Origin of the sequence: Fluviispira sanaruensis (genome assembly GCF_004295685.1) — a bacterium.
GTDB lineage: Bacteria > Bdellovibrionota_B > Oligoflexia > Silvanigrellales > Silvanigrellaceae > Silvanigrella > Silvanigrella sanaruensis.
Genome location: NZ_AP019369.1, coordinates 1 through 57,671 on the forward strand (window position 1 = coordinate 1; position 57,671 = coordinate 57,671).

The window sequence follows — 57,671 nt, forward strand, 5'->3', positions numbered from 1 at the left end:
ATGTTGAATTCAGATTATGAATTGTCAATTATGGATGTAGCAAATCTATTGGGAGTAACTCGACAAGCAGTGTCCCAATTTTTTAAGCCTAAAGCAGGGGCTTTAGCTCGTGGCAATAAAAAAAATGCATCAGTCCCTCCCGATGTAATTAGGTCTTATTTAGAAATTACAAAAGGTTACACTTATAAGAAGCAGGCAATTGCATTTCAGATTGTAAAAGGTGGAGTTGGTAAATCTTCATTATCAAAAAACTTTGCAATTCGCGCTTCGATGTATGGCTACAAAGTTTTATTAATTGATTTTGATCATCAATTAAACCTAACTGTTTCAATGAATGCTTTTCATGAAGATAATTTAGTGTGGCTTGATTATTTAAGAAAAAAAACGACAAACATTTTTGATTTAGTTAAGCCTATTAATTCACATTTAAGCATTATTCCATCATCACCAAAAAATTGTTTAATGGACAAAGAAATAATTCTTGGAGCCGCAAATTTATCAAATTTAATTGCTGATCCAATTAATCAATTATTTAGTGAATTTGATTTAATAGTAGTTGACTGTCCACCTGCACTCACGCATTTAACTCATGCAATTTATCTATCTGTTGATAGAATTATTGCTCCAGTAAAGCCTGATGTATATTCTAAATTGGGACTTGAACAGGTTTTCAATCAATGGGAAGAAATATCTAGTTCGTATAAGAAGAATCCTGAAATAAATATACTCGTAAATATGTATGATCCTAGAATTAAAGCTAGTACTTCATATTTGCAACAGTTTTATGCGCAGTATGCAAACTACATGATCCCAAATCTTATTCGTCAATCGTCAGAGTTTGTTTCTTCTATGGAAGATCAAGAACATTTATGGACTAAAAGAGCAACCCAAGCGGGGGAAGATTTAGATGTGATTGTGAAACATATACTTAACTTATATGAAGTCTCATCTACAAATAGTAAGAAAAAGTCAGATTTAAAAGAAGAAGAGGCGGAATTATGAGTTCTAATATTAATGATATTTTAGAAAAAAAAGCTCTTAATAAAGAAGATATAAAACAAAGAAATTTTTTATCTCATTCAAATCAGTTAATATCTTTAAATTCTGAAAATATAGAAGAAACAGCTGTAACAAGTCTTCAACGATTAATGTCAAATTGGGACTCATCGATACAGCTACGTGAAAATGAATTAAAAAGCGAGAATGACTATAGTAATTTAATATCGCAATATTGGGAAACGTATCAAAAATTAAAGATAAATATCGATGCATCATTTGCATTTATTGCTGGAGATATTCTTTCAAAAGTAAGGAAAAAGTTTTTTGAATCAGAAGAAAAAAACTTTAAAATTTATTTAGAGTCAAAAATACCATTTTCGATAAGACTAGCTTATGATTTTATGGCTATATCAAGTAATTTGTCACAGTTTAAGAACAAAAAAATTTCTATGGAAAAGTTAAGAGCCTTGGTATCTGTGTCACGTAGTGGATATGACCTTTCTTTATTGCTTCCTCAAGTTGACAAATTAGATACAAAAGAAATTTTATCTTTCAAGAAGAATGAATCTGCTGGAAAGTCAAAAATCAATAACACATTGAAAGTTACTCAGATTGCTACAACAATTAATTCACTCGAAAAGCAAATATGCAACTTATTTAATGAAAAAAACGATAAAAAATTAAGTGAAAAGCAACTTTCCCTTATTCTGCTATCAAAAGATAGAATTGAATCAATTATGTTGTTGTTAGATAAGAATATCTCTTGTTACGTTAAATGAGTGCATGATATGCACTCGCATTCTTCCACGTTCTGTGAGATAGAGTTCGACTTGTTTTAATTAAAGGAGATATATGTCGATATCCATTTTACATCAACAAAAAGAATTACTTTTAAAAAATATTTACTCTTATCCTGAAGCTGATGGGTTGCCAGATCATTTTGTAGAAAATATTTTAAAGATTGGCTTTGAAAGTGGTAAATTAGCAGATATTAAGTGGCTAAAAAAAATGTTATCAAATGCTAAAAAAAGTCACCAAATTGCATTAGCTGCAAAAATAATTAAAGAAGAAAAGAAAAAAGAAAAGTTAAAGAATATAGAACAAGATAAGTCAGAAAAAAAACAAGAATTTTTATATTATATTAGTAAATTACCTAGATTTAATGGTTATTCAGAAACCTTTCCTAAAGTCAGCAAATCAGCCTCATTTTTTATAGTAAGAGAATATGGCTCTTGGACATTTCAAGCAATGTCTTCATTAAAAGATACTAAAAGAATTTATTCATTTTGGGCAGTTCAATTTGCAGCAACATTAAGTAAAATAGGCATTAAAAAAATAGTAGAAGTTATTAATAATGGAGAAGATTTATATGAATATGTAATTAAATCAGAATTTTATAATGAATCTTTAATAGATCGCAATAGATACTTTTTTGAAAAAGAAGAGAATAAAAAAAAGAAGGAAAAACAAGAACTAATTGAGACTACTTTATAAAAGAAAAGTAGTCTCAATTAATCTGCTCTTTTTACAAGCTGACTAACCAAAACTACCATCAAAACCAAAACAACCATCATTTTGATAGTAGCGAGGAGTCGGCAAAAATGCAAGGACTAATCGCTAATGGAATCATATAAAATTGACCTTCAAAGTTTATTTCAGTATCAGTCTTACAAAAAATACGATGGTGGCAGATTTATATATAAGAAATGGGGCATTGATTCTCAAGGAAATAAAATACCTCGTATAGTTAAACGATCAGAAGAGCCAGACTTACAATCAACGTATTTATGCAACAAAGATAGAAGTGAGATTTTAAGATACATTCGATTAGACATAGACTTTGATAAAAGTAGATTTGAATTAAGAAACTCAGAAAATACTTGCTTAAGTTGGGAAGCAATTCAGAATACATTATCCAAATTTCCGCAGATATTTGAGGCAATTGAGTATGTAACTAAAAGTACATCAGGGAAGGGTTTCCATATTCTTATTGGGCTATCTCCTTTGCCATTAGATGGAAGAACGTATGGGGCCCAAATTAATGCAAGGCAGTTGCAACAGCTTTTAATTGAAGTTTTTAATGAATTGGGGATAGGTGCAGATCCATCAGGAGCAGGTTTAAAACAGGATTTTTGCACTTATCGAAAAGTAAAAGGTATTGTTTACCACAATGAATTACTGACCAAAAGAATTGAGAAAGAATCCCAAAAACCTTCATATATAAATGAAAATGGTATTAAGATTGTAAATAATAAAGAACCTTTTTTAACTAATTTATTAACGTATGTTAAAAGCGTTTATGAAGAGTTAGAAATAAATTATAGGTTATATCCTGATATTCGAGTTGAAAGATGCCTTTCGAAATTATTTTTATATTTGATGGGAGCTTATCAGCCCAAAATATTCGAAAAAAGATCGTTGACATTAACAGGAAACTTCAAGAAAAGTGTGGTTAAATTTCCATATGTTTCTCCTCACGAGCATATTGAATTAGAAAAAGATGAAATTTTTAAAATAATGGGTACTAGCTCAAGGACTGCATTAAGATATTTTAAAATGCCAGAGTTTAATAAACTCTTTAATTTTGAACTAACAACGGATGATACAATTAAAATTTCCTGTAAATATAATAAAAATGTATTGAAGCAAATCGAAAGAGCTAATAAAGTTTTAGCATCAAATGAAATACAGACAAATGTAAAACTTAAATTAATTGAACCGTATCTTGTTCAAGACGGGGAAAGGAATTTGGCTATAGTTAATTGGGCTATAGCATATAAATGGAATGGTTATTCTGAATATGAAACGTTAGAAAAAATAAAGCTGCGTGTTAAACAAATACCAGCATCAGAGACTTCTAGGTCATGTAAAGATTTGCAACTGAAATGCACTGTACATTCTATATTTTCAAATAGGAAAGAACTTTTTGGAATCAAAAAAGTAAATTTACCAAAATGGTTAGAAGATGATAAATATTTTATTAAAAGTAAAAATTTCTCCTTTATTGAATACTGCTTAAATATGCGGCCATTATTCTTTAGTAGGAGCGTAGCTCCTTGTGGGAATCGCTGGCACCAGAACGTGAAGCGTTGTCCGAATAAAGTTTTTGTGATTAACAGAGGAAAAAATGGGGGCTTAAATGTAATTTGTTTTGAATCCTTTCGGAAGAAGAAAGAAGTAGGTATTGCTTTTCAAGCTCTAACTAGGCCCTTAAAAATTCATGCTGTTTCATTTAATCAAAGAATAGGTTTTTTTGTACAAGATAAATTGCAATTATGTTTAATAAAGAATCGACATTATAAATTAGGTCCTGTTTTACACGCTTTATCCAAGATTTTAAAAAGGCAAGTTTTATATTCTGACATTGTCCATATGCGGAAAAATACAAAATTATATAATTCATTAGCTCATATGCTTTATGACAACGACATATTTGCTTTACACGCTCAACAAATATGCGGAAACAGACCTTCAAAAGTAGAAAACATGGCAGTATATTTTGAGAAAAGAGCAAAAACGCTCGGCATGACGTATGAAGAATATATGAGCAAAATTAGGAAGCCTGATGATATTATTGATAAAAAAAATAGGGATACAGAAATATACTTTTGAAAAGTTGGTGAGACATATTTTTGTATCATACTATTTATGGATGTTTATAAACTTCCATTTTTTTAATTTTTATTTCACATTCATATCCAAGAGCTAAAAGAACTTCGCGAAACTTTGAAAATGTGGGATCCAATTTTCCAGCCTCATATTGTGAATATGAGGCTCTTTCAACTCTAAGTTTTTCAGATAATCTGTACTGTGATATTTTTTCTTTAGTTCGTAACATCTTGAAAATAAATGATGAAAAAATTTTCATATTAGAAAAATTTATTTCAAATGTTGAATTCTGAATGTTGTCTTGAACTTTACATAAATTATGGTCATGATTATTTTTGTTTATAGAGTTTATAATGCTAATAAAAAGAGCATCTTTGCTAGATGCAGCAACTTTGAAATCTAACTCTTGTATTGAAGCAACCCAGATATTTGCCGCTTCACCATACACGCCTGAAATTTTCATACTCACCTCCTTTTAAATATTGGATGTTTATACACATCTAGTCAATAAAAAAATGAAGTTTCTTTTATGAGTCTTTCTTCATATTTTTAATAAACTCGTCGTAAAACGCCTTAAAATGATTTTTTCAAGTTATTATTGATAATACTAAAGAACTTTAATTTTAGTGGCTTATTTTTTGTAAAATATCAAATTTTCTTGCGTTAAAAAACTTGTAATGGCTAGCATCTTTTGCAAAAATGTAGATCATTATTTAAGGAGTCTAATTATGAACGAAAGTGAAGAGCTTGAGTATGAATATGAATTTTTGAGCTTTTGTGAACGACAGCTTAAATACTTTGAACAGCGTGCAAAATTAATTGAAAAAAAACACTATTGGGAGTTAAATACTGAGTTAGAATGGGATATATTTTATGATAATGAACATGAAATAGATGATGTAAAAGAGCGCATAATGCTTAGCAATGAGCGTATTAATAAAATAAGATTTAACATACCTTCAATTTATTATCCTTAATTAAGTAATGGCAATTTTATGCTTATAGAATATTTTTAAATATAAAGGAGATAACATGAATTTTTTAGATGAAAAGCTTATTTCACAAATAACATGTATAAAAATATATCCAGAGTTCAACGAATTAAAAATATATTTTCATGATGACCATGAAAACTATTCTTTTAATAATTCAGACGAGTACGATCAATTTTTAAATTATTTAATAAAAGTTCTTAAATAATATGATCTTATTGGTTTGTTTTTTATAGATTGCACGTAGGGGTGAAACTCCCTTCTTTTGAGAAGCATAAAAGTAATGTCTTGACCAGAACTTAATAAATGAGTAAAAATTTAATAGTTTTTTATTAAAGTAGAAATTTATTTAGAGGTTTTACATGTCTGTATTTAACAATAATTTTTTGTCTGGAAAAATATCATTAGTTACTGGTTCATCAAGAGGAATAGGAAGAGAAATTGCATTAAATTTAGCAAAGCACGGTTCTTATGTTTTTATTAATTATTTCAAGGCTGATAAGTCAGCAATGGATTTAAAACATGAAATTAATCAATTTGGTGGTAATTGCCAATTATTAAAATTTGATGTTTCAGATAGTAATGATGTTAAAGCATCCGTCGAAAATATTTCAAAAGAGTTTAAAAAAATTGATATTTTAGTGAATAACGCAGGTATAGCAAGGGCAGCATTAGCTTTACGATTCAAAGAAGAAGATTTTGATGAAGTTATGAAAGTAAATGTGAAAGGGCATTTTAACTGTATTAAATATTGCTTACCATTGCTATTAAGATCTGACTCGCCATCCATTGTGAATTTATCTTCCGTACTTGGAATTACAGGTGATCTTGGAAACTCTGTTTATTCGACATCAAAATCTGCAATTTTGGGTTTAACGAAAAGTATTGCTTTAGAATATGCAAGTAAGGGACTGAGAGCAAATTGCATAGCTCCAGGTTTTATTAAAACAGATATGACAGCGTTAGTTTCTGAAGAAGTATCAAAAATAGTTCTTTCAAAAATACCATTAAAATTTCAAGGTGAACCAATTGAAATAGCAAACTGTGTTCTCTTTTTAGTTTCTGATGCAGCAAAATATATTACAGGACAAACTATTTCTGTAGATGGTGGAATGGTAATGAAATAAAGAGAGAAATTAAATGAGTAATGAAGATTTATCTAGAATATATTCAAAAATAAAGGTTGAAAGTAATATCGACTTACAAACTAAACTAGAAAAATACGTAGATTTTGGACCATTATGTAGTTCTGGAATACAGTATTTTTCAGTTGCATTTAAACTTCATAATAGCGAGATTACCAATACATTTGCTAGTGATACTGGTTGGTTCAAGTTTTTAAAAAACGATGATTTTCTATCACAATATTTTTTAAAAGAAGATAAAATATGGAGAGAAGTTTATAGATTTGCAAGAAGATGTAGAAAAGATAATATAGATATTCAAAAAATTTTACTGTATTCGTCATTTGACTATTCATCTAAATTTTATAATGAGATTCTTTTAAGAAGAAAGAAATTTGAACTTAAAAATGGAGTAATGCTGCTAAATAATCATAAATATTTTAGTACATGTTTAACATTTTCTTCAAATAATAAATATTTTTCTGAATTAGATTTTGTAGTAAAAAAAAATAATTTGATGTTAAAAACTCTAAATCAAATATTGTACTGTATTGATGTATTATCAACTATTTCGGAGAAAAATTCAAAAATATAATCTATTTTTTTAATATTTCTAATATAATATCTGGAATTTTTACTGGTTTCTTCCGATTTGTATCAAAGCAAACCATTGTTGTAGAACATAATCCAACTAATATGCCATCTGAATTTGTGATTTTATATAATAATTCAAATGAGCTATTTTTTATATCACCAGAAGCTATGTGTACAGATAAAAAGTCATTAAATTTTGCCTGACTTATATAATCTATATTTAAATTAACTATAATTATCCCAAGAGAAATATTAGGCATTAACTCGCTAATTTCATGACGATTAAAATAATTCATTCTTGAATCATGAATTATCGATATTAATTTATCATGCCCTAGATGATTACCATAGTTAATATCATCAATTCGTACTCGGGTTTTAAATTCAAATATAATATTTTTTGAATCAAATTCAATTTTACTTTTGCTCATATATTTTCCTTATCCATGTAATGGGCGCTATAAAATCAACTTCCACGTCATAATAAACAGGGTCAGAAAATTTAGTATCATAAGTGTTCAAAATATATAAGTTAAAACATTTTTTCTTATCAGAAAATCCTACGCGCCTGAATGTGAGGCTATTTGAGTCTTTCATTTTTACAATACAATCTCTCCCTATTGTATCTAAATTATTAGAGCTTTTTTTTCCAATAATCCATGAATTCTTTTGATAATACGGAAACATACTGTCATTATCTAGGAGCAAATTTACAAGTTTATATTTATTTGCTGACATTAATAACCTCATTTCCTCAAGTGCTATAATGTCATCTCTATTATCTTCTGATTCGTTTAGAATATATTTTAAATTTTCTTGATTAGCTGAAAATACGGGACTTTCGCCTCTTCCAGTTTTAATCCATTCCTTTTTAACTGTTACTCCTTCTGAATTAAATAAATAACAAATTAAGTCAATTTTTTCTTCAGGTATATTTAGGTTGTTTTCTTCCCATTTTCTTAATGTATTTTGTGAAATATTGTACTTTTCTCGAATGTATATTCGTGTTAATCTTCCTAATTTTCTCAGATATGTAATTCTACTACCAATATCATTAATTTCCATTATGTGTCCTTAATTTTAGGAATTATGAATTTTATTAAAATTGACTTAAAAAAATTCATTGGTCAAATAGGTCAATAATTTGATATAACATTTTAAGAAAAAAAAACTCTATAGTCTATTAAGAACTATAAAACTCTGGAATATAATTCAATATTATCAATACTTTATAAAATTAAACTATTATAAATTACAAAATACCACATACTTGATATAAATTGACATATATCAAGTATGTGGTATTTTGTAATTTATAAGTTACTGTTTCAGAAAGAATATGATCGCACTCGTTGGTGGAGCGAGAAAAGCGCATCTTTCAAGTTATGAAGTATGTGCACAGACACAGAAAAATAGCGATATTAAATTTATGTTGTCGTTTTATATATAAAATATATTCATCTTAATTTTTAATAGATTATTTGATAAGGAAATATTATGTAAAAATATTTCCTTATCAAATAATCGGTTGTGTCCAAATGTGCAAAGGAGGCAGAAGAATGAGATTAAGAAAACAGATTTGTAGAAATTATCTGTTATCAGTTCTATTGATTTCAAGCATTAGTTGTTCAAAAAAACAACAGAATAATGATGATCAATCAAATGCAGATTCAGAGCAAATTATTAGTCCAACAGTCGACATTAAGTTTCCAAGTGAGCTGTGGAGTAGTAGAAATAAACTATTCTTTAGTGAAGGTCTGGGCGGTATTGGTGAATCATTTGTTGATAGTGGGAATAAACTAAATCAATTTAGTGGGATTGTAGTAAATGTATCAAATGGATCGTTGCAAAATATTTCAATTGAATCAGATGAAAAATGCAAAAATTTGTTTAGTTATGATGCGAATACTTCATCTATTTTGATTGATAACTCGCATGTAATCGATGGTTTGAATTGTAAATTAAGTGCAAACGTAGATTTAAAAAGCAGCAAAAGTGATAAAATTGTTCCAAAAAATTTTACTGGATCTATTAATTTCTATTCAACTTTAGAAGAAAAATATAATAGAAATGATGAAAAAATTAGATCAATACTATCAAGTAATAATGAAAGCTTTGATAATTTTGTAAAAAACTTAAAAGTCGGTATAGTAAGAGTCCAAAATAATGCTATAGAAAATATAGATTTTTTACATAGATTTAAAGAGAAAGTTATAACATTAGATCTAACAAACAGCTCAGTCAGCGATTTAAACTCGCTAAAAGAGTTTAAGAATGTAAAAAAGCTAGTACTTGATAGCAATAGAATGAATTTAAAAAATGTTTTAAATGCTTTAAATCAGATTGATTCACTATCAATCAAAAACTCAGGGATTCAATCAATTAGAGAAATTTTTGATATTATTCCTGAGTTAAAGGAATTAGATATTTCAGGGAATACTAATATTTCTGATTTATATATTATAAATAATTTTAAATTGAATTCTTTGTCTATAAGAAACATTTATCTCGATTCGATTAGATTTTTAGAAAATAATCAAAACATTACTGAGCTTGATATATCAGACAATCCTTTGAAAAGAATACATAAATCAGAGTACCAAGTTTTTGCAAGTTTAAAAAATCTAGAAAGTTTAAATATCTCGATAAATCGTAAAAATCTTCTTTCAACACCAATCAATGATGAAATTTTGAAGGATTATTTTCACTCATTCTTTTACAGTAATAATTATAAATTAAAAAAATTTATTGCAAGAAATGATTATAAGAGAATGACAAATGATTACGTTTTAAGAAGATGCGATATGATTAATAATTTTGATAACGTGTATCTTGGTGATATAAAATCTCTAGAATATATCGATATTCATGGTCAAGGTTGCAGCATTGAAGATGAGTTTGGGAAGATTGGAGGTATTACTAATTTAAGCACAATGCCTTTTTGGAACGGGAATTTAAAATATATAAATATATCAAATACAAATGTTTCAACATTTGATTATCCTATACTAAATGTTAGAAAATTTGAATTTATTTTAAATGAAACCCCATGCGATAAAACCGAGGGGATCAATATGTCTAAGAGTTCTTGTCAGTTCATAATAAGTAAAAAGTCTCCCAATTATAATATGTGCGATGTGTTGAAGTGATTCTTAATTTCTTTTTAGGAGGATTTATGAGATTTCTAGTTCCTATTTCACTGTTTCTAACAGTATTTTCGATAAATGCATGTAAGATAAATTCAAAAAATGATGTTGATGAAAAACAGGTTGAGGTTTTTAAGAGTAAAGATTTAAAAATTTCTGCGCTTGCTCCAAAAAATATGATTTATTTAGGAGAAAAAGAAACTAAACCGAAAGTGGATTTAAATTTAAATAATGATTCGAACGATATTATTTACAACGATGATAATGGTTTATTTACTACGACAGGCAATGGAGGAATTGGTGTTGAATTTGATGAAAAAAATAAAAGAATTCCATTTTCAGGAATTAAATTAGATATTGTAAAGAAAGAACTTGAGATTGAACCTAAAATAGTTTTGGAGTCTGAAGGAGTAACTAAAACGGCAAATCCTGATTCATGCAAAGAAATATTTAATCTCGATTTAAAAAATTCTCTTATATTAATAAAAAAAGAGCTTATTAAAGGCGTTACAATTTGTAGAGTAAAAATCACAGCTTCTGTTATTGAAGATAATAAATTGCTAACAGATTCGGGAAGTTTTGAAGTATCCTTAAATAAAACCTATGCAGGTTATCTTAAAGAAGGTAATAAAACTGCTAACTACGTTAAGAGATATGCTTCAATAAATAGTAATAATATTCAAGAAGTTTTGAAAAAAATGTCAGCATATTTAAATCATGAGTCAACTAAATTTTTAAATTTAGATTACGATGTGAATAAGATTGCAAATGCTGATGATAATTTGCGTGATTTGGATGCTCTTACAGGAGTTCAGTCAATTGTTTCATTATCAGCTGCTAAAACAAATTTAAATAATTTAGATGCAGTTATGCTGTTATCTAATCTTGAACATTTAGATATTTCTGAAACAAAAATAGAGTCTGATACTCTTTCTTATTTAGAAAGGATGCCAAATTTAAAATCACTCTCTGTGAGAAATATTGACATTAAAAATCTTAATAATATAACAAAATACTTAGTAAATCTTGAGTCTCTTGACATATCAGACAATATAAAGCTTGATACAAGCAGTATCGATAGCCTTAAGAATTTACGGAATTTGAAAAAATTAAAGTTTAGAAATATTGGTTTAACTAATAATTTAAATATGCTGACTGGTCTTAATCAAATAATATCAATTGATTTATCTAACAACGATCTTTCAAAATTGACAGAAAATGATGCAGATATTCTATCTAATTTGTTTGATTTAAAAGAGATAAATTTATCAAACACATCTATTCCAAACAATGTTTTAAATCGTTTCTTTGAAAATATTTCAGTGAGGAATACACTTGAGGTATTTATTAATAGAAATGCATTCGATAGAAATAAAGATTCAAATTGTGACAATATTATGCAAGAAAGTGATGTCCGCAGCCTTATAAAACTTACAAATTTAAAGTATTTAGATCTTCATGGAAATAGTTGTAGAAAATCAGATAGAGGTGTTATTTCGTATGCTGGTTTACAAAGTACAAATCTCTTTTCGGGTATGAAAAGTTTAGAAGCACTAAATATTTCTAATACAATAGTGTCTGATTTATCAGGTATATCTAAGCTTGGAATTAAAAATATTATTTTAAATGAGTTGGAAAAAAATAAAGACGGAACGCTTGTAATTAATTATAGTAAAGGAATTAATCTCACAGCAAATGCATGTAAACAGTATTTAGGAGAAACAGAAAAAGCGTGTGAGCGTCTAGGCAAAGGCAGTGAAAAATATGTTGAATATTCAGCAGGCGAATATTCCTGGACAGTACCAGCAAATGTTTTCAAAGTTACGTTGACTGGAGCTTCAGGAGCAAATGGTGGATCGGGTGGCGGAGGATCTGGTTCTGCCGCTCCTTCATATATGGGTTCGTGGGGCGTGATGACATTTAGTGGAGCAGGGGGAGCTGGAGGAAGCGCAAATAACCAACCTGGAGCCAGTGGTGGAGCTGGGATGAAATGCGCACTCGATCTTCAAGATATCCGCGCCTATGCTCCGTCTGGATCGAATGGCAGTGCCGCAACTGTTGGTGGGCTAACTGCATTTGGCGATTATAAATTTCCTTTTGGTGTTGAATATGTAAGCACTCGCAACGGAAATTATAGAATAGGTGGAAAAGGGGGAGTAGGGGGAGTTTCAGTAACACCAGTCAGTGAAGCAGGTTGCATACGACCAGTTAATGAGAAAATGGTTCAAGGGGGCATATCAGGAGCAGGTGGTAATGGAATCAATGGATGGAGCGCTCCAGTAAAAACAGTTGATTTAAGTGTAAATCCTGGGGAACTCATTACAATACAAGTTGGTAAAGGTGGAATTGGTTCTCAAGGAGGAGCTGGTGGCGGATTAATTGGTGATTGGCGTGCATTTTATCAAAAAGCAGGTGAAAGCGGCACTTCGGGGCAAAATGGTGAGGACGGATTTTTAAGAATCACTTACGAAGAATTCAAGTAAAAACTAAATAAATAAAAAAAGCAGTAAAGAATTACTGCTTTTTTTTAAACATATTTGAACCCAAAAGGTGAAAAAATGGTGCAAAAAAAAAATATGGAGACAAAATCAAAACGACAAAGAGACAGAATAAATATCAGTTTATCAGAGAAAAAAATGGAAGAATATAAGATGATAATTTTATTTCGAAAAAAATATGATCTTAAAATCAATGGAAGGATGAGATTATCAGGTCCACTTCTCTTCAAACATTTAATGATTCTTGGTTTGCAAGAAATAGATAAAAAATACGGAGAAGTTGAAAGGATTTTAAAAAAGGAAGGGCTATTTGATGCAGAATAAGAATAATATATTAGAAAATAAAAGTATAATAAGAAAGTATATAAAGCAAAGAAATAAAATGCATGCACTTTCATTGCTACTTGTTTTACTTTCATCAGCTCATACAGCAAATCTATACGCAGATGAATTAAGTTACGGAACAAAATTCACGCTTACTACGATTGCAGGTTGTGCTGTTGGATTTGGATCAGGATACGGCTACGCACAAGCGAATAATTATGATTCTCAACCAAGTCAAATTCTCGGTTGGATGGGAGCTGCTACTGGATGTCTTACAGGAGCGCTTTTTTCATATTTATTTTATGATGACAACACTGCAAAAATGGCCTCAAGAATTTCTTCAGATGAAAAAACAATTACTGATTTACAAATTCAATTAGCGCGACTTAAAAATGAGAAAATGAATTTTGGCAATGAGAATCAAGCTGATATAACACCGAATTTTGCAATGCAAAATCCTTTTGAAAACTTAGGAGTCTCTGAAATCATCACGAAAAAAACACTAGATGAGAAAAATTTACCAAAAGGGTTTTCAAGTGAAACATGCTCAAAATGGCTAAACTTTTATTTAATAGGGGATGGAGGAATTGAGACAGAGAAAAAGGAAAAACTTGAATTCATTGCGATTGATAGGAATTTTGCACTGATTGGGTTTCAGTTTGCATATAGTTATGATGGATGTTTTAAGCCTTCAGATGCACAAAATGGATCATATTATTCACGTCACTGGCCTGAACTGAGAGATTTTTTAAACGGTCGAGTTCATGGTTTTAAAGCAAAATTGATGCAAGCAAAGGCGCTAAAAGAAGAGCATGAAAAAGAGCAATCTGCTTTGAATAATAATCAATAACTATAAATCGAAAGATAAATATATGGAGAAAAATATGAATGGTTTAATTAAAAATACATTTAAATTTTTTAAATTCGTCTTTATTTATAACATATTTACATCATTTCCAGCCCATGCAGGTGGAGATCCCTTTGGTGCATCCATTGGACAAGCAAGTCAGGCAGTTACGAATTGGTTTGTAGTATTAGGAAGTGCAGTGCTTACTATCAATTTATTACTATTTGCAATTTGCCAGTTTATGGACTGGGAATGGACTCGTAATATAAAGCCAAAAGTAACAAAGAGCCTATTTGTAACCATTTTTATTTATTTAATTGCCCAGTTTTTCCAAGGAAGTGTGTCCTCTCCACTTCAACAATTACAAAGCTGTCCTGCAAAAATAGTTGGTCTAAATTGTTAGTATAAATAAATTTCAAAAAATAAAACATCAAATATTAGAGGTTTGTATGATAAAAACGAGCCGAAATGAGAATATCCCTTTCAGAATTCTGGGCGGCTTTAGAATGCGCTCCGTGTATATTTCATTTATTGTATTTGCCATTACAGCGATTATAACAAATATTTTTCAAGTTTTTGAATTTATTTCAGGACCCGTGAGTGCTGTCATATTTTTAACCTCAGGGATAATCGCATTTATTATAGTTGAAAAACTTCATGGAGGTAAATATCCACTCGAAAATTGTGAAAAACTGCTTGCAAAAATGCAATTATCTCAAAAAATGTTCAATCTTGAAAGCGTTAAAGAAGCAAATGTTGAAGTTAAATACAATAAATTTGATGCACACAGTATATCTGAATATGATAAAGATTCTTGGTATTTACCCACAAGTGAAGAAATTATTGGCATAAAAATAGTAGAAATTGGATTTAATAATACTACAGGTGGAAAAATATTATTCTCTGAAAGCCGTTTTGAAGCATTTTGTTCTGCACTTCTGCAAATTGTTCCAACTCAATCATCTATAAAATTTGTAAGCCCAAACGTAATTGACCACGATTGCCCTGAGCATATGAAAAGTAAAAAAATAATGAGGGGCGATTATTTTATATTTATAAGACTGCCAGTTATTATAGGAATGAAAGAAAAAAAGCAGGAAATTATAAAACTCATAAATTCTAACTTTGTTAGAATGACACCGTCTGAAATGTCCGAAGTAACAGAGAAAATTTTCTTCCCTTATAATAGCCCATCAAAAAAAGAGAAACCTGTATTTAGAAGCGGTTTTTCATTTGAAAAAGGGTTTGTAAAAGGAGTTTGGTTTGGAATTGAAACAGCAGTAATAACCCTTGTTCAACTTCCCGCGTATGTTGATGAGCGTTTTCAAATAATTTACACAGCGTTATCAGATATTACATCTACAATTTCTGTTACGGTTCATCCCGTTAAATTTGAAACTCCTGTCTCAAGTTTCATTAAAGAGAAAATAAAAGTTAAGAAGGGGATTAAAAATGAAAACGAAGATGCACAAAAACTTCAACATGACGAAATAAATTGTTTTTTTCAGATATCTATTATGCTTCATGGAAGTCCAGAGCAAATAGCGCAAAAATTTTCAGAAATTGAATCTATTTGTATACGCTTTGGCGAAAGCAATCGGCCGATTTTTGGACAAGACACAGCATTTGTCTCTGATGCAATGAAAAGTTTTTTACCTGGCAGTGAGCCTCGGATTCCATTTCGTAGACAAAAAATTAAGAATATAACTGAAATTATTTATTATCTGCCAAGGCCAAAGTTTTCAAAAAAAGTAGAAAACCCTGACTTAAACTTAAGAACTATTGATAATAGATTGTTTCAAATAAAATTCACGGCACAATATCCAACAGCTTATATCAGTCCGCCAGGAAGTGGTAAATCCCTTTATCTTTCTCTTTCAATTTTGTCGCATATACGGAAAAAGAAGTTAAATAGTGTAGGTGGTTGCTACATCGAAATAGGAATGAGTTTTAAATTTCTTTGCCAAGAAGGTCTTGCCGATGCGTGGCTGACTCTTGTTAAAGAAGCTGATTTTCTACCACTTGAAGATCATCCATTAAGAGCATTTTTTTCGTTTGGAGCAATGGGGCGAGAAGCTGCTACAGAGTGGATTTGTGAATTGTGTTCTATCGATTACGACAAAGAATCAGCTGTTGCTGCTGACGTAAGAGAAATTATCAAAAGTTGTAATAATGAGAAAGTGTATTCCCTTGAAATATTTTATAATTTATTTGAAAAAACTTTTATTGAAAAAGCTTCAAGTGATGAAAAATGGCTCGATAGAATTCAAAATTTAAAAAATTTTGTTGATCCAAATGTTTTCGGCAAAATATTTGTCCCAAAGGAAACAAGAAATTTTGCTTGGGAAAATGCGCGTTTTATTTACTTTTCAACTTCATCTACAAAAGTAACGCAACCAAAGAAACTCTATGGAGCGTATTTTTCCATGGCGATTTCACTGAGTGAAATGCTTTGTGAAAAGCATACTTCAAAACAATTAGAGCCACTCGAAATGCAATTTGTTGTAGATGAGATTCATGCAGCGCGTGACAGTATTCCGCAGAAAAAACTTAGAATAATGAACTCACAGGGAAGAAAAGACGGGATGCGTTCTGAGTTTGCAACGCAGGAATTAACAGATTTAGTAATAGATTCAGAGGATGAAAAGAAAAAATTTGGAATCATTGCAACAACTAGAAGACTTTTCTTTAAAGAGAATCCAGGTGATCTTGTTTCTTATATGTTAAAATCAAGCTCAGATTTAAAAAATAAGCTTGAGAGAATTGAATATGTTTCTAAAAGCAATTTAGAGCTTATGTCTGAAGGAAGATATGCATGGGGATATATAGATGAAAACAGAGAAATTCACCAAGTCATTCTAGATGTGAATAAAGTCGACCTATGGGCATCAACAACGCACGCGGGAAGCATTGCGATTCGGCAGGCATGTTTAAGGACAGGGCTATATGATTACTGGACTACATGCGAATTATTAGCAAAGCGAGGTCCTGTTGAACTTCCGCAATTTATTCCTCCAGACGAAGAAATTCAAAAAATTGTTACAGAAGTGATTCGCAATCCAAATAAAAATTTAAGCGATTTATTAAATTAATTAATAAGAAGAAGGGAATTTTTATGGAAAGTATAGAGAAAAAAAATGAATACAAAGAAAAAATGTTTTATGTAAATGAAAATCAAAGTGCAGAAGTCAATGAAAAAAGTGAAAATTTAAATAATTCAAGGCGAGGCTTTTTAAGCCTCGCTTTTCTTGCGGGAGCAGGAATTGCGAGTGTATTAAAAGAAAAAGTCGCAAAAGCTGACCCCATCGGGGGCGACACAGCAGCTCTCACAGAATTAACAAGCTGGTTAAAATTCCAATGGGCAACTCATATTGTTCCCACAGCTAAAACCATTAAAGAATCATATGAAATGGCAAAGGGATGGGTTGAGGCATGGAATGGTTTTGTCACTGCGTATAATGAAGCCGCACGATTTATTCAGGATGGTGTCACTGCATTAACAAGTCCTGAAGAAAATATTTTTTATCTTCAATTAAAACAGATGATTGATTATGTGGATAGGATATTAGAGTATCGCGGTAATATTTTAAGTTTCCGTCTGCACTATTTAAATCCAGTTTTAATGCAGAAAATTGATAGTTATATTAGCATGGGGCAGAGTTTTTCGCGTAGAGCACGTAATCTCGCAATGCTACAGTACTATAAAAAAGATAATGAAGACGAAATCACCGACGCACAAAGAAGAGATTTCATGCGTCGCTATCCAAACTCTAATATCGAACGAGCATCAATTCGTGCATCAAATGACATCGCAAATTACGGCTATGAATCATTGAGAATAGAAGCTCTTAAAGACACAGTCGAGTTCATAAAAAAAGAAGTTACGAAATATCCAATAAAACCAGGTAAGCCTGGAAAAGGCGAAGCTCCACAGAAAAGTAGAGGTCAGGTTTTCCAAGAGCTATCAGCTGTTACAAGCGTAGATATTGCTCTCCAGCAAACTCATCTCTTAAATGAAATAAATATAAAACTTACAAATTTAATGATGATAATGACGCAAGCGGGGCAGGGGCCTGTAATAAGCGACAATGAACAAATTGTTACAAAAGAAATGTTTGCTGAAATTGCTCGTAAAATGCAGATGTCAATCAAAGAAATCAATAATCCATTTCTAAAAAAGAATGGCAAAGAAGAAAAAAACAAAAAGGACAATTCATAAAACTCATGAATAATTACTCTTTAAAAATGAAAGGAGTAAGTGTGGAAGATTTTTTAAACAGTATGCTTTTGGTAGTTTCTTCTGTTGCTTTTACCTCAATCGTAATTGCAATTTTATATAACTGGATAGCAGGGCATTTTGATAGTAGAAAAATGATTCAGTCTTTAACGATTCTTCTGACTATAGGCGCTGGGATTACAGTATCAGCTATGTTCACAGCAAATATAAACTCTGATTCGATTAATAAAAATCAAGATTTTTGTACAAATACATTTCCATTTCTATGCGGATCTTGGCCTGTTTTTTTTAATCTTTTTCCATTTGTGCTGCAGCCGATCATTAAAACGTTTGGTCTTACTGGAGCAATTCCTTCGATTTTAATCTCAAGCCTCGCTGCATTTATGATCTATACAAAATTAATTAAGGGAGTTTGGCTAGGAAATAAGGAAATTATGGGAGCATTTTTTTGTGGAATCATTCTCTATCTAACACTCGCTCATTTCTACTATTTAAAAGATGGGATTTGGAATTTAGTCGATCAACTTTTTAATACGGACGGCAAGGGAAGTCTCGCGGTATTTGCAGAGAAATACAATAATTGGAATGTGCTCGTATCGAGGGCTTCTTATGAGAATGATGACGCGAGCATATATTCAAAAATTTCGACTGGAGTAGGTGCTCATTTTCTTGAAGCATTTAAAAATGGTTTACTTGAACTTCCTCTTGGATTTCTTGGGGCATTAAATTGTTTTATTATAGTCCTCCAACAGCTTTTTATTTGCATGATTCCATTTACAGTTCTTAAATCTGTTTTTACGTTTGAAAATAACACATTTGTCGCGTTAAAAGCAATTTTTGGTTATTCTATATTTTGCGTTGGTTTGCACATAGAACTGATGCTTTTAAGCTTTATTCCATCTGCGCCAGAAAGCATAAGCTTCACTTCATTTTTTTCAGGCACGTTTTTTCTTCTCGTTATTTTTCTACTCATAATGTTTGTTTGCGTTGTCATGACAGTGTTTGTAGTATTAGTATTATTCTCAATTTTAAAACCATTTCTATCTGTAGCTGCTATATAATAATTTTAAAGGAAAATCGTATGAATGATGAAAATAAGAAGATAAAAGAAAAAAGGAATTGGAACTTAATAATATATAACTTATCAAAATTTTACTATTTTTGGCAGATATTTAATCCAATTATTTTTATAGTATTGATTTGTTATATTGTTTATTTAAAAGCACCAAATGTTCCTCGAATCGAAATTTCACCTGCTCTTGTTATAGAAAATGGTAGAGTATCACGGCTTGCATGTAATTCCGATGATGAGGCTTTTAAAGAAGTTGCCGTTCAGCTTTCAGAATCTCTTGCACAGATTTTATATGCGTATTCATCGAGTGATTCCTATTCTGCTAAAACAGCAGCATTTGGGATAAATTTTGAAGAGAATTCTCCATCTGCAAGTAAATTTCATGACTTTGTTGTAAGAAACATTGAACTCACAGCAAAAGGAAATTCAGGAGAATTTAAAATTGACAAAGAAAAAATTAAAGCTGGATCGTTACCAACTGATTTTTCAATCTACGTAGTTATTCTTTCAGGAACTCAGCTTCTACAATCAAAAACAGGCACAGTCTCACAAATGAAAAAACTTAGTGTAACTTTTAAATTTAATATGGATAGGGGGAGTGATGGAAAAGTTTTTAAAATCATCGGTTTTAATCCTGATTTTAGCAGTATTTAATGCATTGAATATTTATGCCCTAACAGGGGCTCCTGCAACAGATAATACTCTTGTTTCATCTCAGTTTGCTGTGCGAAATGTTTTAAGCAATGATAATAATATCCCTGTAATAAATGTAACTCCTTCACGTCCAACACTTGTGCAGTTTCCTGAAGAGCTTTCAAATTGCAGTGGCGCTTCAAAAATTATTAAACTCGATTACGGTGATGCAAGCGTAACATCAAATAGTTTATCCTTACAAAGCAATCAAAATATGCAAGCACAAACAGAAAACAAATCAGCTGCTACTTATTCGGCAGTTATATTAACTGTCGCTCTTGGTAATTCTGAGGGAAATCAGTCAGGTCAGAATAATTTTACATTTGATGATTTAAAAGAAATGCCAGTAACATGGTATATCTGTCGAATGAAAAGGCAAAAAACAGATACATTTTGTCAAGCCTATCTTAATAACAATGAACCTTATTGTTGGGTTGCCATTGCTGTGAGAATTGTTGATCCAATATACACTAATGGGATTGTAATCCTTGAAAAACCAAACGGAGTCAATTCGCTTGTAAAACCAGAGCAACTGGAAGGGGTGCCGTTTGTTAATACCTTTTTAGATAAAAAAACGAATAAAATTCATGAAGGAAAGAGCATAATTGATAAGATAAAAAGTAAAAAAGAGAGTGAATTTAAAAAACCAGTTATTACAAAAAAAGTGGATGCAATTCTTGTAAGCGAAGCACAGAGCTTTAAAAAGGAAAACACTGACAATAATAAAATTAAGGATACAGTTAAAAAAATTGAAAAAGATAATGACATAGATATCCCATTATTACCTGAAAATAGAAATAAAATAAAAGAGGAAGATAAAACAAAAAAAATAGTCGATCTCAAGAAAACGAATGAAAAAAAAGATTTAGAAGCTTTAGTTGATCCATCTGTTTTTCAAAACGTTATTAACTAATTTGGAGATAATATATGGCTATCGATAAAATTATTATGAAAAAAATTGCGGTTTCAACAGTAATTTTTTCATCGATCGGTGGAGGAATATATGGATCTGTGCGCTATGTTATGTCGACAAATAAAAAAGTCCAAACCGTGCCAGACTCAGTTAAAAAAAGCGCAAAAGACATTCCAGCTGACGAAGCATTTGCAGCTCAATTTGAAACAAATAAGGTTGCAAATGATCCAGTTGCAGATGCAGAGGCAAAAAAAATAATCGCTGAGCGTGAAAAAAATAATTCATCACAGAAGGGCGCTACTGAGAAAGTTGAGCTTGTGAATTCTCAGAGTGAAACCAATAAAGATAAAGAAAAGGGAAATATTAATGAAGTAGAGAAAAAAGATGTTTTAGAAAGTGTAACAACTACTGTAAGAGACATTGACAGCGAGTTTGCTCCTTCAAGTACAAAGCTTACGAGAACAGATTTTAGATCAGTTTTAGTAGCTGAGAATAAAACAGGCAGTAATAAAAATTTTGTAAATGGGGATGCTGCGCAAACGCAGAGTGCTGAAGCTTTGGTGCCTGCATTTGCTACAAATGCACATCGCAATAGCAATAAGCAATTTACTAATGAAACTGCTCAAGAAAAGACTTCTGAGTTGCCTATAAAGAAAAGCAAAGGAAGTCTTTTGCTAGCTTCCAATGGCACTCTTACGAGCCTTCAAGGTCGCGACACTTCAATAGGCGCAGCTGGTTATCAAATTAAAGCAGGAACGCGTGTCCTAGCTCTGCTTCCTGATGGGCTAACAATTACATCAGGAGGGCCGCAACCTACAAGCTTGAGTGTAATAGGGCCACTCGACGATTTTCTTTTTCCGAGCGGTTATATCATCACAGCAAACGCACTCCTAAATCCGAGCGAAGACAAAATCTACATAGAAACAAATTTTTGTGCTTCAAAAAACAACAGAATTAAAAGCGTTTCATGTAAAGGTGTAATTAAGGACATCAGAGGATATACAGGGCTTTCGGGGGATATTTATAATAATTCGGTTTGGAGCGCTGTGGTTGCTTTCTCGGGGGCTACCCTAGCTTCTATACCTCTTTCTCGGATTGAGCGTTCAGCGACTATTAACGGAACAATTGAAAACGTTTCGGTGGCTAATACGATAAATGCTTCACTTGCTCAAGGAATACAGTCTGTCACTCAGAATATTCAAAAGGGGTTTGACAAGAGCGGCACACAAATCACGATTCCGCAAAACTCAATCGTACATATTTTATTCACACAAGACACAGTTCTTTAAATTTATATAATAATAAAATGAGGGAATTTTAGATGAAGTTGCTCAAAATTTTTATCATTTATATTCTATTTGCCAATATGATTTGTAGTGCAGAGATATTTCATGACGGCTCACAACTGAAACTCGTATACCCGAATCCACTTAAAAAAAACATTCTAAATAAACAATCAGAATTAAAAAACAAGCACTTTAAAAAGAAGAGTATCTCATTAAAAAAGAGCGCGTTAAAAAACGTTAATAGCAATGCAAATAAGAAAAAGCTTAAAAGTGTTTTTTCAAATTCTTACTCCTACAAACACAGTTATTTATTTAATGCAGATGTTATGCACCCAATCTCAGGCGATGTAGTGAGTAAATTTGGCTGGAACGCATTTGGTGAAGGGGGATTTAATACGGGGATATTAATAAAACCTCTTAAAAAAGAGGTTTTTTCTCCTGCTGCTGGAAAAATTATCTTTATAGGAGAGGTTGATGGATACACAGGTAAAACAATTGCAATAAAAAGCGATAATTTTTTTGCTGTTATATCTGGGAAAATTAGTGGTAATTTTACAGAAGGGATGCAGCTAAATAAAGGGCAAAAAATAGGCGAATTATCATCAGACAATTTAAATTTTGAAGTGCGCGATTTTCGTGGAAATCCTTACGATCCTATCGCTGTCGTAAGCAAGAAAAAACGAATTGTAAGAAACGTAAATATTTTTCAGGCATTTGAAAAATTACTTTTAAAACACGGATTTCATCCTAAATTCATCCCAATCATGTTTTGTATAGCAAATTGGGAATCAAGTTTGAATCCCTCAGCTACAAATTACAATCGAAATAAAACTCTAGATATAGGTCTTTTTCAAATAAATTCTATCTGGCAGAAAAAATGCAGAGCAAGCATAAATCAGTTGTATGACATAGACGCTAACACACGATGTGCTTTGACTGTGCTTAAAGTTCAAGGACTCAGTGCATGGGTGACATATAATAAATATGCTTCTATGTGTAATGGGTAAATTCAATAATTTTTAAAATTAAATAATATTTGAGAGGTTTACTATGCTTTCAATTGCTGTTGTAGGTGCGAGTCAGGCTGTAAATTATTATAAAAAAGACAATTATTATTCAGAAAAAGAATCAGTAGAAACCTCACAATGGTTCGGAAAAGGAGCCGATTTGCTTGGTTTAAATGGAAAAATTGATTTTAAAACGTTTGAGCATTTAATAAATGGACGTGACAAAAATGGAAAAACACTTTCTGACTATTCTGTAACAGAGGAAGAGAGTAAGAAAAAATCAGATGCAAATAAATTAACCGAAAAGCAAATGACAGAGCTAAAAGCAAATTTTTCTGAAATTATTTCACAGGTTCAATTAAAAGATTTTGAGCTCCATGCAATAAATTCAGCTCTTATAAATGCGTTTAAATATAAAGAAAAACTATCAAAAACACAGTCAAACGTTTTAAAGTCAAAATTAGCAAAAATTTTATCAGTGAATGCAAAAAATAAAAAAGAAAGAGAAGCTTTTAAATTAAGGCTATTTGAAGAGATAAAAAAGGTTTCTGTAGTTAAGGAAAGACGTGCAGCATTTGATCTTACTTTTTCAGCGCCTAAAAGTGTATCGATACAGGCACTTGTTTTTAAAGATAAAGAAATATTAGAAATGCATGATAAAGCTGTGAAAAGAGCAATTGAACGATGTGAGCGTGAATTTTCAACAATTAGAGTGATGACAGATGGAGTAAGTGAAAGGAAAAATGTAGGAAATTTCACAGTCGCAATGTTTCAGCACGACACATCACGGCTTTTAGATCCGCAGTTACATACGCATTGTGTTGTGATGAATTTAACAAATGATGGCAAGGAATGGCGCGCTCTTTCTAATGAAGAAATTATGCACCATTCAAAACTTCTTGGAATGATCTATCAGAATGAATTTGGAAGATTGTTGCAAGAAAAAGGTTATATAATCATTTCAAAGGGAAATGGAACCTTCGAACTTGCTTCATTTTCGAGAGAACAAATAGAGATTTTTTCAAAGAGAAGCCGACAAATTAAAGATTTAGGAGCACTTAATCAAAAAGAGGCAACGAAACTTGTTCTTGTCGATAGGAAAGCAAAGGACGTAAATGTTCCAAATTTTATAAAGGATAAGGTTTGGGAAGAGTCTGCAAAAAATGCGAATATGACTAAGGATATTCCAAATAAAGCATATGCATTTCTATCGGAAAAGGTGATTAGTAAGATAAATTTGGATGAAGAAGTGCTTAAATCAATTAAGCAATTAAGTGAAAGAGATGTAAAATTTAGTAAATTTCAAATTTTGCAAACAACGTTAGAGAATACTCTTAATAAATTTTCTGATGAAAAAATAGATATTGCTATTGAAAAATCGCTTCCAAATCTTATTTCAGTGATGGATGGAAAAAAATTTACAACGCATGAAGCTTTGGCAATTGAGTCTAAGTCACGAGAGTTTGTTATAAATAGCATTAAGAAATATCATAAATTTTTGGAGCAAGATTTAGTTGATAAAATCATTTTAAATAAGGATATGATTAGTAATAGTATTAAAGAGAATACATTCAATCAAATTATAGATATTTTAGATTCAAAAAAAATTGATGAACTAAATAAAAATAGCATTATGGATTCAATTAGAAATAAAAGTCACGATACAAAAAAAATATCTGGTACTGAATTAAAATCATTAAAAAAAGAGATTTGGTTTCAAATTAAGCAAACTGCGTTGACACGTGAAGAGAAAAAAATTGCAATGATTGAGGTCAGAAAACAGCTAGATAAAATATCAGGTTTGACGAAAGGGCAAGCTGAAGCCGTTCGAGCGACACTTCAAAGCAGTGACGGGGTTATTATTTGGCAAGGTAATGCAGGAAGCGGGAAAACAACTTCGATTAGAATGATAGCTGAAGCAGTGCATGAAAATTATAATATTTTAGGCTTTTCTCCTTCATCAAAAGCAGCGCAAGAGTTGAGTAATAGTATTGGAATTAAGGCGAATACAGTAGCAGAGCTTTTAAAAGGTGATTTCAATTTTGAAAATAGTGATAAAAAAGCGAGTCTTTGGATAGTTGATGAATCAAGCATGCTTGGAGCCAAACAGGCCAGAGATTTATTTGAAAAAGCGCATAATAATAACGCACGAGTTATTTTAATAGGAGATTCAAAACAACTTGCAAGTGTAGAATGGGGCAATCCTTTTAAAGACATTCAAAGAGTTGCGGGGACAGTATGTTACTTGCATGAATCTGTGAGACAAAAAGATCCTATACTTGATGAAGCTGTGCAGCTTTTAAATGCTGATGATATGCAAGAAGCAATAAGGCATATTAAAGACGATCATATTTATGTCTTTAATGACAAAGAAAAAATAGCTCAAACAATGGCAAAAGAGTTCTTATCGTTAAGTGATGCTGAGCGACAAGAAACAATAGTCACTGGACTTACAAACGAATCACTTTTAAGGCTTAACAACGAAATTAGAGCAGGTTTAAAGGCTGAGGGAAAACTCACTGATTCATATGAAGCAAAAACGTTAAAGGCTAAAAATTTATTTGAAAACACACAACAATACGCGAGTTCATTTGAAGAAGGGGATATTGTTTCATTTCAAAAAAATATAAAAGAACATGGGATTGTTAGAAATGATTTATATCGCGTAATACATATAGATACTTTGCAAAATACAATACAAATTCAAAATATAAAATCAAACGAATCAGCAAGTGTAGATCTATCAAAAAAATATGCAATGAGCATTTTTGCAGAGTCTAAAATTGATATCTGTGTTGGAGATAGGTTGATGTGGAGCCAAAACGAAAAGCAAAAAGAAAGGGTAAACAAACATCTTTTTCAAGTGATCAATATTGATAAAGAAAAAAATAAGATGACTATTAAATATCCTCACTCTGAAAAAATAGAAGAAATAGATTTACGCGAATACTTGAAGGCTAATCATGCTTGGAGTGTAACATATTATGCAGCTCAGGGTGCAACTGTAAAAAATTGTCTTGTAGCAGATGATAAATCAGCAACATATAACAACATGTATGTTTATATGACGCGTGCAACAAATGATATGAAAATATACACAGAGTCATATGAGAACATGCTTGAAAGAGCTGGGAGAAAGGTCAGTAAAAATACGGCGACAGAACTTGTTGATAAGCAAAAACCACGGCAAATTTTAAAAGAAACAAAGGATAAAAAGTTTAAAAATATACACTTTATAAGCGATAAAGAAAAGGCCAAAGAAAGAATCTTAAATTCACTTACAAATCAGTCTACATCTCTCATCTTTAGATCTCAAAATGGACACGTACAAATTGAAAAAGATAGAGAAACGCTTCTAAAAAAAGATTTTTTTCCTGATGCTAAAAAAAATATCTCAGAATTGTTTCTTGTTGCTCCTCAAGACGTATCAAGTTTATTTGCTTTATCTTCCAGTAAAGAGGAGCAGGATATGCTTTTAAAAGCTCACACGGATGCAATTGAGAAATCAATGCAGTACATAGAAAAATTTGTGTTTAAAAACAATTTTGATTCGTTTCAAATTAATAGAACCTATGCGCTTGATAAAGCTGGATTAGATGTTGTGCCGATGCTTTCAAGCTCAATCTACATTGAAAATAAAAAAGAAACATCTTCATATCTACTAAATCAACAAATTGGAATTGTAAAAAATCTTTACGAGAATGAGCTTGCACATGCACTCAAAGCAAAAGGAGTTGAGCTTAGAATTTATGATGGCGAAATTAGAGTAAATAAGGTAGATAGACAGGTTTCTCAAGAATTTTTAAAGCTCTATAATAAGCAATTAAAAGGGCTCGGTTTGCAATATTATGCAACACTTGGGGATGCAGAGGAAAAAATAGCGAATCTAGAATCAATGAAAAAAATAGAAATTGATAAAAATATTCTTACAAATATTGAAAAAATAGGAGAATTAAAAGAAAAAATTTCATTTCAAGAGCCAAAAAACATAACTCAGATTAAAAAAGAGGTTATTTCAACTTTACTTGGGAGAAATGAAATATTTAATGAAAATGATATCATGGCTTGTGTTATGAAGAAATCCAAGGGAAACCTTGCTTATAGAGAATCGATTGAGTGCTATCTATCAGTATTCCACGGCGAAGAATTTAAAAAAATCGGTTTTACGAGAGATGGACGAGCTTGCTTTACCAGTGCAGAAAAATTTTACAATGATAATTTAGTCTTTGAATTGATAAAAAGACGTACGACTGAAAACACTCATTTTGTGAGTAAATTCAAAGTAAACGAATTTATAATTAAACATGAATTGAATCCTATTGTTGCAAATAATATTGATAATATTTTTGTAAAGCAGGGTGGCATTAAAATTTGCAGCGACTTAAATGATGAAGATAAATCGAAGTTCATTGATTCAATTAAAAAAATAAACGAGATTGAGGGATTTCAAACAATTCATCTTCATTTAAACGAGAAATTGAAGCAAGGCGATGAAACTAAAGCTCTGTTAAAAAATGTTTTATCTGAACTCGAGGCAGGAAAATACACGTTTACTAAGAACCAAATCGTTTTAATTGAGCAAGCTGAATCACTTGGAGTGCAAGAGCTGAATCGACTTATGCTTGAAGCAGAAAGCGTAGGAGCAAAGATAATTTTAGTTGGGAGCACAAAAGAGTCAGGATTTACTAAAGGAAGCTCTTACGCGCTTATAAACGGGATGATTGGTATAAATCCTCATTTTTTTAAAGCTCCACAGATTGGAAATGAAAAAAATTCTCAAAATCAGAATTCTCCTGAGTATAAAAATCCATGGAAAAAGGAGTTAAAAAATGATGCTGAATCAAAAAGATTAACTGATATAATGAATAAGGTCGCTCAATATTATAATGATAATTTATATAAGAACAGTTTTATTTCAAAGAGTGCACTCACATATTTAGATAAAAGCAGAGGGATGGATATGCAAACAATTGATAGATTCTCTATAGGTTTATCTAATCAAATTGGTCTTATAGATTATGCCAAAAAAAATAATATTAGCGTATCAGACTTGATGAAATGTGGTCTTGTTGCCCAAAAAGAAAATGGGCAACATTACGAGTTTTTCAGGAATCGTATTATGTTTCCTATTAGAAATGAAGAGGGAAATGTTGTTGCGTTTGGGGGTAGAGTCTTTCAGCAAAAAGACATTGAGAAAAAAATTGCAAAATATGTGAACTCTAAAGAAACAGTTATCTATTCAAAATCTCAGATTTTATACGGGCTTGAAAGTGCAAAAGAAGCAATAAAAGCAGAAAATAAAGTATATATTTGTGAAGGGTATTTAGATGCAATTGCTTTAAAAAAAGCAGGTATTGACAATGCTGTCGCTGTGCTTGGTACTGCATTGACAAAAGAACATGTTGAACTACTAAAAGTGCACACAAATAATATTGTTCTTCTTTTTGATAGTGATAAAGCTGGAAAAGATGCGTCAATTCGTAGCTACTTTCAAACATATTCAAGTGATATTAATTTATCAATAACAAATATTGGGAGTGAATCTAAAGACGCGGATGAGTTTTTAAAAAATAACTCGGCTTCTGAGCTTCGAGATGCTTTAAACAGAAATGAAAAAGCGGGGGAAATAGCAGTTGCTCATTTACTTCGTGAAAAGCATGGGGAAAATGCATGGCGAGCAATTTCAGAATATCAAGAAAAGTATCAAAAGCTGATGAATTTTTCAAAGAACAAAGCGAAGAAAGAGCTCGATCAAATGATTATTTCTCTATCCCTTGGATGTGGAGAGATGATAAAGAACTCAAACGATAGTGATAAATACCTGTCTAAAATGATGAAGCAAAACTATTCTGTGCCGTTTGATCTCGAGAATCTTAATAGAGAGATAAAAGACAACAGCTCTAAAAAAATCATGGAAATTGTTGCAAATATTAATAAAACAGAAGGGAGTGAAGCTAAAAAAATATATGATAATCAGTCTTATGCTAGGAATATTTCGAATGAACACAATAGTAATATATTTATTGAGCTTTTGACTGAAAAGCTAAAAAGCGAGACTGCTATTGAAAATATTGCAATAGATATAGACTTCAAAAATTTTGCAGAACGAATCAGTGATGATATAAGGACGTTTTTAGAAAAAAAGAATAATACAATATCTATATCAAATGAGGAAATAATCAAATTTTATACGCAAAACCTAATCGATTTAAAGTCATCAGATATCTCTAAATATCTCAATGAAAGCTTGCTTGAGATTGAAAAGAACAGTCTTGGTTCAAAATTATCTGATTATGCAAAAGAGTTTAGTTCGAAATATTCTCATGTGTTGCGAGACAATGAATTTATAAATTCTCATTATAAGAATGAGGGATTGAGTGAATTTATAGGTGAAAGCTTTCAAAAATATAAAGATAAAATGTCGGATGATTTATCAAGAAGTCGAGGTTATACATGTTCAGAAAACGAGATTTTAAAAGAGCTGGCTCTTCGCAATAAAAAAGGGGAGGTATTCACAGATATACTGAGAGATATAAATATTGAAGCAAATAGAATAAAGGATGAATATAAACTAAATAGCATACATGATGTGACTAATTTTTTTGATAAAAGAGTATCTATGTTTAAAGAAGTAGGTCCTAAAGCAGAGGAGATTTTATCTTTATGGAATGACTCTAAATATTATAAGAAAGAAAGTATTCTCTATAAAAATATTGAAGAAAATCTTTTGAAACAAAAAGATTTTAAATGCTTTAGTGATATAGATTCGTACAATAATGATTTAAAATCTGAACTATTTTTAAAGAGTAGAGATTTTTACTTTGATATTCTTGAAAAAACTTTAAAAGATCTTAATAATATAAAAGTAGATTTTGAAAAATCCTTAGATAAAAAGGAGCAATACAGGCAGATTATAATAGAAGAGTTTTCTCATCTAAAGAAAAATTACATAAATATGAATGAAAAAATTGAAGAAAAATGTAAGGTATATACTGGGAAAAATGAGACGTTTAAAAATGATTTTAAAAGACTAATCGAGGAAGATTCAAAGTCAATATATAAACGTAAATATTCTGAGGATGCAGATTTAGTTACAGCAATTCTGAATTTCAGTATTGCAAACAACAGTGAAATTGATGCAATATTGAACAAAAATTATAATTTATTATTGGCTCAGGAATCTGAAAAATCTCAAGACAACTCTGAAATTTCTTTAAAAGTTCTTGATTTTGGACTTGATAAAGAATTTCAGTCTATTTCAAATCAATTGGGATTGACTCAGGAAGATAAAAGTTCATTAGGATTAAAGATGAGTTAATATCTAAATTTATAGGTCAATAAATGTTTATGAAGGAAAAATATGATGTTGGCAAAAAAACATAAATCAATAACTCAACATGAGCTTTGTTCACATTTGCGAGTTTCGCTTTTCTTTGAATCAATCTTAGCTCTATCTGAAGAGCATAAGACTATAGAAAAAGGAGAAAAACATGTATATACAATAGATAGTGTTGTATTTGTTTTTGAGCGAAATATTTTTGATCCAAGTTCTGATAGAATGAAGTCTTCTGTTTATTTGCTATCTATAGAATCAATTTTTCTATTGAAAGGTAATGCGAAGTCAGCATTAAAAAAGATTTTAGAAGTTGCTGATTTGCTTAATGTAGGAATCACTACGCATTTAAATGCTCGAAAGCATATAAATACTCAGGCTTTACAAGCATGGTTTGCAAAAGAGGGTTTCATTGAGAATAGATATGGCAAACATAATAGTTCTTGGTTTTATTATCCAAAATTTAAGTCCCAAAAATTGCCTTATAAACTAGAACTTCCTTGTAGTCATAATAAGATAGAATATCTTAAAATTGATGACGTCATTGATGTATTGTGGGGTGCAAATAAGACAAGTTTTTTAAAGAAAATTAATTATAAAAATGACAAAATTTTTAGCGATGACTCCCCATTTTTAATTACGATTAACATTCTGAAGAGTACATTTAAATTTGAACAATTAGAAAAATTGATATATTCAATAAGAAATGGTTATGATTATATTCCAATTATTGCCCATTCTATCCCAGAAATAAATGATAAATATATTTATAATAAAGATTTATATCATATAAATATGGACTTTTTAAATGAAAAATACCCATATTTTATTGGATATTTGAATTTTTCTTCTCTATTTGAGATAGATTATTCTTATGTATTTAATCTTAATAAGAGTGAGGAAATAAATGAAGTAGAATCTTTTGACTTTATATCAAAGGAGCTTCTTAGACTAAATAAAAAAATTAACATTAAAGAGTATTATTTTTTTATTTTTGAAATATTTAAATATATGCTATTCCCTGGTCTTTTACTGGGATTTATTATATATTTAATAATGACATATAATGCAATGAATACTTCAATATTTTTAATTACCGCAATGCTTTTTATATTATCGATTTTGTTTGCTAATTCAATGAAAAATAAGATCTATTCAATAATAGGGATGCAGTCCAATCAGAACTACATTTTAAAAAGCTATGATATTGTTAAGAGAGAGAGGGATCTTTTTATATTTAGAAGGATCTTTTTATCAAATAATAATATGGCTCTTATTTTAAGTCTAATTTTTTGTTTTTATATAGCGTATATTCTACCAAAAATTTTGTTTTTTGCTAGTTTTATAGATTCTAACTTTCAAGTAGGAGATAATCAGTTTGCTATAGCTTGTATTGTTTTTTTTGTTTTAGGGATATCTTTTGTATTTATGTATTACATCATTTGTTTTATTATAGTTAAAATATTTGAATATTTATCAATCTATATCGGATATTTATTTTCCTCAAAGAATTCAATCATTACTTTAAAAAAAGCTATAATGAGCGATATGGAATCATATTTACGTAAAAATAGAGAGTTTAATGTCAGTGCGAGTCATTTTTCTCTAAATTTTCCTAATGAGATAATTAAGAGAATGTCAATAATATATATTAGAAAAAGATTGAATTTTTAAAAAGAAGATCCAGCTTCTTTATCCGAAGAGTGGATTCTTCTTTTTAGTCGTATTAGCTTCTTTTAAATTACCATTATTAGATGTAAGGGCTCGCTTTAATCCGAGGGTCGGGATCGCGATCAAAGACAATTTGGGCTCAAATTAAATGCGAATACAAATCTCTTCAAACTCACTTTAAATGCGAATGAGCTCATTCGCAATGCGCTCGGGATCGCAATCATAAACATGGACTCACATTAAATGCGAATGAAAAATAATCTTCTAGAGAATTTATAATAAACTAAATATTTGTTATAAATTATACGTCAGAATTCATTGTAAGAGAATTTCCAAACATTGGGTCTTTTACGTAAATAATAGGCAAATTATTTACTTCAGAAGCCCTTTTTGCGAGTTTATACATTTCCTGTTTCTTTCCATCTACATAATTTCCATCCATTAAATAAATTCCCTTAGCTTTTATTTCTCCAGTTGGGGGAAGATTTGGATATATTGAAATGCCAGCTTTACCAACAATGATAACTTCACTGAAGCTCATTGTTTTTTCAATTAATACTTTAGGCGGAACAATCTTTCTATTTTGAGTTTTATTAATATAGTCAACCAATGCAAAACTATCAATTACTTTTCTTTGAAAGTTTCCATTGCTTGGTGTTGTTCCAATATGATTTTTAAAACTAATATCTGCTTCATTTGTAGAAATAATGTTTTGAGGAGGAACATCAAGAATATAGCCAATGCTGCCGTAAGCTTCGAGCAAAACATTTGAAATGAGTGAAGTACTTATCGCATCCCATTTAGAAACAATGTTTTCAAAATTTGAAGTTAATAACTTATTTCGTTCAGGTTCCATTGGTCTATTGATCATATAAACAAGATGCATCCATTTTCTGCCCGTTCTTGGATTTACTCCATTATTTGGCCTATGGAATTCAATTTGAGTTTTTGGATTATAATTTTGTAAATACTTCCATTCATGTAATGCTGAATGATTACTTTGGTTCATAAAAGGCAAATTAAAAACTTTTTTCATAAATTATCCAATATGGCATTAAAAAATAATCAGTGATTGTGCAACTTACTGCTTTAAAACAGCTCAGCAACTGAAAAGACATTAATGAAATATTTTTAATCCCACAATAATTGGTAATCTATATTTCAAAAAGAAATTTTGGAAATTCTAAGGTCAAAGAAGTATCTTTGACTACAATCAAGAGTACTTGTTTTCATACCCTGAATTTACTAGACTTTTTATGTCCGAAAAACCCTGTCCAAAAAATGAGGGCAAAAATGAGGATTTATGGTTACGCCCGTATTTCAACTTCTGATCAAAACCTGTCCCTCCAAATCCATGCTCTGGAAGCAGCAGGTGTTCACGAAGTTATTTCGGAAGTTGCTACAGGTAAGAGCATGGAAAGGCCGCAGCTCAAATTACTTTTAGCTAAGTTGCAAAAAGGCGATACTCTGCTTGTTTATCGACTCGATAGATTAGGAAGAACACTTTCTGGATGTCATTTTCCAGAGAGAAGGTCATTTCGTAAGGAGTGAAATTAGATAGTTACCCAAAGAGGATGTCAAAAGTTTTTTCCATAGATCCTGTCCTAATATGCTAAAATTTCCATACTCCTTGTCAAAGGATTACAACTATGGAAAATCAGGACATTACCGAAGAAAATGAAAGCTCTGGGACATCTTCTTTGGAAATTGGGCCAGTAAGATTGTCAGAACCAGCTTGGGAAGAAGCCCGCCGCAGAGCAAAAGTCATTCAATCCCTTTTAAAGATATCAAAAATTTCTGAAAAAAAAAGACAAACAGCAGCAAATGAACTTGGCATTTCGAAACGCACATTATCAAGATTAATTGAACGCTATAAAGTATCAGGAAAGCTTTTAAGCTCTCTTGCGCCTCGCTCTCCGAATGGGGGAATAGGTAAGCCTAGGATAGGTGAAAATGTTGAATCAATTATCCATAAAGTGGTTAGAGAGCTCTATTTGGATAAACAAAAAAGAAAAATATCTAAGGTTGTGCAAGAAGTTCGAAGGCGATGCATAGAAGCAAATATTCCGCCTCCAGGGCAAAATACTGTTCGTAGGAGAATCTCGCAAATCTCACTGGAAAAAGTGTTTGAAAAAAGATCTGGAAAATTTGCGGCTCATCCTTTTACAGCAAACCATGGCCCAGCTATTACTGCCCAAGATCCTCTTGAAATATTCATGATAGACCACACAAAAGTAGATGTTATAGTCGTGGATGAGCAACAACGCCTCCCAATTGGAAGACCTTGGCTTACATTAGCAATAGATGTCTTTAGTAGATGTATTGCTGGTTTTTACTTAAGTTTTGAAAGTCCATCAGCTGTCTCTGTTGGCATGTGTTTAACTCATGCCATATTTGATAAAACGGATCTCCTTAATAAATTTAATATCCAACATAGCTGGCCACTAAAAGGAAAACCAGAAAAAATCGTAGTGGATCAAGGTAGCGAATTTAAAAGCGAAGCATTGCGTAAAGGATGTGAACAACACGGCATTTCAATTCATTGGAGGAAAGTTGGCTATCCCCATCTCAATGGGGTTATTGAACGTGTTATTGGTACTTTCATGAAAGAAATACATGAAATTCCTGGCACCACATTTTCAAATACATCCGAGCGAGGAAATTACGACTCAAATAAAATGGCTATTCTCACAATGCCTGAACTAGAAAAATGGCTTACCCATGCAATTGTAGGAAAGTATCATCTTGAAATTCATTCTTCACTTATGGAAACTCCACTTTCTTTATTCCGTCGTGGAATAGAAAATAGGAATAAAGATATAAATTTAGTGCAAAACCAAAAGGCTTTTTTAATCGACTTTTTGCCTATTGAAAGAAGAACTCTCCAACGGCATGGATTTGTTATTGAACATATCTTTTATTTTTCAAATGCTTTAATACCTTGGATTTCATCTGGTAATATGAATGAAAAGTTTATTATCCGTAGAGATCCACGTAATTTAAGTAGAATATTTGTGCTTCATCCAAAAGAGTCCCAATATTTAGAAATCCCATATAGGAATATTGCCCGACCTGTCATTACCCTTTGGGAACATCGAGAATCATTGCGAAGACTTAAAGAAAGAGGATTACGTCATTTTGATGAGACTTTAATTTTCAGGACTCTTTTGGAAATGAAAGAAATTATTAAAAATGCTAAGAAAGAAACGCAATCTGCAAGAAAAAAACGTGTAAAAAATGAAAATGCAAAAAAAAGTACATTTGATATAAAAAGCAATAAAAACAATAATAATTTAAATATAAATGAATTGCAAGACTTCGAAATAGATTCCATCAAACCATTTGAAGACATTGAGGATTGGTCATGATTGAAGTGAATTTTAATAATGCTTTTTCCCTCGAACATCTAATACCGCAAATGAGGCAAATAGTTTTATTACCTAATGAAGAACGCATAGCGCATATTCGTGCAGATAGATGGATTGGTTATTCAAAAGCGCAAGAAGCTATTTCCAAACTTCAAAAACTTATTGATCATCCTAAACGCCAAAGGATGCCAAACCTCCTCATTGTTAGTCCTACAAATAATGGAAAATCAATGATTATCGAAAAGTTTAAACGCATGCATAAAATAATTTCTTGCGAAAATATCCCTAAAGAAATTATCCCAATCGTAGCACTACAAATGCCAAGTGATCCAACAATAGCAAGATTTTATTCCATGCTTCTCTATAATCTAGGTGCTCCCGTCACTATGAAATGTAAAGTAGCAGATTTAGAACATGTCGCTTTAAAATTATTGAAGCAATTGTCCACTCGAATGATCATCATTGACGAACTTCATAATATCCTTGCTGGTAGGATAAATGTGCAAAGGGAATTCCTTAACCTAATCCGTTTTATTGGAAATGAACTTCAAATCCCTATTGTCTGCCTTGGGATTAGAGAGGCCTATCTTGCTATACGTACAGATGATCAACTCGAAAACCGCTTTGAACCACACATTTTACCATTGTGGGAAGATGATAGGGAGTTTTCAAGTTTACTTATGAGTGTTACATCTACTTTACCATTAAAACTTCCTTCGTTTTTATTAGAAAAAGAAATACGTCAATATATTTTAAGGAAAACGGAAGCCACCATAGGAGAAATTATTTCTCTAATTTCTAGAACCGCTATTCTGGCAATTGAAAGTGGCCAAGAAAATATCGATTTAAAATTATTAATGCAAGCGGATTATGACTCCCCAACGGAAAGACGGAATAAATTTGAACGTGAGTTGCAATAATGGCAAAAAGATTCCCAATATGGCCTCATCCCTATAAATTAGAAGCATTAAGCTCATGGATTATGAGGATAGCTGGTTATTATAGGATTGATGTTGATACTTTATTTGAAATTGGATTCTTGATCAAAAAACCAATTTCTTGGTGGGATATTGATGTCTCTCCTAGTCCTGAATTATTAAATAAAATTTCAATAAATACAGGTTTGTCTTTGAAATATTTAATTGAAATGACTATTGAAGGAAATTCTCCTTGGGTGATTGATTCAATTAAACCTATTTATGATTTTGAATTTACACAACTCACGGCTCCATTTTGTATTTTAAATCGCAATTTGCCTTATATCAATATGAATTCAAATTCTAAAAAATCATTGCTTCCCTGGATACCAAATGTTCCATGGAAATCAACCCGTATAAACCGCTTTTGTCCAATATGCATAGAAAATAAAGATTTGGATCTACCAAGATTGCTCGTATGGAGGACAGCATTAGTGTCATCTTGCTTACGGCATGACTGCTTACTCGTTGAGACGAGTGATAAACCTTGGGATCAATTAGCTTGGAAAGAAAATATTATAAATACAAAATATTTACACACTTGGCTTGATGGTGTCACTCTCAAAGCTATTGAAACAGGTTATGCAAGACTTGGGAAAGAAGAAATTCATGTGAACATTTGGGTTCGGTTCTTAAGAAGCCTTTTCCATGAACTTACAATTAAAAGCAGGGATTATAAAGATCAAGAATGCATAAAAAGAATTTGGCAATATGCTGGTATCCAGAAACCAAAGAGCAAAGTATTTGAACTTTTAGAGATAAAAGATAGGGCTAATGTAATAAAATGCGCTGCATATTTATTACAAGATTTTCCAAACCAAATACTTTCCTTTATGCCAAAGAGTAGGAATTTAAATCAAATTTTTATTCCCAATTTCATTTCTAAATATATCGGCTCAAATGAAATCTATTATGATCTCTTCGTAAAAAATAAAGAACATTCAAATAATATAACAAGCAATATTAAAAACGGGGAAAACTTTCTACCAGCCGCAATGTTATTTAATTCTTTAATTCAAAAAATCATTGATAAAAACAAAAATAAAATTCATAAAAGAACAATAAAAGGCGCAGAATCATCATTAAATTCTAATAAAACTAAACAGGTAATTAACAATAAATCATCAGAGGAATCGTTAAGCGACAATATGTAATTTTTTATTTACAATTTCATCTCAGGGAGAATTATGTTAAATAATTTTAGTATTAAGAGAAAAATGATTTATTGGAATATTTTTATATTAATTCTATTTTCAATATCATTAATATTTATAGGAAATGATTCCATAAATAGACTCATGAATGAAAAGAGAACTCAAATTAAAAATCTTAGTGATTCTTTTGCTTCTTTAATTTTTGAGTTCGTAAAATTAGAAAAAGAAGGTAAAATATCGCATGAAGAAGCTGTATCAAGAGTTAAAATGATATTAAATGCTGTAAGATATGATGGAGATAATTATTATTTTATAGGTGACTATGACAGGAGACAGATTGTAAACCCTAAGCGGCCTAAAGATGATGGCGTTATTCAAAATTCACAACAATATCATAAATTTGTTGAAATATCATTAAAAAATAATGGCCCAGAATTTTTATCTTATTATACATCAAAGCCAGGTTTCACTGGAGAGTTTCCAAAACTTACTTATTTAGTCCCAATCCCTGAATGGAAATGGTACATTGGAACTGGTATTTATATAGATGATGTGGATAGACAAAAGTCTAAGAACATCATGGTAATTGGTATAATTACTTCAATTATTACCATTTTTTTAATGTTCGGAGGAGTTAAAATAGCTAATTTTATTTCAGTACCACTATCTTTGCTCACAAATCTACTGAAAAAATCATCATTAAAAATGAATGAAGAATCTACTCAATTAACAATAATGAGTGAGGAAGTTGGAAAATCCTCAAGAGAACAGGCAAGCTCAATTCAAGAAACGGCAGCAGCAATATCTGAAGTAACAAGTATGATTTCAAGGACTTCTAGTCTCACATTGAATTCAGAAAATTTATCTAAAACAATAAATAAGCAAACTGAATTAGGCAATCATGCAGTAAAAGACATGGTTGCGTCAATGGCATCAATTCAAGAAGCGAGTAAAAAACTCACAGAAATTGAAGCAATAATTACGCAAATTGAAAATAAAGCTGTTGTTATAAATGATATTGTTACGAAAACAGAATTACTTTCATTGAATGCATCTATTGAATCTGCAAGAGCTGGAGAATATGGTAAAGGATTTGCTGTTGTAGCTGAAGAGGTAGGTAATTTAGCTAAGACGAGTGGAAAGTCGTCAAAAGAAATCAGCGAACTTCTTGAAAAAAGTAGAGAGAATGTTAAAAATATTCTAGAATTAACCTTGTCTAGAGTATCTGAAGGGCAGCTTAAAACTGAAGAAGTATCAAACATATTTAATAAAATTATAAAAGATGTAAATGATATTCAAATTCAAATGAGCCAGATCACAGAAGCGACTAGAGAACAGGAAATTGGTCTAAAACAAATATCAGAAGCAATGACAAAAATTGATATTTCAGCTATAAATAATTTGAAAAACGCTGAAAAATCTGTACTTTCTTCATCTAAAATATTAGAGATAAGCCGTGATTTGAAATCCATCACTTCTAAAACGGAAGATATTGTTTTTGGAGAAAAGAAAGCATAACTTCTTGCTCCAAGAATAACTATATAATATTATATTAATTTATAATTCAAGATACATTTTCAGAGTTTTTGTGATACAGTCATCACCTTTGATATTTTTTCTCAATTAAAAAACATTTTATATTTTCATAAATATCGCAAATAAATTCCCAGTGCGTCAATTTTGCAATTTTAATAAATTTAATAACAATGTAAAATTTTTTGTAATACTAATGCTTAATATATCAATTTGAACCTACTTTTTCTTATCAAATTAGGATGTGCTATGTCTAAGAAAAGTTTGTCATATAAATTAAATATATCAATAGTAATTTTATTAACACTCATCTTAGCAGCTGCACTATATACTATATTTATGATCAATAAAACTCAATCTTACGCTCTCGAAACAGGAGAAAGCTGGTTGCCTAGTGTTTTATCTACAAGTGAAATGAGTGAAGGGGTTAGTAAATATGCAAGAAGAATCCTTGGATTATTAAGCACTTCTTTGATAAATACTGGTGATGATGATAAAAAAACTAAAGCTGAAGATATAAAAGCTTTAGATAAATATGGACAAAATATTGAGGCTAATCTTGAAAAACATAAGAAACTAGTAAGCAGTCCTGAAGAACAAGCTCTTTTAGATGATGTTTTTACAAAATGGAAAATTTACGATAACGCTGCTAGGGAAGGGCTTGATATTAATCAACAAGGAAAAAAAGCTGAAGCTTTAAAATTTGTCCTTTCAAAAGCAAGAATAGCAGCGGCAGATTTAGAATCTGCAGTAAAAAAGCTTGCAATATATAATTACAATGGTGGTGTTAAATCAACAGAAAAAGGGAAGCATTTAACGACAATCACAAATATTACAATGTCCTGTATTATAGGATCTTCAATCTTTATTGCTATATTAATTTTCAATATCATTAGAAATACAACTGGTTCATTAAGTATAGCGTTTGAAAATTTAAAAAATCAGAGCATTTCTACTGCAGAAATTGCTTCCTCTCTAAAAAAAGGCTCTAATATATTATCTGAATCTGTGAGTGAACAAGCTGCTTCAATTCATGAGACGAGTGCTGCTATAAATGAAATAACAAGTATGGTTAATAGAACAGCTGAAAATGCAAAAGAATCGACTAATGTAGCAACAAGTGCATCTGCTAAAACAGAGTCAGGGCAAAAAACTATGCAGATGCTTGTAACCGCAATGGAGACGATACAAGAATCAAATAATGAATTACAGAATATTGCAGAAATTATTAATCAAATCAATACGAAAACAGCAGTAATAAATGACATAGTTTCTAAAACAGAACTGCTTTCTTTAAATGCTTCTATTGAATCTGCTAGAGCCGGTGAATATGGGAAAGGATTTGCAGTTGTGGCAGAGGAGGTAGGTAATTTAGCAAAAGTAAGTGGAAAATCTGCTCAAGATATTCAAGCTCTTATTACAACAAGCCAAGAACAAGTGAATAAAATTCTTGGACTTACAAAAGAAAGAGTAAACAGTGGAAAAAAAGTTACTGCTGAAGCCCAAGAGTCTTTTCATGAAATATCTGCTGATATCTCAAATATGGCAAGTGTAATCCAACAAATATCTGATGCAACACGAGAACAAGAAATTGGAATTAGGCAAATATCATTAGCAATGTCTAATATAGATAAAGCAACTCAGAAAAGTCAAACTGCAGTGAATTCTACCTCAGAATCTTCTTCCGATCTTATCAGCCAAAGTGAGAAATTAGATTCGACAGCAAATTATATTGGATTTCTTATAAAAGGAGAATCTTAAATTGATAAAATATTTAAAAAATAGAAAAGTTATCGATACTCATATTTATAATTAAAAAATTAATAAGGGTTTTTAATATGACAAAGAAAAGTTTATATAAAAGTCACTATATATATTATGGTTTTTTTCTTATTTTATCAATTTTTTCGATAATATTATTTATTTATTTAAATAATAAAATCCAATATTATTCAAATGAAACTGAAAAAAATTGGCTCCCAAGTGTAAAAACTCAAAGTAGATTGCTTTATGATTTTTTTCAGATTTCTGATAAAAATCGATCAATTTTCTCAACATTCATTGATGGAAATGAAATATTAGAAGAGGATAAAAAGGCATTAGTTAACATGCATAACAAATTTCATGATAACCTTGAAAATTATAAAAAAAATTTGATGATAATTGGTAGAGAAGAAACGTTTACTAAAGAAGTTTATAATTTATGGACATCTTACAAAGATAATATAGAGAAAGATTTAAAGGTAATAGAAAAAAAGCCACATGAAGCATTTAGTCATTTCAACTTAGAAACAAAGGCAATATCTTCCCTACTTGCAGAATCAATTGCGAAAGAAATTGACTTCAATTACGTTCAAGGAGTGAAAGCTTTAAAACAAGCAAGATATTATTCCATTATTAATAATTTTTATATTGCAACATTAATCATGGTATTATTAATAAATGTTTTATTATTTCTAAAAATAAGAAGAACCACAAATTCTTCATCTGGTACAAATAATTCTCAAGATTCATTTTATACTAACACAAAAAATATTGAAAAATTATCTGAAAAAATTCGAGAAATATCAGATGCTATCCGTAAGCAAGAATATAATCTTAAAAATATTTCACAATCAATATTACAAATGGAGAGAGTATCTAAAAATAATCAAGAATCTATAATCATGAGATCAATTTCGGAAAAAAAATTGATTGAAGAATTTGAAAGACTTCAAAACTCTGTAAATAATATTGATACATTAGTAAATGGAAAAAAATAAAATAATCGTATCTCCTCATTCAAAGTTGTCGCTCTATGGGTCAAAAGATTGTTTTTTAATAAACCAATTTGATTTTCAAAGCTCTTCTTAAGGTATTATAATAGAACATTCTTTTATAAATGAGTTAAATTGGTTCACTACTTTTTTATTATTCAAAATAAATTTTTTAGAAAAATAGAATACCAGTGGATTTTCAGAATGAAAAATTATTTTGAATTTGCTCTTATTCCAATTTCGTTTCTTCATCTCATCAGTTGCGGGTTCTTTTGGAGAAAGGAATGCATCAAATCGCTTTGCCTCTAACATATCAAAGAGATTGCTAATATCTTTTGGTGATGAAACAAGATTATATTTTTGTTCGATTAAAAATGTTTCTGGTCCTGTTCCTAATTTTGCAGCAACTTCAGCTTTTTCTTTAAACTCTTTTAAATTAGGATTAAAAGAAGAATTACTTTTTAAATACCAATACCATTTATAACTTTCTATTTTTTTAGTTGGAACTGCGTAGCTATTTCGTTCATCAGTTATTCCTGCTGAAAAAAAAGCTTGAGCTTGACCTAATTTAACTTCTTCTTGTGCTCTTTTCCATGGTAAAACTTTAATTTGATAATTCAAGTTCATTTTTTTTAAAACACATTCTACAACCTTCGTTGCGGAGCCTTCTAATTTATTTCCTTGAAAATATTGATATGGAGGCCATTCTTGAGTATTAACAATTAAGCTTTTTGGAGAAACTGAAGTTGAATATATTGTACAAATGATAATTATAGATCTTTTGTATGACATTTAAAATCCTATATACTGCTTAATATCCTTCTAAATAGTAGCATAGAAATATTTTTGATGTAATAAAATTTTTTTTAGTTTCTTTTTAAAAGACCTCTATATTCTTATAAACGACCGTTTTTGAGAATGTTTCTATATAAAAATTTAGATCGCAATTTCATTTGAAAACTTCTTTCTCAATAACCATTCTTGATTCTAAATTCTTGTTCTGATAGCTTCAGATGAGTTTTGAGAAGGAGAAGCTATAAAATGCTTATTGGATATGCAAGGGTTTCAACGCTAGACCAAAATTTAGATTTGCAAGAAAAAGCATTACAAAAATCGGGTTGCAACAAAATTTTTGTGGATAAGGCAAGCGGAAGTCGTTCTGCACGACCTGGATTGGAAAAATCTCTTGAGCAGTTAAGAGAAGGCGATACTTTTATCGTTTGGAAATTAGATCGACTTGGAAGAAACATCAAAGACCTAATTGATTTTGTAAAAGATCTTGAAGCTAAAAAAATCGAATTTAAAAGCCTCACTGATAATATCGACACATCAACCCCATCTGGACGATTCTTCTTTCATACAATGGCAGCTCTCGCTCAGATGGAACGGGAACTTATTATTGAGCGAACAAAAGCTGGGTTAAAAGCCGCAAAGGAACGGGGTAGAATTGGTGGCAGGAAAAGAAGAATGACTCCAAATAAGCTAGAATCTGCAAAAAAATTATTAAGCAGTGGAACCCCTCCAAAAGATGTGGCAATGAGTTTGGGAGTTTCTATTCCTACTCTGTATCGCTGGCTGCCAGCTCATACTCACTCTGAAGCTTCATAAAATCATTTAAACCAAAGGGCGTTGATCTTGTTCAGATATTTCAAAAATGACATCCTCTTTGGAAATTTGGACATCCACTATGGAAAATGACATCTTAGGATATGACCATGAAAATAAGGAATTCGGAATAGCAATTTGTTCAGCTATCCCTTGCGTTGGTGAATATTTTGCTTTCGGTGATGGATCCGCAGGTGTAATCGCGGCACAAGGATCCTGCAATCCTTACAATGGTTTAAAATCGATAAATTTTTTAAAAGAAGGATCTTCTCCAAGTGAAATTATCGCTAAATTAAAGGATTCGGATGAACTAATTCAAAAAAGACAAATTGCAATTATTTCAAATTGCGGGCTAATGACCTGTTTTACTGGAGAAAATCTAGGTAATGGTGTTAAAGGACACATTATTGGAAAAAACTTTATAGCGTGCGGAAATACTTTAGAAGATCTAAATACTTTAAACATAATGAAAGATACATTTGAAAAATCAAATGAAAAATCTCTTTATTTAAAACTACTTCATGCTCTTAAAATGGGTGATTCAACAGAAGCAGATATCAGAGGCAGACAATCGGCCGGACTGCATGTGTATTCTATTAAAAATGATTATCCTATCATTAAAGTAAATATTGATGATGATATAAATCCAGTTAAAAGTTTAGAAGAAAAAGTTGCTAATTTTATTAGAAGTTTTTATCAAATTATTCCATTTTTTCCTCAAAGAGACGGAAAACAAATTTCACCTAAAACAAACAGTAAAGAAGAAAAAATATTTGCTGAATTCAAAAAAAATGTTCTGATAAGAAATTTTCAGTTTGAAAAAAACATCTGACTTAAACTTACCTTCTAGTTTTGATCTTTTACAAAATATAATCTACTAAAACTAAAGTTATTCAATATTATCAATGATAATTTTAAAAAATCGTTTTAAGGCGTTTTAAGCTCCCTTTTATCACAAAATGAAGAAAGACCTTTAAGAATTTAAAATTATTTTGTTTGACTAGACGTTTATAAACGTCTATATTTATAAAATTGGAGGTGCTTATGATAATTTCAGGAACTTATGGCGAAGAATCAAATATCTGGATCGCTTATATTAAAGAATTAAATTTTAATGTAGCGGCTTCTAATAAAGCAGAACTTTTTCAAAACATAAGAGAATCAATTAAGCAATTAGATAAAAAGCAAAACTTTTTTGAAGTGAATGACAATGCAGATGCTTCAACATTTCAGATTAAATTTATAAATATGTCCTTATTTTCAGCATTTGTTTTTAAATCGTTAAGAAATAAGGAAAAAGTATCTCAATATAAGATTGCAGATAAACTCAATGTTTCAAGGACTTCATATTCCCAATACGAAGTCCCAACTATTGAGCCAACATTGACAAAATTTTTTGATATATTAAAAGCACTTGGATATGAAGTTGAGCTTAACATCAAAAAAATTAGACGTTTATAAACATCTAAAAATTTAATTAAAGCGGTATCTTTGTGTCTAATCTTTACCTGTAGCGGCTCGCGAACAGGCGAGGGTCGGGATCACAATCAAAGACAAATTGGGCTCATATTAAATGCGAATATAAAATCCCTCAGGCTCACTTTAAATGCGACTGGGCTCATTCGCAATGCATGCGGGATCGCAATCATAAACATAGGCTCACATTAAATGCGATTAAAAAAATGTTTTGAAAACATGCTTTTATCTGGTTGCTCCGATTGCAATTCCAAGTTGGGTAAGCTCATCATCTATTTCATGAGCCCTTCCCGCTGGCAATCTTCCCTTCTGATAATCTTTAATTTCAGAAACGGATACTCCAATGCTCTCTGATAAGCGTCCAATTGGATAACCTTGGCGAGTTAAACGGGATTCTAGAGAATCAAAATTCTTTCCAATAACATCACAAACCGTACTTTCTGAAATAGGTTTTTCAGCAGTTAAATATCCCTCTGACAAAACCCTCCAAGTGTAGCATTCCATTTCTAATGGGGTTTTAAGCTTTGAGATAATGGTCTTTCTCGCTCCTGGAGTAAAAATGTCAGAGACTTTAACATTTGACTCAAGGCAAGAAGAAAGCATCCAATCAAAAAACTTTTCCTCGCAACCATCAATCCCTTTCATGATGACATGCTGGGTCCGCATCCCTATTTCTTGCATAGATGCCCTGTGGAGTTCAAATTTCAATCGTGGATGTCCTACAAGGACAATGGCAAGCCTTCCTCCAGCTTTTGAAATAAGTTCCATTAAGCGTTTGAGTTCAATAAGGGTTTGCATTGGTAAATCATGGGCTTCATCGATGAATATAGCCACTGGTACATTACGTCTTGTTATCAACTTTTGTATTTGCCTCATTCGCAGCTCAGTACGTTTATGGAGGGTGATAGTTTCTTCATCTGCAAGATCTGCTACCATAGCATCAATTAAAGTATTTAAATTAACCTTATTTTTATCAATCGAGAGGCTAGATACAACAAGAATATTCCCCTCTTTTTCTAAATCGATCATTATTTTATGCAGTGAGCTTGTTTTTCCCACCCCAATTGGACCGGTTAAGGCAATAAGATCGCCCGAAGGCATATATTTTTTAAGATCTTCAAACATTGGCCCATAGCTTTCATCCACAAAATATCCTGCATTTTTCAGTTCTTTTGTTAGGCCGTAATACTGCATCATTTCAATTATCATTTTTATATCCTCATGAACTTGCTTGCCTTAGATTTAGCTCCTGTTGAATCCATTCCAAGATTTTGTCTTTTTCCAAGGTCTTTGACAAGAAGCTATGAAGATCATTTAATTTTTCCTGTGGTAATTTCCCCAAAGGAATACCTATGGTATGCGCAATGAACTTTCTTGCGGCATATTCTGAAGGGAAACGTATTTCATAAAATGGGTCAGGATCGGCAAAGGGGCGCATACGGATAGTGTCTGAAGGGAAACTTTTCGTTTCATTATTTGGGCGAAGATGGATTGTATCCATAGTTTCCCTTGGTATAGATAGCTCATTTGCTATCTTTTCTATTTTATCAATTCTTTTTTCGGCTTCCGTTTTCTTATATGATCTATATTTATTTAATTGTAAAGGAGCCCCTGTTTGTTGGAAGGGACCATATTTTGCTCCTTCAAACTCTATGAAAATATCACTTTCAAACATTCCATTCCAAACAATTACAGTTTTACCCATAAACTCATGGTCAACAGAATAAACAACACCATCAAGGGAAATAGTACAATCAGAATTTACAGTCCTCTCAACAGGCTCTCTAACGAGAGAAGAAAAGCGTTCCCATGTACACATTTGGCGAATACCTTCTTCTGGAATATTTTTAATCCAGTCCTCAATGCGTGTACATTCCTGACTTCTATGAGGCATCTGTGAATAGCGAATTAAAAATGGAAAAAGCCATTTGTTTGCTTCTTTTTCATCTTTTGGTTTGTGGAAATGGTATAAAGTTTCATGAAGTTCTTTGACTGTTCGGAATGGCCTTTCAACTTTTCCTTTAGATCTGGCGGTAACCCTTCTGCCATCCGTGTTTCGAGGCATATGACATCTCATTTCAACACCTAGGTTTTGCATCGCACGTTGAAAAACCGCACTTTTTGCAATTGGTCCATTGTCCATATAGATAATTTTTGGAATACCTTGAAAAGGAAAATTATCATTTTCTTTTTTTGACATAGCGTTAAAAAGAAACATTAATGCGGCAATAACATCTTCTCCATATACGACATGATATTCTTGATAGGAAACACCACTTCTGTCATCAACTACGCTATAAAGCATTAATATTGCCTTGCCATGCTTTGGATCTACCCAATCTGGCATTATGTCTAAGTATTTAAGGTCGGATTGGCTTAAATCGAATTGCCAGCATTCATTTGAGTGTTTGGCTTGGAATCTCGTTACAGGCTTCTGAAGATCAAGTCCTGTTTTATCTAACCCCAATTGGGCAAGAAACCTGTTCACAGTCGCTTTTTTTAATAAGCCTTTTGAAATTTTTATCGTTTCATTACCGTGCTGGATCCCTGATTCTAAAAGTAAGATTGCAGATGCTGTCGATACATTTCTTTCCTTTTTATTAGTATTCCTGATTTTTACGGCAGCAATGATTTCACAATATTTAAGCATTTCCTCTTTATCAATGTTGCGAGGAGTTCCCCTATCTTTTCGGTTTACTGAATTTGGGCGTGAAGATCGGGAAAGCTGGCGATATATTGTACTCGGAGTTACTCCATATAATTTAGCCATTTCTTCTATAAATGCGCTTCTCCCTGGGGACTTTAAAGGAAGGCTGTCAAGGTGTTTCCGTAGGTTGATTATGGCTTCTTGAGGGATTGGTTTCCGGTTCATGAAAGCCCCGCTAAATTTTTATTTGAAGCTTTAAAAAAATGATTATTTTTTATTATATCATAATAAGTGCTTCTCGATATGCGGAATTTTTTACATAGATCGCTTACTGTCCTCTCTCCTTTACGAGACTCAATCATTAGTGAGTTAACATCAAGCTCTCCTAAGGCTTTGGGTCGACCTCTGCCTTTCATTTTTCCTTGAGCTTTTGCAATCGCAACGCCTTCTCTCACCCTTTCGCAAATGATATCCCTTTCTAATTGGGCAAATACCGCCATAATTCCAACCATAGCTTGGCTAAAATGATCGTCTTTTGTAGAATCAATAGCTGGTTCAGAAAGGGATCTGTATGCAATTTTCCTTTGGGTAAGTTCTTCAAGAGTCTTCATGATTCCAGAAAGTGTTCTTCCTAATCTATCGAGTCGATAAACAAGCAGAGTATCGCCTTTTTGCAACTTAGCTAAAAGTAATTTGAGCTGCGGCCTTTCCATGCTCTTACCTGTAGCAACTTCCGAAATAACTTCGTGAACACCTGCTGCTTCCAGAGCATGGATTTGGAGGGACAGGTTTTGATCAGAAGTTGAAATACGGGCGTAACCATAAATCCTCATTTTTGCCCTCATTTTTTGGACAGGGTTTTTCGGACATAAAAAGTCTAGTAAATTCAGGGTATGAAAACAAGTACTCTTGATTGTAGTCAAAGATACTTCTTTGCACGATTTTCCAAAATATAATTTTCTTTGATATTATGAATACATTAGACGCAAATTTTAGATAAAATAGTTACTCACTTAATTAATATTATAATTATACCATCTATTTTTAAATTTGAAATTAGTTAACACGATATTAGATATAAATTAACTTTCATGAATTTTAAGCATTTTACTAGACTCAGTATAATCTTCATATTCGATCTCTTTTTTTTCAGAAGCAATTTTTATTTTCTTTACAATATCAGCAATTCTCCAAAGAGTATTTAATAATTTTTCAACTTTAACTTCACTTTCAATAATTTTACCGTTAAAACAACTTATAGCAATGGAAAGAGCATTGTTGATTTCATGATTATATGTCGTAATTACAGCGTTCAAAGATGCAATTTCTTTTAATTTTGCCATTTCATTAGATAACTCTGTAATTTTTAAGTGGATAGAAATTCTTGACATAGCTATATCTAAATTTATTGGTTTTGTAATATAATCATTAGCTCCATTTTGGAGGCAATCAATAATATCTGAGGTTTCTGATTTAGAAGTAATCATAATAACAGGTAGCTCTATCGGATTAAACTTTATACGGATTTTTTTAAGAACTTCTGAGCCTAAGATTCCAGGCATGATTATATCCATTAGAATAATACTGATTTTAGTTTGAGAAATAAGTTCAAGGCATTCCTCTCCACTCTTTGCTTCAATCAGTGAATAACCTCCCTTTAACTTAAGGCCTTTAACTAAAATGCTGCGTTCAAAATCACAATCATCGATAATAAGAATTGTTTTATCACTCATATATATCTTCTTTATTTATGAGTTCTCTAAGCTCATATTTAAGTATCGAAATTTTAGAACTCAACTCTTGAAATATTTCCATTGAATTATCGATGCTTTTATCATGACCCATTTTCTCCAGTTTCTTAGCGAGTGAAATTGCAGATTCTGCAAAAAAATTAGAAAGTGCGCCTACTAACGTATGGGCTGCGATCTCAAGTGCATAAGGATCTTTATTTTGCAGAGAAGTCTCGACAGCGGAAACAAGTTTAGGAATTGCAATCAAAAAATCCATTATAACTGTTGTTGAAAAATCTTCCATACCTAAGTAATTCCCTAAAAACGCTTTTTTATTAAATGACGTTGGGGTTGATTTTATTTCAGTCAATTTGGTGTTTTCAATCTCAAGTGGAGTTTGATTTGATGTGCATCTATTTATAATATCTATTAATGAAGGCATAGTTATGGGCTTACCTAAAAAGCCATTCATTCCACTCGCAAAACACTGTTCAATATCTTCTTTCATTGCACTAGCTGTAAGTGCAATAATTCTAGGAATTTTTGAATCTTTATATTTTAATAGAATTTCTTTTGTAGCTTCAAACCCATCCATTTCTGGCATATGACAATCCATCAAAATCAAATCATAGGAATTGTGCTCCAAACTTTCTAAAACTTCTTTACCATTATTTACTATAGCAGCTTGATATCCAAGTTTAGCTAGAAAACCAGAAACAACAAGTTGATTGGTATGGTTATCTTCTGCAATTAATATACTTAAGGGGAGTTTTAAGCCCATTTTGGGATCAAATATAGGAGTAGGGTTTTCACTTAAATCAATTTGCGAAGCATTTCCTTCTTCAGCAATAAATGTAAACGAAAATGTTGAACCTTTACCAACACTGCTTTCAACCCAAATTGTTCCACCCATTTTTTCACATAACCTTTTGCTTATTGCTAAACCTAATCCAGATCCACCATACTTACGAGTCGTTGATGCATCCGCCTGTGAAAAAGAAACAAAGAGTTTATTTATTACATCTTCAGAAATGCCAATTCCAGAGTCTCTTACTGACAAGGAAATTTTCCACTTTTTTACATCAATTAAAATAGCTTGTGATAAAATTTCTATATTCCCCTTTGCAGTAAATTTGAGCGCATTAGAAACAAGATTCATTAGGATTTGTCGAATACGCATTCTGTCACCAATTAAGACTAATGGAATTGAGGAATTATGTTGATAAGAAAGTGTAATTCCTTTTTCAGAAGCCTTAACATTAAGAAGTTCTACTATTTCTTTCACTAAGGATTGTAAGGAAAATGGGTTTATTTCGAGTTCGACTTTATCCACTTCAAGCTTTGAAAAATCGAGTATATCATTAATAAGATCAAGTAATGAATTGCTGCAATTTTGTATGATTTTTAACTTATCAATATTAGCTGGTTTGACTAAGGCATCTAAGAGTAAATTCGTCATACCAATAATTCCATTCATCGGAGTACGAATTTCATGGCTTATGTTTGCAAAAAAGGCTGATTTTGTTTTTATAGCATTCTCTGCATTTGCTGTTGAAAGTCTGAGTTCAAGTTGGCTAATGACTTGCCTTGCAAGAGCTTGCAGGGCTTTAATTTGTTCTAAAGTTAAGTCGCGTGGTATATTATCAATTACGCAAAGAGTACCAATGCGATGCCCTGATGAAGTTTGTAAGGGTGCACCTGCATAAAACCTTACATTTGGAGCTCCTGTGGCTAGAGGATTATCATGAAAACGCTCATCTTTTAAAGAATCAGGAATAATAAAAACCTCTTCCTGTAAAATTGCATGTGAGCAAAAAGCAAGGTCCCTTGAAGTTTCAGAAGCATTAAGCCCTATTTTTGATTTAAACCATTGTCGATTTTTATCAACAAGTGAGATCAAAGCAATTGGAACTTTGCAAATATGAGAAGCAAGAAAAGTAAGATCATCAAAGTCTTGCTCAGGAATACTATCAAGAATACGGTAGTTTTCTAGTTTTACCAAACGTTCTTTTTCATCGCTTGGTAATGGGGCTATTTTCACAAGAGCTCCTTTTTGTTATTACTTTTTCCATATCGGTTTTCGGATGGTATTTTTAAATATTTATATTTTTTTATAAAAATCAGTTATATTTATGAATGTTATTTAAGGTTATGTAAAAATATTTATTTAAAATGTGGCTTATGATAGAATATTAATAAATCTCCCAATTTTTATATGCAACTGGATAATATGAAGTTTTAGGTACCAAATAATTGCTACAACTTAGTCGAAATACTCTTGCAATTACATCAACTTGTATATAGCGACCCTTAATTGGATCATAAAAAAGATTTACCTCTAAATTTTTATCAATTATTTCCTTACCACAACTAAAAGCTGTGTCGAAATTAATACATATTGGAAATTTATTCATTATAATCTTTCTTTGTGAATATAGTAAAAATATAATGCATTTACCAAAATCATTATAAATTATAAAATAAATAAATGATAGTTATTTTATAAATGTTTAATTAATCTTAAATTTTTATAAAATAACTGATGTATGAACATCTTTGTAAAAAATTAAATGACATTTTAAATTTTCTATGTACTTTCTGATTTAAGAATAAAGCATTGGATATCTATACCAATAAAAGATCTTTCAATTTTATAATTTTTCATTCGCATGTAATTTAAGAACAGTCTGCTTTTGATTGTGATCCCGATTATCAGATGGTCATGAAGCACTTCTGATATAATTTTATCTCAATTCTGATCGGTACCTCAAATTGAATAAATATAAAGAAAGATTTATACTTTATATTTTATTATTTAAAATTATAATATTATTCAAATTTATACTATAATTTTAGTTCTTATTATGATACAATATTATACTCAAGTAATTAAAATTATTTTATAACATATTGACAAATTAAATTCTAAAATATATTTTCCATTTTAGGGCCTGTTGAAAATTTTGATTTAAGTAAGAAAAAGAATAATCTTAAAAGGCATGTATGCCTTAAAAAAAATTATTTATGATAAATAAAAAATATATATTTTTTATAAAATGTATAATAGATTCATATTAATTATATTCTAATAGGAGGTATTATTTACGAATTAAAATCTTCTCCAAAATTTATGCAAATTAGTGAAGCTGAAATTCATTTTGTTATTAAAAGTTACAACAGGGAATCTAAAAATTAACAAATTTTAATAAAGGGAATTCAACAAATATGTCCGATAAAAAGACCGAATAAGCCAAGTTAATAAATTTAAAAAATAGCTGTTTAAAGCAAGTCACTTTTTTTACCAATCGAAAAAATTCATTGGTCTTGCAACTTATTTTGAAAAAATTATCAACAGGCTCTAAATTTTTAATATGACAATTCTTGAAAGGGTAGTAAAAATGAATTTTCGTTTACAAGCTAAATTATTATTAACTCTATTTTCCACATCTACTTATGCTTATGCTGAAAACTCTAAGCAGCTTGATACAAATCAGGGAATAATTCCGTCCGTTCCTGGATATTATCCTGAAACGGATGGATTTTGGGGTGACTGGGGCTATTATGATAGATGTCCTTTAGGGCAATATGTAGATGGCTATTCTCTATTATCAGAAGAAGAACAAATTAACAGTGATGATACTACTTTAAATGGCATTCTTCTTCATTGTTCAGGTGGAGCTAGAGCTACAAGCTCAATATCAAAATGGGGTTCATGGCTTAAACCAGCTTCTTGCAATGGACCTGTAAAAGGATTTGCAATTCAAATTGAACCTAAACAAGATGGTGGAGATGATACGGCAGCAAATGATTTAATGTTTGTCTGTAATGACAATTCGATTGCACATGCTGAAACGAAGACTCATTGGGGTAATTGGAGTAACTTTTATTACTGTCCAACAGGGCAAGTCATTCTAGGACTTATTACAAGAGTTGAAAAACAACGCTTTAATGGTGACGACACAGCTTTAAACGGTGTACGTATGATATGTGGCAAGACATAATATTAATTAAAGTATTTTACCTGCCTTTCCAAATTCTCACATTATCTGTACTTTTTCAATCGCATTTAATGTGAGCCTATGTTTATGATTGCGATCCCGCATGCATTGCGAATGAGCCCAGTCGCATTTAAAGTGAGCCTGAGGGATTTTATATTCGCATTTAATATGAACCCAATTTGTCTTTGATTGTGATCCCGACCCCCGGATTAAAGCGAGCCCTTACAGGTAAGTATGGATATTCAACTTATTTGCATTATAATATTCTTTGTAATGAAATGACAAGAGATAACTATTCTAGTAAAAATGATTATGGATTTATTGATATTCAAAATGAAAGATGTTCTTCCTTCCCAAAATATAATATTGATAAATATAATAAAATAGATTTTAAAAAATCAAATTTTAAAACAATTATAGTCTATGGAGACGCTGATACATCCACTACTCCTGCTTTTGCTCAAAATTTAAGTAAGCAATTTCCAGAAAGCAACAAACTGGTTTTAAGCTTAGAAAACTTAGCGCATGCACCATTTTCATTTTCAGTGGATTATTCAGAATTTTATGAGGATAAATTTTATGAAGGGGAAAAATGCAGAAATGAAATATTAGATAGTTTTTTTAAAGGATTTGATACTTGGCCTGATGTAAGCTGTGCCTCAAAGCTTTATCCCCCAATTTATTCTTCAGAAAAGGGCCTTACAAGTTTTGAAAAGTTAATTAATGAATTTGTTTTATATATTTAATGATTATACTAAATTTTATATAAAATAAATCTTAAAAGAAGAATCAATTGTTTTATCCAAACAGCGGATTCTTCTTTTTAGTCGTATTAGCTTCTTTTAAATTACCATTATTAGAAGCAGGTAAGTTTTGTGTGGGAGATTTTGGAATATTATTCAATTCTTTATTATCTTGACTTAAGAGGATACTTTCTCCGCCATCGATAATCTCTTTATCCCAAAATTTTCGGGTTAATTCAACAAAAATATCTACTCTGTTTTTGCGGCGCAACGAGTTATAAAAACTCAGAGCTTTTCTTTGTTCTTCATTTTCAGTGTCGAGTGTGAAACGTAAATCAATTTTCATATTTGTTCCAATCCTATACCATCATAAATTGGCCTTTGACATTCGCAAATATGTCCATCCTAGCAGTTCTTCTTTCGCAATCCCACGGAAGTATGAAGTTTTCTCCTCCACCAGTAAGGATTGTATTTTGTGTAGAGCGCCAAGCATCGCCTAATAAATTTTTTAATTTCTCAGCAAGAGATTCTGTAAATTCTTTACGAAGGTTTTCGTAATGCTCTTTGAACTCTATTTTTTCACTGCCGATTTGCAGTTCAAAACGTTGTTTATTAATAGCTTTTGCAAGTTCATGGTATCCAATACGGATTTTCAGAGATCTTTTTTCATTGATTTTATCGCTGAGTTTTCTGATAAAGACAGAGGTTGAAATGTCTTTAATTGAAGTGCATCCTTTTTCTTTATAGATATATGCTTCATCAACATCATCCCAGATGACAGAAACAACGTCGGTTGTACAGCTTCCAATGTCCACGAGAGTTAATGACTCTGGTAAGTCATTACCTCTTTCTTTTTTATATAATTCAAGGGCACCGACTCCTTGGGGGACAATTTCGATTGATTTAAAAGTGATAGATCTATGCTCATTTTTTGCATTTAACCATTCATACCTTGTTTTTGATTTTAGAGACTTTCTAAGGTCTGATTTAGCAAATTCATCATAAGGCAACGAGAGTATCAAAGTTTCGTAATCACCAGTGAGACCTTTGCTTTCAAAGGCATGCATCCATTGTATGGATTGCTTTAAACTACCGTGGAATTCTCCGAGTTCAGGATTTTCTTGGAAATTTGTTTTCTGTAATTCAGCTATGCGACCAGCTACGTACCATTTTCCATCTACATTTATCTTACTTTTAAGTTGTGAATGCTCTGGTACTTCTTCAATAAGGGAGGCTTCAGAAAATTCAATTTCCTTGCCATCTAGAATTGTATAAAGCTTAAGATATGACGAACCCGAATCGATTGAAATAGACTTCATAGCAAACTCCTCATGAATAAACGTATAAAGGACGAAAAGCCGATAATACATAACGGCTATAAAATAGTAAATTTATATGAAAATTCTGTCAATAGACGGCTATACGTATTTTAGGCTTTAAGTACTAACGTCTATATTTTGACTTCTTTTAAAGCGGATGAAAATATAAATCAATAAAAACATATATTTGAATTTTTATAGCTTTGATGTCTTTAAGGTCTTACGTATTAACGTTTAATAGACGTTAATACGTTATGGCTTTAAGTAGGTGTGGTCAGATTTTTAGTTAACTTCTGTAAAGTAGTCTAGGATTGATCTAAATATATTCATCATCAGGTAAATTTATTGTCACTTCATTCTGAGGGTAATACTGATCTGTAGTGCCGATATCTGGAATACCTTCACGAATTTCCTCAGCGTTATCCTTCTTCTTCTCTTTTTTCTTAGAGCGTTTAATTACTTTACTAAAAATGATCTCGTCGTTTTCTTCTTTTAAAATCGTGATATTTTCATCATCGACTTCAAAACTATAGCGAACGTCGCCAATACTGTACTCATTGTGCTTCACTTTGAAAGCAATTTCTCGGAGGATTTCAGTAATTGTTGCGACTTTTTCGATGTCAGAATAGCGTGTATAATTTGCATAGCTATCAATTAATTTTTTTAGTTCGTTTTTACCGAAGTAATACTCAAGCGGCTTTACCTCTTCTATCCAACTCTTTTTTGAACGAACTGAAATCGTTTTTTGAACTATTGTTCCGTCTTCATTTTTTGCTTTTTCGTAGTTTACATAATCAAACGAGAGGTAACATGGAGGATAATAAGCGAGTTTAACCCAAGCACAATTTTTTTCAAGACTCATGATTTGGTTAGCACTGACATTGCTTTTATCTTTACTTCTGATTGAAACATTGCTGCCGCTATTTTGTGAACTCATACTCCCTTCTGTGATTTCAACTTCAATTTTTCCCAGTCGTTCAGAGATTTGATTAGCAAGTTCCGCATCTGTGCATTTAAATGCGACTAGGTTTTGGAGCCCTGTAAAAATGGATTTAGCTTGGCTTTGGCCAAAAATAGACTCTACTTGAGCGTTGTTTTGGTACCCAGCAAATGCTGTTAGATAAAATTTTGAACCACGACTGAGAAGCTGTTCCATAACCTGGAGTTTTCCAATTTTATGGAGTTCATCCATGACAAGAACAACAGGAATATTGTCTCTAGACTCTCCTCTTTCAAACATAGCAGAAACAAAAGTTTCAACTTGAACCTTAATTAAAGGTTTTGACTCCTCCCACTCGTTGTCTTTAGCGATGATAAAAACAAAGGAGTCATCGTTTCTTTTCACCCATTCGTAGAATGAAAACCATTCCATTTCTTTGTTTTCACTTGCTGCAATTGTTCTTGGATGGTGATTTAAAAATTTCACAAAATCGAGATTTTTAATTGACGAAGCGACTGCACCAATCCCTTGATCTGATCCTGCGCGACCAATATATTTTTTAACAATAGGGTCTTTATTGTCATCTAAAAGTTTTAAAAGGCTTTCTTCGTCGAGGCAAAGAATCTTCCAGAATTCCTCATGAGAGTTTGAAAGTCGAATTAACGATGCTAATAGTTTCCCTCCAGCTGTATCAAAAAACTCTGTGGAATCTTTTTCAGGGGATAGTAATGCATCTGAAAAGAACGATGCTGGCACGGAAGGTTCATGCCAGAAATCCCAAGCCATGCTCCTCACATCATATAAACTTAAAATTATATCACCTGGTTTATAGAAAATTTCTAAATAATCTCCATCAACATCCACAATGCATCCCTTCATTTTTGCGGCGCGTGCTTGGGTGAGCATTGACTTGATAAAATTTGATTTCCCCGTACGAGAGGAGCCACAAACGGCAAAATGAGTGAACCAATCCATAAATGGTATTCTGAGATTTTTAGAGAAAAATAGATCATATTTTGAGAATTCTGTGTTGTTTTTTTTATTCTTCACACGTGATTTTATAAGTTTAATGAGTCCTTT

Annotated in this window: 47 protein-coding genes (1 of these 47 running past the window's edge); 34 read left to right on the top strand and 13 right to left on the bottom strand. The window is 31.3% G+C overall.

Going from position 1 to position 57,671, the window contains the following annotated elements:
- The 4 genes from EZS29_RS15035 to EZS29_RS15050 all read left to right on the top strand — a co-directional run bounded on the left by EZS29_RS15035 (position 1) and on the right by EZS29_RS15050 (position 4,611).
- Positions 1-1,002: a ParA family protein gene (locus EZS29_RS15035; RefSeq protein ID WP_130612958.1), complete on the top strand. Its 1,002-nt coding sequence runs from the start codon at positions 1-3 to the stop codon at positions 1,000-1,002.
- Positions 999-1,778, top strand: coding sequence for a hypothetical protein (locus tag EZS29_RS15040; protein ID WP_130612961.1), 780 nt, complete (start codon positions 999-1,001; stop codon positions 1,776-1,778). The genes EZS29_RS15035 and EZS29_RS15040 overlap by 4 nt, the downstream gene beginning before the upstream one ends.
- 73 nt (positions 1,779-1,851) lie before the next feature.
- Positions 1,852-2,493, top strand: coding sequence for a hypothetical protein (locus EZS29_RS15045; protein ID WP_130612964.1), 642 nt, complete (start codon positions 1,852-1,854; stop codon positions 2,491-2,493).
- 126 nt (positions 2,494-2,619) lie between these two features.
- The gene (locus EZS29_RS15050) at positions 2,620-4,611 is read left to right on the top strand and encodes a hypothetical protein (protein ID WP_130612967.1); all 1,992 of its coding nucleotides are present in this window, start codon (positions 2,620-2,622) and stop codon (positions 4,609-4,611) included.
- A gap of 34 nt (positions 4,612-4,645) precedes the next feature.
- Here EZS29_RS15050 and EZS29_RS15055 read toward each other — a convergent pair whose 3' ends face one another.
- The gene (locus EZS29_RS15055; RefSeq protein ID WP_130612970.1) at positions 4,646-5,071 is read right to left on the bottom strand and encodes a helix-turn-helix domain-containing protein; all 426 of its coding nucleotides are present in this window, start codon (positions 5,069-5,071) and stop codon (positions 4,646-4,648) included.
- A 265-nt stretch (positions 5,072-5,336) separates the two neighbouring features.
- On the opposite strand from EZS29_RS15055, the gene EZS29_RS15060 reads away from it, so the two are divergent.
- The 4 genes from EZS29_RS15060 (at position 5,337) to EZS29_RS15070 (ending at position 7,319) form a co-directional block, all read left to right on the top strand.
- A complete protein-coding gene (locus tag EZS29_RS15060) occupies positions 5,337-5,585 on the top strand; it encodes a hypothetical protein (protein ID WP_130612973.1) in 249 nt (82 codons plus the stop codon).
- Between the two features lie 55 nt (positions 5,586-5,640).
- Complete coding sequence (locus tag EZS29_RS16030) at positions 5,641-5,808, top strand: hypothetical protein (protein ID WP_172603999.1); 168 nt, start codon at positions 5,641-5,643, stop codon at positions 5,806-5,808.
- Between the two features lie 154 nt (positions 5,809-5,962).
- Complete coding sequence (locus EZS29_RS15065) at positions 5,963-6,727, top strand: SDR family oxidoreductase (RefSeq protein ID WP_130612976.1); 765 nt, start codon at positions 5,963-5,965, stop codon at positions 6,725-6,727.
- A gap of 13 nt (positions 6,728-6,740) precedes the next feature.
- The gene (locus EZS29_RS15070) at positions 6,741-7,319 is read left to right on the top strand and encodes a hypothetical protein (protein WP_130612978.1); all 579 of its coding nucleotides are present in this window, start codon (positions 6,741-6,743) and stop codon (positions 7,317-7,319) included.
- Position 7,320: 1 nt separating this feature from the next.
- Here EZS29_RS15070 and EZS29_RS15075 read toward each other — a convergent pair whose 3' ends face one another.
- Both EZS29_RS15075 and EZS29_RS15080 read right to left on the bottom strand, forming a co-directional pair.
- Positions 7,321-7,749 (bottom strand): acyl-CoA thioesterase, encoded by a 429-nt coding sequence (locus EZS29_RS15075; RefSeq protein WP_130612981.1) that lies wholly within the window; start codon positions 7,747-7,749, stop codon positions 7,321-7,323.
- The gene (locus tag EZS29_RS15080; RefSeq protein ID WP_130612984.1) at positions 7,736-8,383 is read right to left on the bottom strand and encodes a helix-turn-helix domain-containing protein; all 648 of its coding nucleotides are present in this window, start codon (positions 8,381-8,383) and stop codon (positions 7,736-7,738) included. Before EZS29_RS15080 ends, EZS29_RS15075 begins: the two co-directional genes overlap by 14 nt.
- 494 nt (positions 8,384-8,877) lie before the next feature.
- Here EZS29_RS15080 and EZS29_RS15085 point away from each other — a divergent pair, with 494 nt between their 5' ends.
- The 14 genes from EZS29_RS15085 (at position 8,878) to EZS29_RS15150 (ending at position 32,348) form a co-directional block, all read left to right on the top strand.
- Positions 8,878-10,467: a leucine-rich repeat domain-containing protein gene (locus tag EZS29_RS15085; protein WP_130612987.1), complete on the top strand. Its 1,590-nt coding sequence runs from the start codon at positions 8,878-8,880 to the stop codon at positions 10,465-10,467.
- A gap of 26 nt (positions 10,468-10,493) precedes the next feature.
- Positions 10,494-12,947, top strand: a complete 2,454-nt coding sequence (locus tag EZS29_RS15090) for a leucine-rich repeat domain-containing protein (RefSeq protein ID WP_130612990.1) — start codon at positions 10,494-10,496, stop codon at positions 12,945-12,947.
- Between the two features lie 75 nt (positions 12,948-13,022).
- Positions 13,023-13,286: a hypothetical protein gene (locus tag EZS29_RS15095; RefSeq protein ID WP_130612993.1), complete on the top strand. Its 264-nt coding sequence runs from the start codon at positions 13,023-13,025 to the stop codon at positions 13,284-13,286.
- Complete coding sequence (locus EZS29_RS15100) at positions 13,276-14,136, top strand: hypothetical protein (RefSeq protein WP_130612996.1); 861 nt, start codon at positions 13,276-13,278, stop codon at positions 14,134-14,136. The genes EZS29_RS15095 and EZS29_RS15100 overlap by 11 nt, the downstream gene beginning before the upstream one ends.
- A gap of 34 nt (positions 14,137-14,170) precedes the next feature.
- Positions 14,171-14,536 carry a hypothetical protein gene (locus tag EZS29_RS15105; RefSeq protein WP_130612999.1) on the top strand — a complete coding sequence of 122 codons (366 nt, stop codon included), beginning with the start codon at positions 14,171-14,173 and terminating at the stop codon, positions 14,534-14,536.
- A 46-nt stretch (positions 14,537-14,582) separates the two neighbouring features.
- On the top strand, positions 14,583-17,225 hold the full coding sequence (locus tag EZS29_RS15110) for a hypothetical protein (protein WP_130613002.1): 2,643 nt from the start codon (positions 14,583-14,585) through the stop codon (positions 17,223-17,225).
- Between the two features lie 23 nt (positions 17,226-17,248).
- Positions 17,249-18,352, top strand: a complete 1,104-nt coding sequence (locus EZS29_RS15115) for a hypothetical protein (protein ID WP_130613005.1) — start codon at positions 17,249-17,251, stop codon at positions 18,350-18,352.
- 41 nt (positions 18,353-18,393) lie between these two features.
- A complete protein-coding gene (locus EZS29_RS15120) occupies positions 18,394-19,431 on the top strand; it encodes a hypothetical protein (RefSeq protein WP_130613008.1) in 1,038 nt (345 codons plus the stop codon).
- Between the two features lie 20 nt (positions 19,432-19,451).
- Positions 19,452-20,096, top strand: coding sequence for a hypothetical protein (locus EZS29_RS15125; protein ID WP_130613011.1), 645 nt, complete (start codon positions 19,452-19,454; stop codon positions 20,094-20,096).
- Positions 20,044-21,048, top strand: a complete 1,005-nt coding sequence (locus EZS29_RS15130; RefSeq protein WP_130613014.1) for a hypothetical protein — start codon at positions 20,044-20,046, stop codon at positions 21,046-21,048. Before EZS29_RS15125 ends, EZS29_RS15130 begins: the two co-directional genes overlap by 53 nt.
- Positions 21,049-21,062: 14 nt before the next feature.
- Positions 21,063-22,337: a TraB/TrbI/VirB10 family type IV secretion system protein gene (locus tag EZS29_RS15135; RefSeq protein WP_130613016.1), complete on the top strand. Its 1,275-nt coding sequence runs from the start codon at positions 21,063-21,065 to the stop codon at positions 22,335-22,337.
- A 32-nt stretch (positions 22,338-22,369) separates the two neighbouring features.
- Entirely contained in the window at positions 22,370-23,341 is a 972-nt protein-coding gene (locus tag EZS29_RS16150; protein ID WP_130613019.1) for a M23 family metallopeptidase, read from the top strand.
- A 43-nt stretch (positions 23,342-23,384) separates the two neighbouring features.
- On the top strand, positions 23,385-30,659 hold the full coding sequence (gene mobF, locus EZS29_RS15145; RefSeq protein WP_130613022.1) for a MobF family relaxase: 7,275 nt from the start codon (positions 23,385-23,387) through the stop codon (positions 30,657-30,659).
- A 42-nt stretch (positions 30,660-30,701) separates the two neighbouring features.
- Positions 30,702-32,348 carry a hypothetical protein gene (locus tag EZS29_RS15150; RefSeq protein ID WP_130613025.1) on the top strand — a complete coding sequence of 549 codons (1,647 nt, stop codon included), beginning with the start codon at positions 30,702-30,704 and terminating at the stop codon, positions 32,346-32,348.
- 298 nt (positions 32,349-32,646) lie between these two features.
- On the opposite strand, the gene EZS29_RS15155 is transcribed toward EZS29_RS15150, so the two are convergent.
- Positions 32,647-33,381 carry a hypothetical protein gene (locus EZS29_RS15155; RefSeq protein ID WP_130613028.1) on the bottom strand — a complete coding sequence of 245 codons (735 nt, stop codon included), beginning with the start codon at positions 33,379-33,381 and terminating at the stop codon, positions 32,647-32,649.
- 257 nt (positions 33,382-33,638) lie between these two features.
- Between EZS29_RS15155 and EZS29_RS15160 the strand changes: the two genes are divergently transcribed.
- From EZS29_RS15160 to EZS29_RS15190, 7 genes are all read left to right on the top strand, one after another.
- Entirely contained in the window at positions 33,639-33,896 is a 258-nt protein-coding gene (locus tag EZS29_RS15160) for a recombinase family protein (RefSeq protein ID WP_130613031.1), read from the top strand.
- Positions 33,897-33,994: 98 nt separating this feature from the next.
- Positions 33,995-35,713 carry a Mu transposase C-terminal domain-containing protein gene (locus EZS29_RS15165; RefSeq protein ID WP_130613034.1) on the top strand — a complete coding sequence of 573 codons (1,719 nt, stop codon included), beginning with the start codon at positions 33,995-33,997 and terminating at the stop codon, positions 35,711-35,713.
- The gene (locus EZS29_RS15170; protein ID WP_130613037.1) at positions 35,710-36,633 is read left to right on the top strand and encodes a TniB family NTP-binding protein; all 924 of its coding nucleotides are present in this window, start codon (positions 35,710-35,712) and stop codon (positions 36,631-36,633) included. Before EZS29_RS15165 ends, EZS29_RS15170 begins: the two co-directional genes overlap by 4 nt.
- Positions 36,633-37,844, top strand: coding sequence for a TniQ family protein (locus EZS29_RS15175; RefSeq protein ID WP_130613040.1), 1,212 nt, complete (start codon positions 36,633-36,635; stop codon positions 37,842-37,844). The genes EZS29_RS15170 and EZS29_RS15175 overlap by 1 nt, the downstream gene beginning before the upstream one ends.
- Positions 37,845-37,877: 33 nt before the next feature.
- Positions 37,878-39,362 carry a methyl-accepting chemotaxis protein gene (locus EZS29_RS15180; protein ID WP_130613043.1) on the top strand — a complete coding sequence of 495 codons (1,485 nt, stop codon included), beginning with the start codon at positions 37,878-37,880 and terminating at the stop codon, positions 39,360-39,362.
- Between the two features lie 264 nt (positions 39,363-39,626).
- Positions 39,627-41,138: a methyl-accepting chemotaxis protein gene (locus EZS29_RS15185; protein WP_130613046.1), complete on the top strand. Its 1,512-nt coding sequence runs from the start codon at positions 39,627-39,629 to the stop codon at positions 41,136-41,138.
- Between the two features lie 242 nt (positions 41,139-41,380).
- Positions 41,381-42,139, top strand: a complete 759-nt coding sequence (locus tag EZS29_RS15190) for a hypothetical protein (RefSeq protein WP_130613049.1) — start codon at positions 41,381-41,383, stop codon at positions 42,137-42,139.
- 87 nt (positions 42,140-42,226) lie between these two features.
- Here EZS29_RS15190 and EZS29_RS15195 read toward each other — a convergent pair whose 3' ends face one another.
- Positions 42,227-42,925, bottom strand: a complete 699-nt coding sequence (locus EZS29_RS15195) for a substrate-binding periplasmic protein (RefSeq protein ID WP_130613052.1) — start codon at positions 42,923-42,925, stop codon at positions 42,227-42,229.
- A 249-nt stretch (positions 42,926-43,174) separates the two neighbouring features.
- Between EZS29_RS15195 and EZS29_RS15200 the strand changes: the two genes are divergently transcribed.
- From EZS29_RS15200 to EZS29_RS15210, 3 genes are all read left to right on the top strand, one after another.
- Positions 43,175-43,741, top strand: coding sequence for a recombinase family protein (locus EZS29_RS15200; RefSeq protein WP_130613054.1), 567 nt, complete (start codon positions 43,175-43,177; stop codon positions 43,739-43,741).
- Between the two features lie 79 nt (positions 43,742-43,820).
- Positions 43,821-44,570, top strand: a complete 750-nt coding sequence (locus tag EZS29_RS15205; RefSeq protein WP_172604000.1) for a DUF1028 domain-containing protein — start codon at positions 43,821-43,823, stop codon at positions 44,568-44,570.
- Between the two features lie 212 nt (positions 44,571-44,782).
- Positions 44,783-45,199, top strand: a complete 417-nt coding sequence (locus EZS29_RS15210; RefSeq protein WP_130613060.1) for a helix-turn-helix domain-containing protein — start codon at positions 44,783-44,785, stop codon at positions 45,197-45,199.
- A 240-nt stretch (positions 45,200-45,439) separates the two neighbouring features.
- Here EZS29_RS15210 and EZS29_RS15215 read toward each other — a convergent pair whose 3' ends face one another.
- From EZS29_RS15215 to EZS29_RS15235, 5 genes are all read right to left on the bottom strand, one after another.
- Complete coding sequence (locus tag EZS29_RS15215) at positions 45,440-46,423, bottom strand: AAA family ATPase (RefSeq protein WP_130613063.1); 984 nt, start codon at positions 46,421-46,423, stop codon at positions 45,440-45,442.
- A 10-nt stretch (positions 46,424-46,433) separates the two neighbouring features.
- On the bottom strand, positions 46,434-48,086 hold the full coding sequence (locus tag EZS29_RS16155) for a DDE-type integrase/transposase/recombinase (RefSeq protein ID WP_130613066.1): 1,653 nt from the start codon (positions 48,084-48,086) through the stop codon (positions 46,434-46,436).
- Entirely contained in the window at positions 48,083-48,694 is a 612-nt protein-coding gene (locus EZS29_RS15225; RefSeq protein ID WP_172604001.1) for a recombinase family protein, read from the bottom strand. Before EZS29_RS15225 ends, EZS29_RS16155 begins: the two co-directional genes overlap by 4 nt.
- Before the next feature lie 249 nt (positions 48,695-48,943).
- Positions 48,944-49,594 (bottom strand): response regulator transcription factor, encoded by a 651-nt coding sequence (locus EZS29_RS15230; protein ID WP_130613072.1) that lies wholly within the window; start codon positions 49,592-49,594, stop codon positions 48,944-48,946.
- Positions 49,587-51,632, bottom strand: coding sequence for a GAF domain-containing hybrid sensor histidine kinase/response regulator (locus EZS29_RS15235; RefSeq protein WP_130613075.1), 2,046 nt, complete (start codon positions 51,630-51,632; stop codon positions 49,587-49,589). The genes EZS29_RS15230 and EZS29_RS15235 overlap by 8 nt, the downstream gene beginning before the upstream one ends.
- Before the next feature lie 1,357 nt (positions 51,633-52,989).
- Here EZS29_RS15235 and EZS29_RS15240 point away from each other — a divergent pair.
- Complete coding sequence (locus EZS29_RS15240) at positions 52,990-53,592, top strand: hypothetical protein (RefSeq protein ID WP_172604002.1); 603 nt, start codon at positions 52,990-52,992, stop codon at positions 53,590-53,592.
- A gap of 176 nt (positions 53,593-53,768) precedes the next feature.
- The gene (locus tag EZS29_RS15245; protein WP_130613081.1) at positions 53,769-54,335 is read left to right on the top strand and encodes a hypothetical protein; all 567 of its coding nucleotides are present in this window, start codon (positions 53,769-53,771) and stop codon (positions 54,333-54,335) included.
- A gap of 52 nt (positions 54,336-54,387) precedes the next feature.
- Here EZS29_RS15245 and EZS29_RS15250 read toward each other — a convergent pair whose 3' ends face one another.
- The 3 genes from EZS29_RS15250 to EZS29_RS15260 form a co-directional block, all read right to left on the bottom strand.
- Positions 54,388-54,678 carry a hypothetical protein gene (locus tag EZS29_RS15250; protein WP_130613084.1) on the bottom strand — a complete coding sequence of 97 codons (291 nt, stop codon included), beginning with the start codon at positions 54,676-54,678 and terminating at the stop codon, positions 54,388-54,390.
- A gap of 13 nt (positions 54,679-54,691) precedes the next feature.
- Positions 54,692-55,651 carry a ParM/StbA family protein gene (locus EZS29_RS15255; RefSeq protein WP_172604003.1) on the bottom strand — a complete coding sequence of 320 codons (960 nt, stop codon included), beginning with the start codon at positions 55,649-55,651 and terminating at the stop codon, positions 54,692-54,694.
- Between the two features lie 316 nt (positions 55,652-55,967).
- Positions 55,968-57,671, bottom strand: partial view of a type IV secretory system conjugative DNA transfer family protein gene (locus tag EZS29_RS15260; protein WP_130613090.1) — the 3' portion only. The gene runs 471 nt beyond the window's last position; only the last 1,704 of its 2,175 coding nucleotides appear in the window; its start codon lies off the right edge, out of view; it ends in the stop codon at positions 55,968-55,970.

What these genes read in the sequence shown, in the direction of transcription:
- EZS29_RS15150 (WP_130613025.1), top strand. Translation starts at nt 30,702, where the DNA reads ATGATGTTGGCAAAAAAACATAAATCAATAACTCAACATGAGCTTTGT.
- EZS29_RS15180 (WP_130613043.1), top strand. Translation starts at nt 37,878, where the DNA reads ATGTTAAATAATTTTAGTATTAAGAGAAAAATGATTTATTGGAATATT.
- EZS29_RS15215 (WP_130613063.1), bottom strand. Translation starts at nt 46,423, where the DNA reads ATGATAATTGAAATGATGCAGTATTACGGCCTAACAAAAGAACTGAAA.
- EZS29_RS15130 (WP_130613014.1), top strand. Translation starts at nt 20,044, where the DNA reads ATGGAAAAGTTTTTAAAATCATCGGTTTTAATCCTGATTTTAGCAGTA.
- EZS29_RS15065 (WP_130612976.1), top strand. Translation starts at nt 5,963, where the DNA reads ATGTCTGTATTTAACAATAATTTTTTGTCTGGAAAAATATCATTAGTT.
- EZS29_RS15205 (WP_172604000.1), top strand. Translation starts at nt 43,821, where the DNA reads ATGGAAAATGACATCTTAGGATATGACCATGAAAATAAGGAATTCGGA.
- mobF (WP_130613022.1), top strand. Translation starts at nt 23,385, where the DNA reads ATGCTTTCAATTGCTGTTGTAGGTGCGAGTCAGGCTGTAAATTATTAT.
- EZS29_RS15045 (WP_130612964.1), top strand. Translation starts at nt 1,852, where the DNA reads ATGTCGATATCCATTTTACATCAACAAAAAGAATTACTTTTAAAAAAT.
- EZS29_RS15115 (WP_130613005.1), top strand. Translation starts at nt 17,249, where the DNA reads ATGGAAAGTATAGAGAAAAAAAATGAATACAAAGAAAAAATGTTTTAT.
- EZS29_RS15175 (WP_130613040.1), top strand. Translation starts at nt 36,633, where the DNA reads ATGGCAAAAAGATTCCCAATATGGCCTCATCCCTATAAATTAGAAGCA.
- EZS29_RS15110 (WP_130613002.1), top strand. Translation starts at nt 14,583, where the DNA reads ATGATAAAAACGAGCCGAAATGAGAATATCCCTTTCAGAATTCTGGGC.
- EZS29_RS15225 (WP_172604001.1), bottom strand. Translation starts at nt 48,694, where the DNA reads ATGAGGATTTATGGTTACGCCCGTATTTCAACTTCTGATCAAAACCTG.
- EZS29_RS15095 (WP_130612993.1), top strand. Translation starts at nt 13,023, where the DNA reads ATGGTGCAAAAAAAAAATATGGAGACAAAATCAAAACGACAAAGAGAC.
- EZS29_RS15100 (WP_130612996.1), top strand. Translation starts at nt 13,276, where the DNA reads ATGCAGAATAAGAATAATATATTAGAAAATAAAAGTATAATAAGAAAG.
- EZS29_RS15230 (WP_130613072.1), bottom strand. Translation starts at nt 49,594, where the DNA reads ATGAGTGATAAAACAATTCTTATTATCGATGATTGTGATTTTGAACGC.
- EZS29_RS15055 (WP_130612970.1), bottom strand. Translation starts at nt 5,071, where the DNA reads ATGAAAATTTCAGGCGTGTATGGTGAAGCGGCAAATATCTGGGTTGCT.
- EZS29_RS15155 (WP_130613028.1), bottom strand. Translation starts at nt 33,381, where the DNA reads ATGAAAAAAGTTTTTAATTTGCCTTTTATGAACCAAAGTAATCATTCA.
- EZS29_RS15060 (WP_130612973.1), top strand. Translation starts at nt 5,337, where the DNA reads ATGAACGAAAGTGAAGAGCTTGAGTATGAATATGAATTTTTGAGCTTT.
- EZS29_RS16030 (WP_172603999.1), top strand. Translation starts at nt 5,641, where the DNA reads ATGAATTTTTTAGATGAAAAGCTTATTTCACAAATAACATGTATAAAA.
- EZS29_RS15165 (WP_130613034.1), top strand. Translation starts at nt 33,995, where the DNA reads ATGGAAAATCAGGACATTACCGAAGAAAATGAAAGCTCTGGGACATCT.
- EZS29_RS15040 (WP_130612961.1), top strand. Translation starts at nt 999, where the DNA reads ATGAGTTCTAATATTAATGATATTTTAGAAAAAAAAGCTCTTAATAAA.
- EZS29_RS15170 (WP_130613037.1), top strand. Translation starts at nt 35,710, where the DNA reads ATGATTGAAGTGAATTTTAATAATGCTTTTTCCCTCGAACATCTAATA.
- EZS29_RS15200 (WP_130613054.1), top strand. Translation starts at nt 43,175, where the DNA reads ATGCTTATTGGATATGCAAGGGTTTCAACGCTAGACCAAAATTTAGAT.
- EZS29_RS15075 (WP_130612981.1), bottom strand. Translation starts at nt 7,749, where the DNA reads ATGAGCAAAAGTAAAATTGAATTTGATTCAAAAAATATTATATTTGAA.
- EZS29_RS15255 (WP_172604003.1), bottom strand. Translation starts at nt 55,651, where the DNA reads ATGAAGTCTATTTCAATCGATTCGGGTTCGTCATATCTTAAGCTTTAT.
- EZS29_RS15240 (WP_172604002.1), top strand. Translation starts at nt 52,990, where the DNA reads ATGAATTTTCGTTTACAAGCTAAATTATTATTAACTCTATTTTCCACA.
- EZS29_RS15105 (WP_130612999.1), top strand. Translation starts at nt 14,171, where the DNA reads ATGAATGGTTTAATTAAAAATACATTTAAATTTTTTAAATTCGTCTTT.
- EZS29_RS15050 (WP_130612967.1), top strand. Translation starts at nt 2,620, where the DNA reads ATGGAATCATATAAAATTGACCTTCAAAGTTTATTTCAGTATCAGTCT.
- EZS29_RS15135 (WP_130613016.1), top strand. Translation starts at nt 21,063, where the DNA reads ATGGCTATCGATAAAATTATTATGAAAAAAATTGCGGTTTCAACAGTA.
- EZS29_RS15160 (WP_130613031.1), top strand. Translation starts at nt 33,639, where the DNA reads ATGAGGATTTATGGTTACGCCCGTATTTCAACTTCTGATCAAAACCTG.
- EZS29_RS15035 (WP_130612958.1), top strand. Translation starts at nt 1, where the DNA reads ATGTTGAATTCAGATTATGAATTGTCAATTATGGATGTAGCAAATCTA.
- EZS29_RS15125 (WP_130613011.1), top strand. Translation starts at nt 19,452, where the DNA reads ATGAATGATGAAAATAAGAAGATAAAAGAAAAAAGGAATTGGAACTTA.
- EZS29_RS15070 (WP_130612978.1), top strand. Translation starts at nt 6,741, where the DNA reads ATGAGTAATGAAGATTTATCTAGAATATATTCAAAAATAAAGGTTGAA.
- EZS29_RS15185 (WP_130613046.1), top strand. Translation starts at nt 39,627, where the DNA reads ATGTCTAAGAAAAGTTTGTCATATAAATTAAATATATCAATAGTAATT.
- EZS29_RS16150 (WP_130613019.1), top strand. Translation starts at nt 22,370, where the DNA reads ATGAAGTTGCTCAAAATTTTTATCATTTATATTCTATTTGCCAATATG.
- EZS29_RS16155 (WP_130613066.1), bottom strand. Translation starts at nt 48,086, where the DNA reads ATGAACCGGAAACCAATCCCTCAAGAAGCCATAATCAACCTACGGAAA.
- EZS29_RS15210 (WP_130613060.1), top strand. Translation starts at nt 44,783, where the DNA reads ATGATAATTTCAGGAACTTATGGCGAAGAATCAAATATCTGGATCGCT.
- EZS29_RS15080 (WP_130612984.1), bottom strand. Translation starts at nt 8,383, where the DNA reads ATGGAAATTAATGATATTGGTAGTAGAATTACATATCTGAGAAAATTA.
- EZS29_RS15085 (WP_130612987.1), top strand. Translation starts at nt 8,878, where the DNA reads ATGAGATTAAGAAAACAGATTTGTAGAAATTATCTGTTATCAGTTCTA.
- EZS29_RS15195 (WP_130613052.1), bottom strand. Translation starts at nt 42,925, where the DNA reads ATGTCATACAAAAGATCTATAATTATCATTTGTACAATATATTCAACT.
- EZS29_RS15250 (WP_130613084.1), bottom strand. Translation starts at nt 54,678, where the DNA reads ATGAAAATTGATTTACGTTTCACACTCGACACTGAAAATGAAGAACAA.
- EZS29_RS15090 (WP_130612990.1), top strand. Translation starts at nt 10,494, where the DNA reads ATGAGATTTCTAGTTCCTATTTCACTGTTTCTAACAGTATTTTCGATA.